General features: G+C 33.8%; 66 protein-coding genes and 1 pseudogene (1 of these 67 running past the window's edge). 34 read left to right on the top strand and 33 right to left on the bottom strand.

Going from position 1 to position 57671, the window contains the following annotated elements; genetic code table 11:
* The 6 genes and pseudogenes from KDE13_RS08325 to KDE13_RS08350 form a co-directional block, all read right to left on the bottom strand.
* Positions 1-238, bottom strand: a pseudogene (locus tag KDE13_RS08325) (hypothetical protein); the annotation flags it as partial.
* A complete protein-coding gene (locus KDE13_RS08330; protein ID WP_212143511.1) occupies positions 222-662 on the bottom strand; it encodes a glycoside hydrolase family protein in 441 nt (146 codons plus the stop codon). The gene KDE13_RS08330 and the pseudogene KDE13_RS08325, both read right to left, overlap by 17 nt.
* A 4-nt stretch (positions 663-666) precedes the next feature.
* Positions 667-1032, bottom strand: coding sequence for a hypothetical protein (locus KDE13_RS08335; RefSeq protein ID WP_212143513.1), 366 nt, complete (start codon positions 1030-1032; stop codon positions 667-669).
* Positions 1033-1044: 12 nt separating this feature from the next.
* Positions 1045-1356 carry a hypothetical protein gene (locus tag KDE13_RS08340; protein ID WP_212143515.1) on the bottom strand — a complete coding sequence of 104 codons (312 nt, stop codon included), beginning with the start codon at positions 1354-1356 and terminating at the stop codon, positions 1045-1047.
* On the bottom strand, positions 1353-2288 hold the full coding sequence (locus KDE13_RS08345) for a P2 family phage major capsid protein (protein ID WP_212143517.1): 936 nt from the start codon (positions 2286-2288) through the stop codon (positions 1353-1355). The genes KDE13_RS08340 and KDE13_RS08345 overlap by 4 nt, the downstream gene beginning before the upstream one ends.
* A complete protein-coding gene (locus KDE13_RS08350) occupies positions 2288-3037 on the bottom strand; it encodes an XkdF-like putative serine protease domain-containing protein (protein ID WP_212143519.1) in 750 nt (249 codons plus the stop codon). Before KDE13_RS08350 ends, KDE13_RS08345 begins: the two co-directional genes overlap by 1 nt.
* 167 nt (positions 3038-3204) lie before the next feature.
* Here KDE13_RS08350 and KDE13_RS08355 point away from each other — a divergent pair, with 167 nt between their 5' ends.
* Complete coding sequence (locus KDE13_RS08355) at positions 3205-4260, top strand: phage portal protein (RefSeq protein WP_212143520.1); 1056 nt, start codon at positions 3205-3207, stop codon at positions 4258-4260.
* Positions 4261-4355: 95 nt separating this feature from the next.
* Positions 4356-5924, top strand: coding sequence for a terminase large subunit domain-containing protein (locus tag KDE13_RS08360; protein ID WP_212143522.1), 1569 nt, complete (start codon positions 4356-4358; stop codon positions 5922-5924).
* A 4-nt stretch (positions 5925-5928) separates the two neighbouring features.
* On the opposite strand, the gene KDE13_RS08365 is transcribed toward KDE13_RS08360, so the two are convergent.
* From KDE13_RS08365 to KDE13_RS08445, 17 genes are all read right to left on the bottom strand, one after another.
* Entirely contained in the window at positions 5929-7029 is a 1101-nt protein-coding gene (locus KDE13_RS08365; RefSeq protein WP_212143524.1) for a hypothetical protein, read from the bottom strand.
* Positions 7030-7142: 113 nt separating this feature from the next.
* Complete coding sequence (locus KDE13_RS08370) at positions 7143-7577, bottom strand: hypothetical protein (protein WP_212143526.1); 435 nt, start codon at positions 7575-7577, stop codon at positions 7143-7145.
* Positions 7574-8056 carry an HK97-gp10 family putative phage morphogenesis protein gene (locus KDE13_RS08375; RefSeq protein WP_212143528.1) on the bottom strand — a complete coding sequence of 161 codons (483 nt, stop codon included), beginning with the start codon at positions 8054-8056 and terminating at the stop codon, positions 7574-7576. The genes KDE13_RS08370 and KDE13_RS08375 overlap by 4 nt, the downstream gene beginning before the upstream one ends.
* The gene (locus KDE13_RS08380; protein WP_212143531.1) at positions 8046-8372 is read right to left on the bottom strand and encodes a hypothetical protein; all 327 of its coding nucleotides are present in this window, start codon (positions 8370-8372) and stop codon (positions 8046-8048) included. Before KDE13_RS08380 ends, KDE13_RS08375 begins: the two co-directional genes overlap by 11 nt.
* A complete protein-coding gene (locus tag KDE13_RS08385) occupies positions 8348-9562 on the bottom strand; it encodes a phage minor head protein (RefSeq protein ID WP_212143533.1) in 1215 nt (404 codons plus the stop codon). Before KDE13_RS08385 ends, KDE13_RS08380 begins: the two co-directional genes overlap by 25 nt.
* Positions 9555-9764 carry an NrdR family transcriptional regulator gene (locus KDE13_RS08390; RefSeq protein ID WP_212143535.1) on the bottom strand — a complete coding sequence of 70 codons (210 nt, stop codon included), beginning with the start codon at positions 9762-9764 and terminating at the stop codon, positions 9555-9557. Before KDE13_RS08390 ends, KDE13_RS08385 begins: the two co-directional genes overlap by 8 nt.
* Positions 9765-9817: 53 nt before the next feature.
* A complete protein-coding gene (locus tag KDE13_RS08395; RefSeq protein WP_212143537.1) occupies positions 9818-10267 on the bottom strand; it encodes a phage protein GemA/Gp16 family protein in 450 nt (149 codons plus the stop codon).
* Positions 10267-10470, bottom strand: coding sequence for a hypothetical protein (locus KDE13_RS08400; RefSeq protein WP_212143539.1), 204 nt, complete (start codon positions 10468-10470; stop codon positions 10267-10269). The genes KDE13_RS08395 and KDE13_RS08400 overlap by 1 nt, the downstream gene beginning before the upstream one ends.
* A 183-nt stretch (positions 10471-10653) precedes the next feature.
* On the bottom strand, positions 10654-11142 hold the full coding sequence (locus KDE13_RS08405) for a host-nuclease inhibitor Gam family protein (RefSeq protein ID WP_212141731.1): 489 nt from the start codon (positions 11140-11142) through the stop codon (positions 10654-10656).
* A 142-nt stretch (positions 11143-11284) separates the two neighbouring features.
* Positions 11285-11626 (bottom strand): DUF7768 domain-containing protein, encoded by a 342-nt coding sequence (locus KDE13_RS08410; RefSeq protein ID WP_212143541.1) that lies wholly within the window; start codon positions 11624-11626, stop codon positions 11285-11287.
* A 58-nt stretch (positions 11627-11684) separates the two neighbouring features.
* Positions 11685-12458, bottom strand: coding sequence for a DUF2303 family protein (locus KDE13_RS08415; protein ID WP_212143543.1), 774 nt, complete (start codon positions 12456-12458; stop codon positions 11685-11687).
* A gap of 10 nt (positions 12459-12468) precedes the next feature.
* Positions 12469-12789, bottom strand: a complete 321-nt coding sequence (locus KDE13_RS08420) for a hypothetical protein (protein WP_212143545.1) — start codon at positions 12787-12789, stop codon at positions 12469-12471.
* Positions 12790-13056: 267 nt separating this feature from the next.
* Positions 13057-13245, bottom strand: coding sequence for a sigma factor-like helix-turn-helix DNA-binding protein (locus tag KDE13_RS08425; RefSeq protein ID WP_212143547.1), 189 nt, complete (start codon positions 13243-13245; stop codon positions 13057-13059).
* Between the two features lie 3 nt (positions 13246-13248).
* A complete protein-coding gene (locus KDE13_RS08430) occupies positions 13249-14115 on the bottom strand; it encodes an AAA family ATPase (RefSeq protein WP_212143549.1) in 867 nt (288 codons plus the stop codon).
* Between the two features lie 73 nt (positions 14116-14188).
* Positions 14189-16606, bottom strand: a complete 2418-nt coding sequence (locus tag KDE13_RS08435) for a Mu transposase C-terminal domain-containing protein (protein WP_212143551.1) — start codon at positions 16604-16606, stop codon at positions 14189-14191.
* 10 nt (positions 16607-16616) lie between these two features.
* The gene (locus KDE13_RS08440; RefSeq protein WP_212143553.1) at positions 16617-16784 is read right to left on the bottom strand and encodes a hypothetical protein; all 168 of its coding nucleotides are present in this window, start codon (positions 16782-16784) and stop codon (positions 16617-16619) included.
* Between the two features lie 391 nt (positions 16785-17175).
* The gene (locus KDE13_RS08445) at positions 17176-17415 is read right to left on the bottom strand and encodes a hypothetical protein (protein ID WP_212143555.1); all 240 of its coding nucleotides are present in this window, start codon (positions 17413-17415) and stop codon (positions 17176-17178) included.
* 154 nt (positions 17416-17569) lie between these two features.
* Here KDE13_RS08445 and KDE13_RS08450 point away from each other — a divergent pair, with 154 nt between their 5' ends.
* Positions 17570-18322: an XRE family transcriptional regulator gene (locus tag KDE13_RS08450; protein ID WP_212143557.1), complete on the top strand. Its 753-nt coding sequence runs from the start codon at positions 17570-17572 to the stop codon at positions 18320-18322.
* A 564-nt stretch (positions 18323-18886) separates the two neighbouring features.
* On the opposite strand, the gene KDE13_RS08455 is transcribed toward KDE13_RS08450, so the two are convergent.
* Positions 18887-20911: a translocation/assembly module TamB domain-containing protein gene (locus KDE13_RS08455; protein WP_212143559.1), complete on the bottom strand. Its 2025-nt coding sequence runs from the start codon at positions 20909-20911 to the stop codon at positions 18887-18889.
* Between the two features lie 171 nt (positions 20912-21082).
* Between KDE13_RS08455 and groES the strand changes: the two genes are divergently transcribed.
* The 15 genes from groES (at position 21083) to KDE13_RS08530 (ending at position 37806) form a co-directional block, all read left to right on the top strand.
* A complete protein-coding gene (gene groES / locus KDE13_RS08460; protein ID WP_212141808.1) occupies positions 21083-21343 on the top strand; it encodes a co-chaperone GroES in 261 nt (86 codons plus the stop codon).
* Positions 21344-21365: 22 nt separating this feature from the next.
* A complete protein-coding gene (gene groL / locus KDE13_RS08465) occupies positions 21366-23000 on the top strand; it encodes a chaperonin GroEL (protein WP_212140439.1) in 1635 nt (544 codons plus the stop codon).
* 179 nt (positions 23001-23179) lie between these two features.
* The gene (locus KDE13_RS08470) at positions 23180-24550 is read left to right on the top strand and encodes a phosphomannomutase/phosphoglucomutase (protein WP_212143561.1); all 1371 of its coding nucleotides are present in this window, start codon (positions 23180-23182) and stop codon (positions 24548-24550) included.
* On the top strand, positions 24547-25665 hold the full coding sequence (neuC, locus tag KDE13_RS08475) for a UDP-N-acetylglucosamine 2-epimerase (protein ID WP_212143563.1): 1119 nt from the start codon (positions 24547-24549) through the stop codon (positions 25663-25665). Before KDE13_RS08470 ends, neuC begins: the two co-directional genes overlap by 4 nt.
* Complete coding sequence (locus KDE13_RS08480; RefSeq protein WP_212140442.1) at positions 25665-26366, top strand: acylneuraminate cytidylyltransferase family protein; 702 nt, start codon at positions 25665-25667, stop codon at positions 26364-26366. The genes neuC and KDE13_RS08480 overlap by 1 nt, the downstream gene beginning before the upstream one ends.
* Positions 26338-27354 carry a glycosyltransferase gene (locus tag KDE13_RS08485; RefSeq protein WP_212143565.1) on the top strand — a complete coding sequence of 339 codons (1017 nt, stop codon included), beginning with the start codon at positions 26338-26340 and terminating at the stop codon, positions 27352-27354. The genes KDE13_RS08480 and KDE13_RS08485 overlap by 29 nt, the downstream gene beginning before the upstream one ends.
* Complete coding sequence (locus KDE13_RS08490; RefSeq protein WP_212143567.1) at positions 27351-28397, top strand: N-acetylneuraminate synthase family protein; 1047 nt, start codon at positions 27351-27353, stop codon at positions 28395-28397. Before KDE13_RS08485 ends, KDE13_RS08490 begins: the two co-directional genes overlap by 4 nt.
* Complete coding sequence (locus KDE13_RS08495) at positions 28397-29593, top strand: oligosaccharide flippase family protein (protein ID WP_212143569.1); 1197 nt, start codon at positions 28397-28399, stop codon at positions 29591-29593. Before KDE13_RS08490 ends, KDE13_RS08495 begins: the two co-directional genes overlap by 1 nt.
* Positions 29590-30582 carry a glycosyltransferase family 52 gene (locus KDE13_RS08500; RefSeq protein WP_212143571.1) on the top strand — a complete coding sequence of 331 codons (993 nt, stop codon included), beginning with the start codon at positions 29590-29592 and terminating at the stop codon, positions 30580-30582. The genes KDE13_RS08495 and KDE13_RS08500 overlap by 4 nt, the downstream gene beginning before the upstream one ends.
* Positions 30554-31552, top strand: coding sequence for a glycosyltransferase family 2 protein (locus tag KDE13_RS08505; protein ID WP_212140447.1), 999 nt, complete (start codon positions 30554-30556; stop codon positions 31550-31552). The genes KDE13_RS08500 and KDE13_RS08505 overlap by 29 nt, the downstream gene beginning before the upstream one ends.
* An 11-nt stretch (positions 31553-31563) precedes the next feature.
* Positions 31564-32853: an MATE family efflux transporter gene (locus tag KDE13_RS08510; protein WP_212141802.1), complete on the top strand. Its 1290-nt coding sequence runs from the start codon at positions 31564-31566 to the stop codon at positions 32851-32853.
* 58 nt (positions 32854-32911) lie between these two features.
* Positions 32912-34009 (top strand): glycosyltransferase family 4 protein, encoded by a 1098-nt coding sequence (locus KDE13_RS08515; RefSeq protein ID WP_212143573.1) that lies wholly within the window; start codon positions 32912-32914, stop codon positions 34007-34009.
* The gene (locus tag KDE13_RS08520; protein ID WP_212143575.1) at positions 34006-35121 is read left to right on the top strand and encodes a glycosyltransferase family 4 protein; all 1116 of its coding nucleotides are present in this window, start codon (positions 34006-34008) and stop codon (positions 35119-35121) included. The genes KDE13_RS08515 and KDE13_RS08520 overlap by 4 nt, the downstream gene beginning before the upstream one ends.
* 1 nt (position 35122) lies before the next feature.
* The gene (locus KDE13_RS08525) at positions 35123-36484 is read left to right on the top strand and encodes a mannose-1-phosphate guanylyltransferase/mannose-6-phosphate isomerase (protein ID WP_212143576.1); all 1362 of its coding nucleotides are present in this window, start codon (positions 35123-35125) and stop codon (positions 36482-36484) included.
* Between the two features lie 11 nt (positions 36485-36495).
* On the top strand, positions 36496-37806 hold the full coding sequence (locus tag KDE13_RS08530) for a sugar transferase (RefSeq protein ID WP_212140452.1): 1311 nt from the start codon (positions 36496-36498) through the stop codon (positions 37804-37806).
* Positions 37807-37830: 24 nt separating this feature from the next.
* On the opposite strand, the gene KDE13_RS08535 is transcribed toward KDE13_RS08530, so the two are convergent.
* The 5 genes from KDE13_RS08535 to rpoD form a co-directional block, all read right to left on the bottom strand.
* Complete coding sequence (locus tag KDE13_RS08535; protein WP_212140453.1) at positions 37831-38673, bottom strand: cysteine ABC transporter substrate-binding protein; 843 nt, start codon at positions 38671-38673, stop codon at positions 37831-37833.
* Between the two features lie 101 nt (positions 38674-38774).
* Positions 38775-39509 (bottom strand): amino acid ABC transporter ATP-binding protein, encoded by a 735-nt coding sequence (locus tag KDE13_RS08540; RefSeq protein ID WP_212141798.1) that lies wholly within the window; start codon positions 39507-39509, stop codon positions 38775-38777.
* An 8-nt stretch (positions 39510-39517) separates the two neighbouring features.
* Positions 39518-40141: an amino acid ABC transporter permease gene (locus tag KDE13_RS08545; RefSeq protein ID WP_229204412.1), complete on the bottom strand. Its 624-nt coding sequence runs from the start codon at positions 40139-40141 to the stop codon at positions 39518-39520.
* 34 nt (positions 40142-40175) lie between these two features.
* Positions 40176-40829, bottom strand: a complete 654-nt coding sequence (locus tag KDE13_RS08550) for an amino acid ABC transporter permease (RefSeq protein ID WP_212143580.1) — start codon at positions 40827-40829, stop codon at positions 40176-40178.
* Positions 40830-40870: 41 nt separating this feature from the next.
* Complete coding sequence (gene rpoD, locus KDE13_RS08555; protein ID WP_212140457.1) at positions 40871-42724, bottom strand: RNA polymerase sigma factor RpoD; 1854 nt, start codon at positions 42722-42724, stop codon at positions 40871-40873.
* A 155-nt stretch (positions 42725-42879) separates the two neighbouring features.
* Here rpoD and KDE13_RS08560 point away from each other — a divergent pair, with 155 nt between their 5' ends.
* The 16 genes from KDE13_RS08560 (at position 42880) to KDE13_RS08630 (ending at position 56536) form a co-directional block, all read left to right on the top strand.
* Positions 42880-43689: a flagellar hook-basal body protein gene (locus tag KDE13_RS08560; protein ID WP_212143582.1), complete on the top strand. Its 810-nt coding sequence runs from the start codon at positions 42880-42882 to the stop codon at positions 43687-43689.
* A gap of 15 nt (positions 43690-43704) precedes the next feature.
* Entirely contained in the window at positions 43705-44493 is a 789-nt protein-coding gene (flgG, locus tag KDE13_RS08565; RefSeq protein ID WP_212140459.1) for a flagellar basal-body rod protein FlgG, read from the top strand.
* A gap of 5 nt (positions 44494-44498) precedes the next feature.
* Positions 44499-44633, top strand: a complete 135-nt coding sequence (locus tag KDE13_RS09685; protein ID WP_267873268.1) for a hypothetical protein — start codon at positions 44499-44501, stop codon at positions 44631-44633.
* Positions 44634-44680: 47 nt separating this feature from the next.
* On the top strand, positions 44681-45343 hold the full coding sequence (locus KDE13_RS08570) for an AzlC family ABC transporter permease (protein ID WP_212140460.1): 663 nt from the start codon (positions 44681-44683) through the stop codon (positions 45341-45343).
* Positions 45340-45678: a branched-chain amino acid transporter permease gene (locus tag KDE13_RS08575; RefSeq protein WP_212140461.1), complete on the top strand. Its 339-nt coding sequence runs from the start codon at positions 45340-45342 to the stop codon at positions 45676-45678. Before KDE13_RS08570 ends, KDE13_RS08575 begins: the two co-directional genes overlap by 4 nt.
* Positions 45679-45768: 90 nt before the next feature.
* Entirely contained in the window at positions 45769-46821 is a 1053-nt protein-coding gene (locus tag KDE13_RS08580; protein ID WP_212143584.1) for a type II asparaginase, read from the top strand.
* 590 nt (positions 46822-47411) lie between these two features.
* Complete coding sequence (locus KDE13_RS08585) at positions 47412-47891, top strand: 3-isopropylmalate dehydratase small subunit (RefSeq protein WP_212140463.1); 480 nt, start codon at positions 47412-47414, stop codon at positions 47889-47891.
* Positions 47892-47900: 9 nt separating this feature from the next.
* The gene (leuB, locus tag KDE13_RS08590) at positions 47901-48968 is read left to right on the top strand and encodes a 3-isopropylmalate dehydrogenase (RefSeq protein WP_212140464.1); all 1068 of its coding nucleotides are present in this window, start codon (positions 47901-47903) and stop codon (positions 48966-48968) included.
* Complete coding sequence (locus KDE13_RS08595) at positions 48969-49214, top strand: hypothetical protein (protein WP_212140465.1); 246 nt, start codon at positions 48969-48971, stop codon at positions 49212-49214.
* A complete protein-coding gene (locus KDE13_RS08600; protein WP_212140466.1) occupies positions 49211-49585 on the top strand; it encodes a CiaD-like domain-containing protein in 375 nt (124 codons plus the stop codon). The genes KDE13_RS08595 and KDE13_RS08600 overlap by 4 nt, the downstream gene beginning before the upstream one ends.
* Positions 49551-50705 carry a tRNA nucleotidyltransferase/poly(A) polymerase-related protein gene (locus KDE13_RS08605; RefSeq protein WP_212143585.1) on the top strand — a complete coding sequence of 385 codons (1155 nt, stop codon included), beginning with the start codon at positions 49551-49553 and terminating at the stop codon, positions 50703-50705. The genes KDE13_RS08600 and KDE13_RS08605 overlap by 35 nt, the downstream gene beginning before the upstream one ends.
* A gap of 635 nt (positions 50706-51340) precedes the next feature.
* On the top strand, positions 51341-51835 hold the full coding sequence (locus KDE13_RS08610) for a tRNA (cytidine(34)-2'-O)-methyltransferase (RefSeq protein ID WP_212140541.1): 495 nt from the start codon (positions 51341-51343) through the stop codon (positions 51833-51835).
* Complete coding sequence (locus KDE13_RS08615) at positions 51832-53280, top strand: endonuclease/exonuclease/phosphatase family protein (protein ID WP_212140468.1); 1449 nt, start codon at positions 51832-51834, stop codon at positions 53278-53280. Before KDE13_RS08610 ends, KDE13_RS08615 begins: the two co-directional genes overlap by 4 nt.
* Positions 53277-53438: a hypothetical protein gene (locus KDE13_RS08620; RefSeq protein ID WP_212140469.1), complete on the top strand. Its 162-nt coding sequence runs from the start codon at positions 53277-53279 to the stop codon at positions 53436-53438. Before KDE13_RS08615 ends, KDE13_RS08620 begins: the two co-directional genes overlap by 4 nt.
* Positions 53435-55459, top strand: a complete 2025-nt coding sequence (gene glyS / locus KDE13_RS08625; protein WP_212143587.1) for a glycine--tRNA ligase subunit beta — start codon at positions 53435-53437, stop codon at positions 55457-55459. The genes KDE13_RS08620 and glyS overlap by 4 nt, the downstream gene beginning before the upstream one ends.
* Positions 55460-55531: 72 nt before the next feature.
* Complete coding sequence (locus KDE13_RS08630) at positions 55532-56536, top strand: glycosyltransferase family 52 (RefSeq protein ID WP_212143589.1); 1005 nt, start codon at positions 55532-55534, stop codon at positions 56534-56536.
* 3 nt (positions 56537-56539) lie between these two features.
* Here the strand turns inward: KDE13_RS08630 and KDE13_RS09690 are convergent, their stop codons facing one another.
* The 4 genes in view from KDE13_RS09690 to KDE13_RS08645 are tightly spaced (each overlapping or abutting the next) and all read right to left on the bottom strand, a layout consistent with a single transcriptional unit that may run on beyond the window.
* Positions 56540-56917: a beta/alpha barrel domain-containing protein gene (locus tag KDE13_RS09690; RefSeq protein WP_338083723.1), complete on the bottom strand. Its 378-nt coding sequence runs from the start codon at positions 56915-56917 to the stop codon at positions 56540-56542.
* On the bottom strand, positions 56895-57383 hold the full coding sequence (locus KDE13_RS09695) for a beta/alpha barrel domain-containing protein (protein WP_267873714.1): 489 nt from the start codon (positions 57381-57383) through the stop codon (positions 56895-56897). The genes KDE13_RS09690 and KDE13_RS09695 overlap by 23 nt, the downstream gene beginning before the upstream one ends.
* Complete coding sequence (locus KDE13_RS08640) at positions 57380-57643, bottom strand: helicase (RefSeq protein ID WP_212143590.1); 264 nt, start codon at positions 57641-57643, stop codon at positions 57380-57382. The genes KDE13_RS09695 and KDE13_RS08640 overlap by 4 nt, the downstream gene beginning before the upstream one ends.
* Positions 57633-57671 carry the 3' end of a heavy metal translocating P-type ATPase gene (locus tag KDE13_RS08645; RefSeq protein ID WP_411508630.1) on the bottom strand. It continues 2052 nt past the right edge of the window, so 39 of the gene's 2091 nt are visible here — the last part of the coding sequence; the start codon falls outside the window, past its right edge; its stop codon occupies positions 57633-57635. Before KDE13_RS08645 ends, KDE13_RS08640 begins: the two co-directional genes overlap by 11 nt.

Raw genomic sequence — 57671 nt, forward strand, 5'->3', positions numbered from 1 at the left:
CTTTTATGGCTTGGTTTTGAGAAGCGAGAGTGGCATCACAATGGGCTAGATTTGCTTTTAAAGTAGCCTTATCGGTCGTTAGCTCCTCCGCTTTTTTAGTTAGATCTTCATTGCTTTTTTCTAAAATTTCATTTTGTGTTTTTAGATCATTTTTATCAAGCCAAAGATTAAATGTGCTAATCGTCAAAACCACACAAAAACCCAGCAATATTTGAGTATATTTATTTAAAAAGCCCACTTAAAACCCTTTTTGCACGGTTTGGAGTTTGCTTTGCCCAAAGGCTTTTTAAACCACTCTCATACGCTGATTTGTATTCACCACAGCGAATATGATGAAGTGTGGTAGCAAATTTCTTAACCGCACCTACACCCATTTGATAGCACATCTCTATCACAACTTCCTGCACGTTTTTTGGTTTATCATGCAACCATGAAAATGTTGTAAATACTTCATTATAAAGATTTGTAAGTTTTATATCTAAAATACGCTCTGCCACCTCACGGCTCATCGGCTCTGTTTTACCACCATTTAATGCAAGCTCGTCTTTACTAAGGCTAGTAAGCTTAAAACCATAACCAATTGTGGCAAAGCCACGTGTATCCTCATAAACATAACTTTTAAAGCCTTCGTTACGGCGAATTTTTTCTTTTAGCGTATTCATTTTATCACTCCAGCAAAAACTTATCTTCCAAATCTCTATAAATATCAACTTCAATCTCAAGGCTATATTTAAATAAAGTATCTTCAAAACCATCAAAACTAAGGTTAATCATCACATCACTTGCAAAAAGTTCGGCATTTTTTATAAATCTAGCTCTTATCTCATCTATCTTTTCAAGTGCTGCAAAATTATCATCACTTAGACTTCTGCTTGCAAAGACTATACGAAAAACGGCTCTATCTTTTTTCCACTCGATATTTTTAAGGCTTTCAAAGATAATATAAATTCCACCTTGTGGGCTTGATTTAGAAATAGGTAAAGCTTCAGGTACAACTTTTAAAACACTTTTATATATCTCTTTTAAATTCATTTTAAAATCCCTTTAAATACACTTATAAATAAACGATGAGCTGTTTTTTGTCTGTCCGCTTAATGTAGAACTTTTTATCTCACTCATGGCTGTTTTTAAAAGCACGATATCCTCTTCACTCAAAGCTATTTTTAAATAAATTTTCAGGCGAATAAATGCAAAATCCATCATGGCCCAGCTCTTGACATCTCTGCCTTTACACTCCTCGTTTGTTTCAGCACAGACCATGTCTAAGGCCTCATCTGTGATCTCATCCTGATTAAAAAGTGCTGAATTAGCCCTATTTTTTAGTGCTTGTTTAAACTCAGTAGAGCTTGGTATCACACTCCGTCTCCATCGCTATCAGCTTCACTCTCTTCGCTTAGCGTTACCCAGCTATCAACTCCAATCTCATAGTCATTATAAACTTCAAATTTATACATTAGTGAGCTCTTTTCATGGTCATACCATCTCACACGGCGAATGTCTAGTCCTATACTCATGATGAGATTTTTAAGTGGCGTCATAAGATATTTACTCTTTGGTACAAACTCAGCCACCACCAAAGGTATACCAAGTATTTGATTTGCTCCGGTGTTTAACAAAATACTTAATCCGCCATTTTTATTACCTAACTCTTCTTGATACGCTAAATAATCAGTTTGAGACAAAATTATTACACTATCTTTTTGAGCATCTTCACTGCTTGATTTGACCATAGCTATAAGTCTGGCTGAGATTTTTGATTCTTTTTTATGTTCTAGTTTTTTAACACCATATTTTTCTTTTGCTAATGTAAACCAACCCTTGTTTAGGTTTTTAAATTCTTGGTTGCTATAATCATCATTTTCACCGTTCATTCCTAAATTTTGTAGGTCATTTGAAAAAGTCTTTGCAAAACTATCAAAAGTCTCACTTTCAAAATTTGGATTATCCGCATTATCTTCTAGTGTATCTTGTGTTATTTTTGCATAAAGCTGAACCGGTTTATTATCAAGCAAAACAGATTTGACACTTAATTTTTGTCTTTGTGCTTCAGTTGGGGCTTTGCCTGGAGTTACTCTAACTAAAATGCCATTAGCTAGACCCCACACATCAAAACTTTTTTGAAGCTTTTTTGTCTTATCTATCGTTATTTTTGATAAAAACTCACTTTTATCAACTATCGTATTTATGATTTTTCTTGATACTTCAGGTCTTAAAGCACCGCTTTCATACATGTCGGTAGCTTTTATAGGACCGGTAGTTTTTGCGATTTGTTGCAGTGAAATACTCATTATAAAACTCCTTGTATATTGTTATTTTTTTCTACATTTTCACTTTGCTTGCTTGATTTTGATAGTGTTTCAAGATCGCTTATGCGTTTTTCTAATCCGTCAAGCTGATTGGCAAGCTTATCAAAACCATCTTTTAGTGTTTTTTCTACACCAGACATACATTTGTCTTTTTCTTCCATGTTTTCTCCTTTGTCTTTTTTCTCAAATTTTGCAAATAACGCACTAAAGCCTTTACTGATAGCATCTGCTATACTTAGGTTATCTTCGCTTTTACCCACATCATAACGCTCGGCTGTTCCAGCCATGCTAAGACCTGCTATCTCACCTTTTTTAACGGCTTCTTTTAGTTCATCATTTTCAAGCTTTATAGCTACCGCCCAGCTACCAATCTTTTCGCTTTTAAATAAGGCATCATTTTCGCGAACCAACCAACTCTCGGCCACATAAGCTCCATCAGGTTTAAAATCATGCTCTCTGTCTATATTTGTGCCATTTAATCCTTTCATAAAAGAATATGCTGCCTTTTCTATCTCTTTTATGTCTGTCATCTCGCCTTGCGTATCCACTTCGTCAGGGCTATATACTATGCCGTAAATAACACCTTTTTCTTCATCATTTTTGGCTATTTTAATCACTTTTTCATAGCTTGGATTTTCTTTACTGCTTTTATATATGATGTTTTTCTTATTTGCACCTGCTTTGACAAGCGAAATGTGAGTAATGTTTAAATTCTTAAGCTTTACTGCCATTGTTTTCTCCTTATTTTTAATGCAAGTGTCGCTAAAGTATAACACCTGCAATCATTTGCAATTTTATATATTTTTATGATTTTAAAAATGCAAGATAACGGCTATTTAGTATTTTTAAAAAAAATCATTTTAAATATAATTTTAAAAAGTAAAAATGCGGAGTAATAATGAAATATATTTTTAAGACAGCAGATAGCAGAAGTGCTCAAATTTTAAAAGACAGTGAACAAAATGGGGTGCTAGAACCTTTTGTCTCATTTGATGAACTTTTATCACTTCATTATGCAAATGTCTATCATCGTAGGGCTATAAAGATAAAGGCGAGTATGCTTTCACAAATAGAGCTAGATGAATCAGATATAATAAAAAAGTTACCATTTGGCGTATCCGCTAAATCATTCTTATTTGAGTTTGCTTACAACCTAGAACTTTATGGCAATGCACCTATTGAAAAGGCGGGTGGTATTAACAACTATCTTTTGTATAACATACCAGCTCACGAGTGGCGAACAAACAAACAAAGAGAGATTTTTCAAGTAACAAGTGATGGAAATAAACAAAAACTTGATGGCTTTTATCTAAAATACTACAGCCCAAGCTCACGCTACTACGGAGAGCCTGACTACCTGGCTACGCTACTTCAAATCTTAATAAACCAAGAAGCCGATAGCTACAACTTCTCTTTTTTTAAAAATGGTGCAAGACCCGATCTTGCTATCATTCATGAAAATAATGAGCCAAGCGAAGAGCAGATAAATACTTATAGAAATTTCTTTTCAGATAACTTCAAAGGCTCACGCAATGCCCACAAAACACTTTTAGCATATACAAACTCCGTAGGCGATAAAGAAGCAAAGATAAGGTTTGAAAAGCTTGGTGGAGTAGAAGATATAAGCTTTAAGGCATTAAAAGAGGTAAGTCGTGATGAGATAGCAGCAGCTCATGGAGTGCCGCCACGTCTGCTTGGCATTATACAATCAGCCCAGCTAGGTGGTGGCGGTGAGCTTATAGGTCAACTTCAGCAATTTAACGAGATAGAGATTAAACCAAAAATTGAGCTTATTGAGAGCTTTTTTGAAAGTATCGGCATAAAAGTAGTACTAAAGGCTATTGATGTAACTAACTTTAAAGACGATGGTGAGATAGTAACAGCTCTTGTAGAAAGAGGTATCATATCAGTTAGTGAGGCAAGAAGTATTTTAGGGTGGCAAAAAAATATTTAAAATATAGCATTTAAAAACGTTTAAACCACTTTTAAAAATGTTTAAAAGGTTAAAGGCAATGCAAGGATATATCAAAAGGATTAAAGGGGCTTAAAATGGCTTATTTGAAAGATTTTCAAATTGAGTGTGTAAATTTACTAAATAGCGGAGTTAGTGCGGTGCTTATCTCAAAGCAAACTGGCGTCTCACGCCCCACGCTTTTAAAATGGCAAAAGGAGCTAAATGGCGAGTTTAGCATTAATAATGCTATAAATTCGCTAAAAAATAAAATTGAAACGCTTAGCAAAAAAGATGATATTAGTGCCGATGAAACGGCTATTTTAGCCGATTTAATCATTGCACTAAATAAATTAACCGGCGAGGATAAAAAGAAAAAAGAGAGCAAGGCTTACATAAAACCGCCTGTGAATTTAGATAAAAAAGCAAGGGTGTTAAGAGATGAAATTTTAAAAGATGGTGGACTTTTTGAGTATCAAAAAGAATTCCTAAACTCATCCGCTCAGTTTAGAATTGTCTTAAAATCACGCCAAATCGGTTTTAGCTATGTAGCTGCTGCAGATGCACTTATCGGTGCTGTTAGCGGTAGAAATCAGCTCTTTTTATCTGCCTCCGAAGAACAAGCCCTTATCTTAATGCGATATCTGAAATTTTGGGCTAGTAAATTTGGCATTGAATTAGCCAAAGATAGTGAGACCGAAATCACGCTAGAAAATGGCGGCATAATTAAAGCCCTAGCTCATAACTTTCGCACCGTGCAGGGCTTTACTGGCGATATTTGGATGGATGAGTTTGCATGGTATCCAAATCCTAAAAAGATATGGCATGCCTTCGTGCCTAGTATCGGTGCTGTTAAAGGACGTTTAACAATCCTTTCAACGCCATTTGAAGAGCGGAGCCTTTTTCACGAGCTATTTTACGATGAGCCAAAATATAAGATGTTTGAGCGCTTTCGTGTTGATATTTACAGGGCAATGAGCGATGGGCTTGATTTTGATCTTGAAACAATGAAAGCTTTGTTTGATGCAGACACTTGGGCTAGTGCCTATGAGTGCGTATTTATAGATGATGAAAGTTCTCTTTTAAGTATAGCACTTATAAAATCTTGCGTAGATGAAAAACTTAGATACTTTTCACCGCCTAGCGATACGCCTTTGTTTTGCGGATATGACATAGGTAGAGTTAATGACCGCTCGACGCTAGCGGACGTTAACTCTAAAGATGAAATTTATGAGTTAGCCAATATGCAGGTTTTTGCTAAGGCTAGTTTTAAAGAGCAAGAAGAGATATTAAAGGCACATTTACGCACCTATCCATTAGCCGTGCTTGAAATAGATAAAACCGGTATAGGTATGAATTTAGCTGAAACAATGCACTCAAATTTTAAATCTCGTGTCAGAGGCGTTTATTTTACGGCTCCTATAAAAGAAGAGATGGCTTTAAATTTAAAAAAGCTATTTGAAGATAAAAAAATTAGAATTCCAAATGACCCACTTTTAATAGCCGATATTCACGCTATAAAACGAACTGCTGGAGCTAAGAGCTTTAAGTATGATGCCAAGCGAAACGAATACGGACACGCCGATCGTTTTTGGGCTTTAGCTTTAGCGTGTAGAAAAATCCAAGCAGTTATGAAAAGAAGAGGCGGTGGGGCAGTTATATTGTAGTTATCTATTCTGTGTACAATTTATAACTGTTACCAAAAGGTTTTCTTATAATATCTCCATACTCTGCAGCATAGTAAAGTACATATCGTATATCCTCAACCGAGTAAAATCCATCAGGGCTTACATCGCTGTATATAGTAGATTGTTTTAAGCCTTGATTTTCTGATACTATGTCTCTTACTCTTGCCAGTATATCTGTATACATAGGATCATGTTTTGTAAAAAATTTACCTATATTTTTAACCATCTCACTTTCTGGAGTGTTAGCGTATGTATAAGCCATTTGAGTTATTAATGCTCTTAGGTTGTTAAAGTCTCCTATCTCAAAAAGCTCTATCATCTCATTTGTAACTCCTATGGGATATCCATTTAAACTTATTGTATCTACAGTTGTGATTTTTGGTAATGATTTAAAATTTTCATCAAATAACTCTTGATATTTTCGATGTATTTCGTTTTGGTCTGCAGTAAAATCCTTTAATCCATTTTTCAAGTGCTCTTTTGCCATATTGTAATATTTTTCTTTAGAGCTTTGAGATTTTAACGTTTTATATTTATCAAAATAAGCTTGTGCAACATTTACATATTTGGCTGTATATGCCTTTTTTAGAAGTTCTTTGTATTGATCTTGTATAGTCTCAGCAAAATAATCATCTTGTTCTTTAATATCATCAAAACTATCCTTGGCTACATTAATTCTACTCTCTATGGTATCTAGTTTTTTACTATTGATAGCTATGTGTAGACTCTGATAAATAATATCTGCACTCCTTTTAATCGTAGCATCATTTTCATAAATCAATTGCTTGTATTCATCCTGTTCCTTAACTTCTTTTTCTTTTAGTTCTCTTTGCTTTATTTTTTGTTTTTTCTCTTTTATGATTTCTTTTATCGCTTTTTTATCAAGCATTTTTGAGTTAAACGCTTGCAAAATTTGCATTATCTCGTCTTGAGGACATTTTACTGATTCGAGTTCGATTATGACCGTAAGCTCATCTAAGTTTGGCTTGTAGCCTAAAATTTTACTCCATCTTTTTTTGCTATGATAATTGGATACCATAACAAAAATCACAACCAGTGCAACAATAGCAAGTACCCAGTACATATTTACAACCTTTTTAAATTTTAAAGATTATATTTATTTTATACAGGAATTGTCAAATTTGAAATTAAAACTTTTGATAATCTGTTGTGTTGTCAAAAAATAAAATAAGCTTTTTATGATAAGCCGATCCTGCTTAGTCCATAACTAAAAAGAGCATTCACCGCTATTTTTAGACTCTCGTTTGCTCCGGCACATGATAGCTCTTTTAGACTCTCACCGATACTTTTACGTTCGCTATCAACGCTTTTAGGCGTAGATTTTAAAAGCTTGAGGCCCTTCATCGTTAGCCTTGTGTCATAATAAGCTCCAAAGCCCGATTTCTTAGCCGTTATTATCTCATTTTCCATTAGCCACGTTACGGTAGCCTCCAAAAACTCTAATTCTCTCATATCACCCATAGCACCCTCAGGTGTCTCTAAAAACTCAGCCATAGTATCCTTTATACCAAAGTCCTCAGGCATTAACTCACACTTTATAGGAAACTCCTCGTAAAGTTTGGCTAAAATTTTACCCACTAAAATATCGAATTTATCTATATTGTTTTTCATTTTAACTCCTTAAAAATCATTTTTATCTCTGATGCCACTACGCTTGTAACGTTTTTAGCCAGTTGCTCTTTTGCTTTTTCAAACCCACCGCCTCTTATATATTCACTAAAAGCCTTATGTAGGTATGGATTTGCTTTTGTGCCGGGATGTTTGACAGCTTTACCGAAGATGGCATATTGTGTGCTATCATGTGTAGAAACCTTGCCACTCCAGCCTTTTATTTTTTTTAGCGGTGTGGCTAGAGCCTTTGTTTTTTTGGGTTTTATAATATGCGGTTTTGTTCCAAAATATACAAATTTAGCATAAGGTGCTAGTTTTGTATTTCCTACGCTTATTTGAAGTCTTTGTATTTTATCATCAAAAACTTGTATATCTTTTTTTAAATTGCCAGTTTTTAACGGAGCGTGTCTCTTTGCTGCTGCACGGACACCTGAGCCCACACGAAACAAAAATCGCTGTAAATGAGTGTTAAAATTCATCTGTTTTAAAATGCCTTTTAATATAGTTTAAAGCATCAATAAAGGTGCCGTTAAAGCTCTCTTTTTTGCTCCACTCATCGCCATTTTTATTAAGCTCATATACAAAAAACTCACGCATGCTACCAAACATAGCAATATCTTTACACGCCTTTATGGTCTCGTCGTTTGGAGCGAGAACATCATAAATCCACGTAATATTACCATCTAATGCCTCAAACTGAGCAAAAAGTTCATATTTTACTGCTGTACCACGTTCGGCATTTTTAGTACCCTCTATTGTCCAGCCGTTTGCTAGGCAAATATTGTAAATTTCCATTTTATTACCTCCGTTTTATCTAAAACCGCACTATCTTTAAAATATTTTTCTAGGTTTCTGCTTGGTTTAAAAATATTATATAAATAATCACCATCAAACACCATAAAATATCCATTTTGGCTAATAGCCACGCTTCTATTTTGATAATCCTTGTGCGGTGCTATTTTTAAAATAGAATTAAGTGCTTTTATACTATCGCCACTTGAAATTATTCGCCTATTTGAACTTACGCTGTGATTAAAAGTCTTTTTATCGGCATATCTTTCAATACCTATCTTATCAATATGTCTTAAAATTTCATCTTTATTTGGTGCGGATGAGGCTTTCATTTTAACACCATCTTTTTCATACTCATCTATCCATACTGGTACGATCTCGGTTCTACACCTAAAATGATAAGGTGGCATACCAAAGTTTGAGGGCATTTTGTCACTTCTGCCATTATAAGGTGCACTTCGCCACACTGCAGCAGCCTTTTTTTCTGCCATTGTTTTAGCACTAATTATACTATCTGTTTGCTTTTGTATGTGTTTTGCTGGTATGATGCGTCCGTGCATAGAGCGGCAAATAGGGCTAGTTCTGTTATCCATTATTGCTTCTACCTTGTAATATTCTACACCATATTTTATAGCTTGATTTACTGTTGATATGTTTTGGTTTTGACTTATAATATGATCGGCTATACCCTCAAAATAACTTATTCCTTGCTTTAGCTCCTTGCTAAACTCCTCTTTTAAAGCCTCCGCCATTTGCACTCTTGGTATATCGCCACTAAATACACGCTCTATGGTATTTTTTAATCTATCTTGAAATTTAGCACTATACTCTTGCCCTACCCAGTAAAAGTTATTTCTCATCGCCTCTATGGCTTTAATGTCAAGCTTATCAAAGACTATACTAGCACCAAGCCCTCTTGAAAGTGTTAGCTTTTTATAAGTCTCTTCTAGGTTATGCGGATTTATACTTATACTTATACCTTTTATCTTTAAATTTACAAGCTCTTTTAGCTCATTTATATCCATTTTGTAGTTTTCATTTATGAATATTAATAAATTTACAAGCTTAGCCTCAAGCTCCTTATAAGCTAGCTTGGCATTTTGTTTTATAAAATCATCTATTACATCATCTATACTTTTAGCGTTGTTTGCTTTTGATTTTAAAAGCTCTCTTAAGATCACATCCCTAGTCATCAAACAAGCCTCGCTGCTCGTTATTTGGTAGCAGATGTTTAGTGTCGCTTATGTATTGCTCCCAATACGGATCATTATAAACAGCTTCGATAGTTGGAAAGTTTTTAAGGCATTTTTCGCATATTCTATAGCGTTTATTGTGTAAATTTTTTATCGTGGTAGTGACTTTTGTTTTCTCATATCCGCAGTAAGGACAAAACATCTTTACTCCTGTTTTTTCGCCTATTCTATCACTTTTTTAAAATTTTTCACACTCTAGATTTTTGTTTTGTCTTTTAAAACGGCATTTAATCCTGTTATTACGCTAATGGCCTGTTTTTTACTTAGCTTACTTAAGTATGAGCTATAAAGCAATAAAGTCTTACACTGTCTATTTACAAATTTCATAAGTTTTATATCGTTCCAGCGAAGCTCACTCGTTAAAGCCTTGATTTTTTCTATCTGTTTGACGGTTATTTTTTCTGGATTTAATATATTTCGTCCAGTATAATCAGGCTTAAAATTTAGCTCATCATAAACTTTGTCGTTTAGTATATCAAGCACTAAATTAAGCTCTTTAATGCTTAACTCTTTTGAGCTTTGTACACCAAAACGCAACCTCAGCCAATCTTGCCAAGCCTCATTTTCATTGATGAGCTTATATTGCTTATGAGTATGGATTTTTGCTAGAAGCTGTTTTCTATATATCTCTTGAGCAGGTGTCATCATAATCCCTTAAACCATAGGTATTTTGTAAGTGTTGTTCGCGATACTCCCATACAACGAGCCATTTTACTCACATTTAGCTTTCCATTTTTAAAGCGATAAAAGCTAAGATCATATCCTAACGCACTATCTAATATCGCCTTTGCTTTAGCTCTTTTGCTTTGTGCTAAGTTATTAATATGTATACGCTGTTTTGTAGTCATCTTTTACCTTTTTAAAAACTCTTTAATCAATATTTAAGAGTGTTTTAAACATTGATTAAAGGGCTTAAAGCCCTTTAACACAAATTCTTAGCTTCGTTCGTCTTACAAATCTAGGTAAGCACCTGTTTTTGTTATCTTTTAAGCTTTTAAAGTCGTGCCATAAGCCTTGAAATATACTCTCTTTCATCTTGCCATCTCCAAGCTCTCTATTTTAGGCACTATTCTAAAATTGTCTTTTACAACTCTTTTTAAGCCCAATTTAACCAAATCTTCATCTTTTAACTCAGTTAAGGCATCTTTATTTGGTTTTTCCTCATATATTAAGCATTCTTTGCTTAGCCCAAATGCCTTTATAGAACTTATAAGGCTCTCTAGCTTTGCTTTAACACGCGGCAAACTTACGCTCTTGCTTATTCTGTATCCTATCTCACCAAATGTAAATTCTTTACTTCTTTTTTCTACAAACTCCGCTTTATTATCCTCACAAAATAGCGTTATTTGTTGCTCAATGAAATTCTTTTCGCTCTCTAAACGCTCAACTTCGCTCTTTCTAGCCTCTTTTATGCGGTTACACTCAAGTGTTACCTCTCCATTTATCTTTTCAATGCCAACGCTTACCTCACAAAGTCTTTTTAAAGCGATATCAACATCACTAAAGCTATTTATTTGCATTTTTTACCTCCCTTTCTACATTAAATTTCTTGATATATCTTGCTTTTAAGACATATCCGTATTTTAGGCAGATAGCTAAATTTGATTTTTTGCTACGCAACCCGTTGGGTGATTTTTTAACTATCCGCACAGCCATCTTTACCTACTCAAACAAACTAAATTTAAGCTCACTTAGCCCATACTCTTTTGCCCAAGCTCTCTCCTCTTGCATACCTCTACTGTTATCACTCCATTTGCTTTGAAAATAGTAATAATAGCTACATACCCTTAAAAGCTCTTCACAGTTTTTCATGATCTTATCTCGCTCAAACTCACTGTAAATATCCATAAAGGCGAGTATCGGACTAATTGGCTCATACCCATTAAGTCTTACTATTTTGCAAGCTTCTTTTGCAAGCTGCTTTGCATAATAGCTTCTGTCTCTATCCTTGCAATCTATGCTTGCATATGGAGTTGAGACAAATACTAATCTTGCTGTTCTCATATATATCCTTTCTGTTAAAATTTAATTTTATAAGACGGCTCGTAAGCCGCCCTAAAAATCAAATCAAACTAGCCTTATAAGCCGTTACGTCATCACACTTTTCTTGTATGTTTTTTACAAGCTGGTTTAAAACTTCACGCCTTATTATCTCTGCCGTATAGCAAATAAGCTTTATGCTAAACTCGCTATCGTTTTTAATATCTACAAATAGCTCCACTTCAAACTCGCCCATCAGGCTAACGTCGGCTTCATAAATAGGTAGTTTAAATGTTATCTTGTTTGGCAATGTTAAGTTTTCTTTTGCACCTGATTTTATCTCTACATCTAGGCTTATCTTTGAGCTAGTATTTTTTTGAATGCTATCAAATTTCTTAACCGCTTGTAAGCTTTGGGCTAACTCAATAACATCCATATTGTCGTTTGGCCTACCATCTATCTTAGTGATATACATAAACAAAGACTTAAGCAAGAATATAAAATCTCTTTGTGATAAATTCATATCTAAACTCTGAATAAAACCTGAGTAAAACGGCGTGTAGGCTAAGTTTAGCCCTATGCGTTTTTCACAAAACTCTGCTTTATCCTTGGTGTTAAAATCCACTATGCACTTTATACTCTTATCATCAAAAAATAGCTTTGAGCTTGACTCTTTGTATTCATTTACTAGCCCTACAAAGCTATCAATATCAAGAGCGTTTATGCAGTAACTATTTCTTAATGGCTCTTTTAGCAACTCATCTCTTAGCATATAGTCTTTATGGACTATGACGGCTCTTTTTTTGCTGTCTATTTCTATGTTTGGCACTATGTATTCATTTAGTTCTTTTTGCATTTTCTATCCTTTATTTCTTAAAATCAAACACCAACTGATCCGGTGCATTTCTACTAGGTAACATCTCTTTACTAACGTAAAATCTAGTTTTAATAGGCTCTTTTGGTAAAATTACGCTATTTGAGCCAAATACTACTATTTGACCTTTTTCATGTTGGTCAGGCTTTATGGTTAGCTTTAGAGTTATATTCGCTGACTTTTCAGTCTGAACGACTGAATTTATGGCTGTTTTTAGATTTTTTGAGGTTTCGCTTAAAAAAGCTCCACCACCTAAGCTACGTAAGGCATCTATTAAGACATCTATGTCGCTATTTACTACGGTTTGTGTCATTTTTTATCCTTTTTATTTTTATGTTCTTTAAAGATGCAATAAAGCCACACCTAAGAACCAACACTAAAGATTAAGGTTGCTTTCACAACCCACCGAAATTTATTTAAAGTGTTTTTGAGCTCAAGCACTTAATCAAACCGCCCACAAGCGGCTTGTTAAATACTTAAATCTTTACTACATCCACTGCTTGTTTAGAGCCTTTTAGACAGATAAATTCTCCATCAAGCTCATAAAATTTGCGTGAATAAAATCCGTTTAGTCCGTGTATCATCTAGTTATCTCGCTTTCATTATCTCTTTTAGCTCTCTCTTTTTCAAGCTCTATTAAACTATCTTTTATATTTCCCCATAGCTTTTTATTTTTAGGATGAGTAAGTTTTGCAATAGCTCGTTTTTCTATCTGTCTTACTCTCTCTGTGCTAAGCCCTAAAATAACAGCTATTTGAGCGTATGTCATAATTTATCCTAGTATTACCATTTGTGTAGCATTTGCTATGATCTCATTATCAAGCTCACACTCATTAAGTTGTGCTAGTCTTAGTGCCTTTTTATATAGCTTCGCAGAGCTTCTAAAGTTACCTTTGCTATACTCATATATTCCGCTACCATAAAAGCTCTCACACTCCGCCTCGCTTAGTCCTTGCATGCACCACTTACCGCATATGCGTGAGTAAAGTTGCCTTAACTCCTTATTCTTGCCCATTAGGTTATTTAGCAGTATCTCAGTCCCACAAAGTATCATCGTAGTACGCGAAAAGTCATAAATTCGCCTTAAGTCCTCTAAGGCTCTTAAAGGCAGATGCTCTGCTTCATCTATTAAGATTATCTTGTCGTTATCTTTTAAAAACCTAGCCACAGCCTTTAGTTTTGCATTTATACTATTTGCACCATCTATCTTTAGTGCCTCACAAAGCTCTTCAAGAAGCACCTTAGCCGTAGTGTGACAAGTAGCCTCTATTAGCACTGCATTTGGGCTATTTTTTGCAAATTCTTTAAGTATAGTTGTTTTTCCTGTGCCTGCACTGCCATACACAAGAGCTATCTCACGCTCATTTATAGCCTCATTGATGACAAACTTTGCCATTTTTGCATCTTTGCTAGCAAAAATTTCATCTTTTAGCACGGTGCTTTTTGTCTCGCTTTTAATTTGGTAGTTATTTATGTATTTTTCTACCTTTATAGCAACACTTTTGGTATCACCTTTGTATACTCCTTGTCTGAATTGACTTATTGCTGCACTACTAACACCAATTGCACGAGCCAAAGCTGAAGCACTTATCTTGCTTTCTTTTAAAAACTCATTGAGTTTATCTATGATTTCTTTCATTTCTTCTCCTTTATGTTTATTTTAAAGACTTTTAAAAATGTTTAAACATCGTTTAATACGCTTTTAAAGGCTTTTATTTAACTCCAAAATGCTCCCACCCTTTATGTTTTTTACACTTTTTAATATCACTACCGGCTACATTAAGTATCTCATCGCTTAATGCCTCATTTTTAATCACAGACTTAGCCTTTTGGTTGGCAATACCTATAAGTCTGCTTTCACTATTTACCGCCTTTACGCTAGGTTTTATCGCTTCCTTAACCTCTATATTCTCTATAAAATTTATAAAATCTTCTCTTATTTCATTTGTTGCGATAGTTTTAGCCTCTTTGGTTTCTTTTAAGCGTTTGTTAAAGAGTTTAGCACCGGCCTTTGCGACTTCAACACTAACGCCTACTTTATCATCAAGCACCACTGCAACACCTATAAAATTATTCTCATTATCCCATACAAAGCACTCGTGGTTATTGTCTATATTTTTATTTACCCAAACGCGTTCATAGTTAAATAAATCCGGACTTTGATAGTAAAGATTATCCACACTAACACCCTTTTTATTTACGCTTTTTAGCTCCCTTTTGCTTAGCCTTGCACTTAGACTTATCGCGTCCATTGCTACTGCTTCATGTGCTTTTTGATTGTAAGCTTCACACACGCTCATCTCAAGTCTTTCTAGGTAGCGAGTATTTAAAAACTTTTCGCTATACATATCCATTAGGCTTTGTACTTGCTGTAAATTTTTAAGTTCTCTTAGGTTTGTCTTATAGCCTTTTTTAAGTCGTCTCTCTTTTTTAGAGTAGAAAAATTCAATAGCTTGTCTTTGAGTGATGTTGTGTCCGATAAAACCTGCTAAATTTGCGGTAAAATTATGTTGTAACGCCCTAAAATTTCTCTCAACATAAGGTTTTAGCCATCCGCTATAAGCCCGCACTGCTCTATACTCAATTTCTAATGCACTCATAACAGAGCTTATATGCTCGCTCTTAAAGGCTTTGCCGTTATCGCCCTTAATCACAGCTGGTTTGCCATATCTTAGTATGTATTTAGCTACCGCTCTTGCTATGCCTACGCTGTTTTCAGTATCTGATATATGAAATGTCGCAACGCCAGAGTAGGTATCTATTAAAGCAATTATGGTGTAGCGTTTTTGCCACTCTTTGACGTATGTTTCAAACTCATCTTTATCTTTAAATATGTTATTTACGGCGTTAAACCCTATCATATCGCAGATGTCGGAGGCATTGCATATTAAATCAAGCGGTGATGCATCTATTTCTACTATTTGATTTATACTATCCACCGCCCAGTTGCTTATGCCAAGGGAAGGTAACCCACGACTAATAGCTCCATCCTCACCGTAAAGGATTATATTTTTAAGCAGTTTGTTTTTATTAAGATAATTTTTAACAAAGCGATAAACAACCTCATAGCTTACAATCTCATCTTTTTTGCCATTAAATGCTTCAAGATTGAATTGACCACTTTTAATAGCCTCATAATTAAGCAAATTGTATATGTTTGTTACGTTTATCCTGCCTTGCTGTGCGTGGATTAATTTTATAGCGTAGTCTTTTAAACCTAAAGCCTCTAACATTAGCGTTTTATTGTTCGTTCGCTCATCGACTAATGCATCTAAGCCACCATTTTTATACTTTCTTTGCCAGTCGTATAATTTGTTTGATGTTAGCTTTATAGAACATATATTTTTTGAGTTTATATACTCTATAAAATCAGCTTCCTTTATCTTGCCTTTGGCGTTTTCCCACTCTTTGATAACATTATATTTTTCAAAGGCAGCCTTTCTTTTCTTATCAGAGCAAGTAGCTATAAGCGGTAGTTTATTACTATTATCCACTGCCTCGCACTCATATACTTTTTCTACTATGGATTTGTCACTTACCTCTTCATTCTGTAAACTCCATTTATAATCCATAGGACAAGAACTATTATTGAAATTATCAGCACTAGTAACAAAGTTGCAAATATCTGTTTTATCACTCTCATTTACGCTACTTTGTCTATTTGCTTTTTTATCTATGAGTATATTACTGCTAATGCTATGATTGTCATGCAAATTATAAACAAAGCATCCATCTACGCTCTCTTTACTTTCCAGCCATACACACCCATTGGCGTTACAGCTATTTGAAACCCTTTGCTCTGCATACTCTTTATGAACTCCTGCGTTTGTGCCTGCCCCCTTTTCTCTTGCGTTTGCATTAACTTTATTAAACCCTTTGCTTGGGTTTGCTCTATCACTACTGTTTTCATCTGATTTTCCTTTTGTGTTGTTTACTATGTTATCGTCTAGCCAGATTTGAAGGATTTTTCCTGAAGCACCACCGCGTCCGTCGATGTATTCAAAGTATAATTTATGGAACTTTATAGAGCAAAATTTTTTACCAGACTTCTCTGAACGACGCGTTGCTTTTTGCAAGGCATCATATTTTACACCCAAAATTTCCGCCGCCTCTTTAGAATTTACCCACATACCTATTGCCTTACGCTACTTTTATTCCATCTTTTTCAAGCACTTTTTTAGCTCTTTTACTTATATAACCCTTATAAAAGCTACTTAGACTTAGTCCACGCATCTCACAGTAGTCTTTTAGATCATATTTAGTCTTTTGTTTTACAGCCTTTGCGACCGGTGTTACTCTCTTTCCCATGGCTACTCCTTTACTATAAATTTTTATTGTTAAGTTTTTACTGTATAATTTTGCAAAAAAGGATCTATAATGCGTAAAGCCGTTTTATACTATAATAAATTTGAGGACATTATAAGAGATATACTGACTCAAATTCCAAGAGAAGTATTAGAGGAATTAGACGCAGTTGTTGCCGAATCTATAGAAAACAAAGAATTTCAAATAGAACCTCTTAAAGAGGAAATCCTAAAAAACGTGATTTCCTACATTAAAAAGACTCAAAAACAACGAGAAGACATGCTAAAGAATATGACTTTGCAGAAAAAAATTCTTGTAATATTTCCTGCGGTATATACCCTAACAAAGGCTTATCTTATACATTCAAAGAGTACCAACAAGCTATTTTTTAACTCTAGCGTCCCTTACAAGACATTTGCCGCACAAGTTGTTCGAGATCTATTTGAGATTTCATCTCACGACATTTTAGAGAATTTTCAATACCATGTTCGCTACGCTCTTGTACGTGATAAGATACGGCATAGATTATAAGATCAACGATTGCCTCTTTTCCATAAAAATCCTCGCTCATAGCTATATGACCTAACGCACCTAAAATTTCGCCGATACGCTCACTTTTTATACCTACGTGCATATTTGCTCCTTTTTAAAAATTTAACAATAAAATTTAAAAGAACTCAGTTAAGAAATTTTTTGCCTTTTATAAGGTATTATTTCCTAAATGGTTTTGAAATTATAGTATAATTTAAGGAACTTGTCAAGGGTTTTTATAGATTTTGGAGTAAAATATGGAACTTTCTTTGAGAATGAAAGAATACAGGGATTTGTACGGTTGGACACAAAACGATTTATCTGAGAAATCAGGAATATCAATATCTACTATCAAAAAATACGAAGCTGGTGCGGTTGAAAATTTTACTTATGAAAATTTAAAAAAAATATCATCAGCTTTTAATGTAACACCATCAGATTTTTTAGATGAATTTTTGTCCGTCAATCTGTCCGACAATCACAAAAAATTTGTCGACCAATCTGTCTCCCAATCACAAAATTTGTCCGTCAATCTGTCCGACAATCCATCTAATCTTAAAAACTCACACAAACAAACAAATATAATATCCATACCATACTTCGAAGACACCTATGCAAGTGCCGGAAATGGTGTAATTAACTACGATGAAGCTCCTGTTATTATGGACTTTGATGAAGAATTTTTAAGAATGTTTTTACGCATAAGTGGCAATATATCAAACATGCACATAATAAACTCTCGTGGCGATAGTATGGAGCCTACCATTACAAGTGGAGAGCTATTGTTTATAAATCCAATGCAAAACGAGAGTGGGCTAATTAGCGGCTGTATATACATTATAAACTATGACGGCGATATTTTTGTAAAACGCGTCGAAAAAAACCCTGTCACAAAAGCTATAACTTTATTTTCAGATAATGAAAAGTATGATCCTATAATAATAGAAAAGCACAACTTGGAGCATTGCTATATAATAGGCAGGGTTGTATCGCATATGAAAAGAGCTTAATTTAAAGCCTATTTAAACGGCTTTTAAAAGCTTGTAAAAAGCAGTGTAAAATTCTGTAAAGCTTTTGTAAAGTAATGTAAAATAAATTCGCCACTTTGATTTTAAATAAAATGGCTCCAAACCGTTATATTTAGGCATTTATCACCAAATTTCTCTCACTTTGATTTCTTACAAAACTTTACAGATAAGATATTACATTAACCATATTATCTATATAAAAAAGTGGTTTTGATATTATTTTTTTCATATTATTAAAATTTTTCAAAAACAAATCTCTTTTGTATTAGAGTCAATTAAAATTTACCACGATAGCTAGTTTGTCATATAACGTATCAATAGATAGCTTTTAAATTTTATATCTTTTTGATGCATATCACATAAACTAAACATATGTATATATTTATGCTATGCATGGTCATTTTTTGATTCGCTTTTCGCTTATTGTAAAATCTAAAGCTATACAATAATGAAAATAAAAATTTGCTTTTTATTAGAATAAATGAGTATAAAAGGCAACATCTAGTAGCAAAGATATTTTAGTTATCTCTTGCTACTATTTTAAATTTAAAACAAACTTCTTAAAAGCCCTTTAACTGCATCCTTTGTGTCGTTGCTTGAATTATTATTCTTGCCTAGTTGTCTGTCTAAGAACTTGTCTATTTCTTTTTCTGCTTTGCCACGCAGATAGTCCGAGCTTACGCTGTATTTTGGGGCTTTATTGGTACCTGTGATGTTTATCTTGGCATCTGTTTTTTCATAGCGAAAATCAACCGGTATATTTATAGCCCCAGTTGCCGTGTCAAAAATACCCTTTGTCACATTTATGTCGCTTCGTTTTGCGGACATTTTAGCATTAAAGCTTATTAAACTTTTATCTATCTCGCCTGCAACCTCACCATTTTTATAAATTTCGGTTGTTATATCACGTCCACTTAGCATTTTTATCGTATTTGTAAGCTGTGACGCGACTAGTTTACCCTCATTAATACCCACGTTAAAAATGCCTTTTTGTGCGGTTGTATCGTAGCTTAGTTTAGCATCTCCTAGTCCGTCATAAATATGTTCAAGTCCAAGAAGTGCACTAAGCCCTTTGAATGTAAAACCACTTAGGTTTGCAGTTAGATTGCCATTATTTAAGGTCGCATTTAGTTTGCCTTCTGCTAGGCTATTCGAGATGATTTGTGCGTTTAAGGTTTTATCATTTTTATTTACTGTGATATCGGCATTTAATTTGCCATTTAGCTGCATTTTTGTAATAGGAGCTAGTTTTTTTAGCTTATCTACATTGACATTTGCAGTGAGCTTTAACTCGCTATTTGTAATGTCAAAACTTCCTTTTATGTCATTTAAATTCATTAGTTCAGTTGCAAGATTTGCTCTAAAGTCAGCTACATTTTTAGCTAAGCTTATATCTGTATCAAGATCAAATTTCTCATCCTTGTCAAGCTCAATATTTGCTGATTTTTTAAGCTCGGCAGCATTTAATTTACCATTTTGTGTTTTTAGCTTTACTTTACCTTTTAAATTTGTTAAGCTATCAAATGCTACAACGCCATTTATATCGGCATTTGCGTAAATTGGCTGATCTATCATTTTTAAAATTTGGGTTAAACTTATCTTATCAAACGTCGCGTTTAGTTTTTTACCATTTAAACTCGCTTTTATTACTCCACTAAGTGTGTTTATATCGGTGTTTAAGCTATCAAGTTTATTATTTTTCACGCTTATTTTACCCTTTGCTTTGATACTACCGTTTAGCTTTTGTCCTATTATGCTTTGTAAATTTGCTAGATTTTGTACATCTACGTCAAAGTCGCTTGTAAGCTCATTTTTGGCGATATTATAAGTGGAACTTGTAGTTTTTAAATTCAATATTTCAGATAAAAGCATACTCTTTGCATTTACCATATCGCCGTTTATATCGACATTTATTGCACTTTTAAATTTTAAATCCTTTGATAAACTAATATTATGTTTTTTTGCTATTAAATTTGAGTTTAAAGTGCCATCGTAGAGTAAAATTTCTGCTATTCCATTTGGTTTGCCATTATTTTCATTTATGTTTGCAGTTATGTCAAGCAAAGCATTTGCATAGTTTGGCTGATTGGCTAATGCTAGGGCTTCTGAGAGATTTAGCTTTTTGGCGTTTATGTTTAAGGTGAGTGGTTTATACTCTTTTAAATTTACGTTAAAATCAGCATTTGAGCCAAGTGCCGTGCCTGCACCATTTATGTTTAGATCATTTAGTTTACCGACTATCGTGCCATTTAAATTTATAGGATTTTTAAGGTTTAAATTTGCTGATTTTAGATTATTTGCTAAAATGTTGTAATTTAGATTTAAATTTTGTGAAAAAACAGAGAATTTACCATTTAAGTTCACAGTTATTTCGCCGTTTATGATCGCAACAGTATCAATACTATTTAGTCCAAGCATAAATTTAGAAAAGCTTAGCTCTACGCCGTTTTCTTTGGCTTTATTCTGCAATAAATTTGCTATCATAGTGTTACCGCTGCTAGTAAAAATAAGGCCTATCGCAAATCCAAGCACTATTAGTAGTGCCACCAAAATATATATGATTTTTTTCATTTTTTACCTTTCATTTAGTATTTTATATCATAAAACTTTAGTCCTATACGCTAAAGATTGTAATAAATTTTATAAAAATCATTGACTTTTATATCAAAAAATGCTATTATTTCATCACTCAAAAATAAAGAGTGCTAAATTCAATGAAAATTAACCATAAAGGATGAACAAATGAATTTTCAACCATTAGGAAAACGCGTTCTAGTTGAGCGTGTGGAAGAGACCAAAACCACAGCTTCAGGCATCATTATACCTGATAATGCTAAAGAGAAACCTTTAAGTGGTGAAGTAAAAGCAATAGGTGCTGAGGTGGAAGGTATAAAAGTTGGCGATAAAGTTGTATTCGCAAAGTATGCAGGAACCGAGATAAATTTAGATGATAAGGCATACCTTGTACTAAATACTGATGATGTTTTAGGTATAATTAAATAAATTAATAATTAAGGAAAGACAAATGGCAAAAGAAATTTTTTATTCAGATGATGCTAGAAATAAGCTATATGAAGGTGTTCGCAAACTAAATGATGCTGTTAAAGTTACGATGGGACCACGCGGTAGAAATGTGCTTATTCAAAAAAGCTTTGGTGCTCCAACTATCACAAAAGATGGCGTGAGTGTAGCTAAAGAGGTAGAACTAAAAGATACGATAGAAAATATGGGTGCAAACCTAGTTCGTGAAGTAGCTAGTAAGACAAACGACCAAGCAGGCGATGGCACTACTACTGCAACAGTTTTAGCTCATGCTATATTTAAAGAAGGGCTTAGAAACGTTACTGCTGGAGCAAATCCAATAGAGATAAAACGTGGTATGGATAAAGAGGTGGCAGCACTTGTTGAAGAGCTAAAAAATATCTCTAAAAAAGTATCTGGCTCAAAAGAGATCGCACAAATCGCTACAATATCGGCAAATTCAGACGAAAGTATTGGTAAGCTAATTGCTGATGCGATGGAGAAAGTCGGCAAAGATGGCGTTATAACAGTTGAGGAGGCAAAATCAATACAAGATGAGTTAAATGTAGTTGAGGGTATGCAGTTTGACCGTGGTTATTTAAGCCCATATTTCATCACAAACCCTGAAAAAATGCAAGTTGAGCTAAGCAATCCATTTATATTGCTTTTTGATAAAAAGATTACAAATTTAAAAGATTTATTACCAGTTTTAGAGCAAATTCAAAAGACAGGTAAGCCTCTTTTAATTATCGCAGAGGATATTGAAGGTGAGGCATTAGCGACACTTGTTGTAAATAAACTTCGTGGCGTTTTAAATATCTCAGCTGTTAAAGCACCTGGGTTTGGCGACCGCAGAAAGGCTATGCTTGAAGATATCGCTATCTTAACAGGCGGCGAGGTAATCAGCGAAGAGCTAGGTAGAACGCTTGAGGGTGCTACGATAAATGACTTAGGACAAGCATCAAGCGTTGTGATAGATAAAGATAATACAACTATTGTAAATGGTGCTGGTGAGAAGGCAGCGATAGATGCTAGAATAAATCAGATAAAAGCTCAAATCGCTGAGACTACAAGTGATTATGATAAAGAAAAATTACAAGAGCGTTTAGCTAAGCTAAGTGGTGGTGTTGCAGTTATTAAAGTAGGTGCTGCAACTGAGACTGAGATGAAAGAGAAAAAAGACCGTGTAGATGATGCTTTAAGTGCTACACGTGCAGCCGTAGAAGAGGGTATCGTAGTCGGTGGTGGCTCAGCTCTTATTGTCGCTTCAAAACGTGTGAAACTTGAACTAAAAGGTGATGAGGCGATCGGTGCTGAGATAGTTCGCCGTGCATTGCGTGCACCACTTCGCCAGATCGCTGAAAACGCTGGTTTTGATGCTGGTGTGGTTGCAAATGTGATAGAGACAAGTGATGATACAAATTGCGGCTTTAATGCTATTAATGGAGAGTATGTGAATATGTTTGAAGCAGGTATTATTGATCCTGTTAAAGTTGAGCGTGTAGCACTTCAAAACGCCGTATCTGTGGCTAGTTTATTGCTAACTACAGAGGCTACTATAAGTGAACTAAAAGAGGATAAACCGCTTCCAGCGATGCCTGATATGGGCGGAATGGGCGGCATGGGTGGAATGATGTAGTCCATTTTGTGCTTTAAATTTGACCTACCATTTGGTGGGTCAAACTATTTAAAAATCATTATTAAAATCTCCAAAATATACAAAAATTCAAAAAAGAAAGCGATTTTATTTTAATTATATTTAATTAATTTTCTGTTATTATCATTTAATTATTTTTTATTTTATAGGCTTTTAAATTTATGAAATACGATGAAATTTTTAGAGAGTATGATATACGTGGCATTTTTGAAAAAGATTTAAACGAAACGAGTGTAAAAGCCATTGGTGTTGGACTTGGTCGCAAGATGGTTGAGCTTGGTGTAAAGACGCTAAGTGTGGGCTATGATGCACGTCTTAGTGCTAGTGAGCTTTTTAAATTTTTATTAAGCGGATTAAATAACGTTGGCGGGATAAAAATTTATGATATAGGGTTGTTACCTACGCCTGTGGGATATTTTAGTGTGTATGCTGATTATTTTGACGCGAACATAATGATAACTGGCTCACATAACCCAAAAGAGTATAATGGCTTTAAGATTACTATAAAAAAAGATAGCTTTTTTGGGGTTGATTTGCAAATTTTAAAAGCTACGGTTAATGAAATAATCGTAAGTAAAATGGCTATACCTGATGACATAGAGTGCGAAAAATTTGATATTTTAAGCCATTACGTGGAGTTTTTTGTAAAAGAATTTAAAGCGTTAAGAGAGTATAAAAAGCCATTTGTGATTGATTGTGCTAATGGTGCGGTAGGTGTTTCGCTCATGCCTATTGCTCAAAGACTTGGATTAAACGCTAAGATTTTGTATCCACAGCCTGATGGCAACTTCCCTAACCACCATCCAGACCCAAGCGAAAAAGAGAATTTAAAGGATATTTTTGAGTGTATTAAAAGTGGTGAGTGTGAGCTTGGATTTGGTTTTGATGGGGACGGTGACCGCATAGCTGTCATAACACCAAAACACAATATAAAGGGTGATGAATTAGCCTATTTGTATGCACTAAATATGAAAAATCCACGCGTTTTAGGAGAGGTTAAATGCTCTCAAAATATGTATGACGAGATCGCTAAAATCGGCGAAGTCTTTATGGGTAAAACCGGTCATAGCAACATTAAAAAGATGATGAAAGAGCTAAATGTAGATCTTGCCGCAGAGGTAAGTGGGCATATATTTTTCAAGGAGCGATATTTTGGCTTTGATGATGCACTTTATGCTATGATGAGAGTTCTTGAGCTAGTGCATAAAGGTTTTGATTTAGATGCCGAGCTTGACAAGATGCCACCTGTTTTTAGCACCGATGAGATAAAGATAAAAGTAAGTGAAGAGAGTAAATTTAAGATCGTTGAAGAGCTGAAAAACAGTATAAAAAGTGGTTATCATGAGCTACCAAAAATTTTAAATATCATTGAAATAGACGGTATTCGTATTCAGTTTGAAGAGGGTTGGGCGTTAGTAAGAGCATCAAATACAACGCCAGTTATTGTAACTAGATTTGAGGCAAAAAATGAGAAGTTTTTGCAAGAGTTGCAAAGTAAATTTAAAAATTTATTATGTGCTATAATTAAATGAAAAAACTACTTTTTATAACTGGAACAAGGGCAGATTTTGGTAAGATAAAATCATTTTTAAATTATATTGAAAAAAATGATAATTTTGAACTTCATCTAATAATAACTGGTATGCATATGCTTGAAACATATGGTGGCACATACAGAGAAGTGCTATTGCAAAACTATAAAAACATTTACTTGCTTAATAATCAATTTATAAACGAACCAATGGATTCTGTTATTGGCAATTCAATAAGTGTATTTTCGAGAGTATTTTCCCAAGTTAACCCGGATATGGTTTTTGTTCATGGGGATAGGCTTGAAGCATTGGCCGGTGCTATATGTGCAGCATTTAGTAACCGTTTGATCTGTCATATAGAAGGCGGTGAAGTATCGGGAACGATTGATGAGAGCATAAGGCATGCGATAACTAAATTCGCACATTTTCATCTTGTGGCTAACGATAAAGCAAAAGAGCGTGTGTTAAAAATGGGCGAGAGTGAAGATTCTGTTTTTATTATAGGCTCTGCTGATTTAGATATTATGAGTAATGATGATTTACCAAGCCTAGAGCTTGTAAAACGTATATATGATATAAAGTTTGATGATTATGCTATATCGTTATTTCATCCAGTAACCACAGAAGTTGATTGTATTAAAAACTATGCTAAAGAGTATTTTGACGCACTTAAAATATCAAAACAAAATTATATTGTAATATATCCAAATAATGACAATGGATCGCATTTTATAATAGATGCGATAAATAACATAAAAAGCGATAATATAAAAATTTACCCATCAATTAGATTTGAAAGATTTTTAACATTGCTTAAAAACGCTAAATTTATTATAGGCAATTCAAGTGCTGGAATTAGAGAGGCTCCATTTTATGGTATAGGCACTATCAATGTCGGCACAAGACAGCAAGGGAGATTTAGCTATGAATCTATTATAAATTGTGGATATGATAAGTGTCAGATATTACAAGCAATAAAAAATATAAAAAGTGTGGGTAAATTTAAACCAAGTCCTTATTTTAAAGGTAATAGCAATAGCATTGAAGAATTTAAAAAATTTATAAATAACCATTTGATATGGCAAACTGACATACAAAAAAGGTTTGTTGAGTAATGAAAAATATAGCAATTATACTAGCAAGACAAGGTTCAAAAGGTATTCCTCTTAAAAATTTAGCTAAAGTAGGTGGCTTGTCGTTGCTAGCTAGAGCTATCAAGGCTGCAAAACAAAGCGGTATTTTTTATAAAGTGGTTGTTTCAACTGATGGTGATGAAATAGCACAAGAGGCTATAAAATTTGGTGCAATAGTCGTAAAAAGACCTGCTGAGTTAGCAAGTGATAAAGCTAGTTCTATATCTGCTATGCTACATGTGATAGATGAGTTGGGACTTAAAGATGGCATAGCTACGCTTTTGCAACCAACAAGTCCACTAAGAACCGCTACTCATATAAAACAAGCATATGATATTTTTCTACAAAACGAGTGCAAGAGTGTTATTTCTGTATTAGTGTGCAAACATCATCCTTTTAAAAGCCTTATAAGAGTTGGAGATAAGCTTGAAGCTATTAGAGAAATCAATATGCTTGAGGCTCCACGTCAGAGTTTACCAGTTGCTTATCAACCAAATGGTGCAATATATATAAACTATATTGATGATTTAATAAAACATAAAAGGTTTTTTATTGAGCCTATTGAAATTTATGATATGGACGAATTAAGTTCTGTAGATATAGATAGCAAAGATGACTTAGTATACGCAGATAAAATTATTAAAGAGCTTGAAAATGAAGAACAATATAATTCAAGTTGTTAAGCCAGAGCTTAATTTTGACTTGCTTAGCCCAGAGACTAGAGATGATGGTATTAGTGGTTTTATTAGATGTAAAAATGAAGGTGAATACTTAGAGCAAGTAATAGATAGCTGGATAGATATAGTTGATGAACTTGTTATAGTATATAACGACTGTAGTGATAATACACAAGAGATAATACAAAAAGCTCTTCAAAGATATGACAATAAAATAAAAGCTTTTCATTATTTACCAAAGGTTTGGTCACAAGGTAGTGATAAATACAAGCTACTTGATGCTAATGATTATGGAAGTTTAGTAAATTATTACAATTTTTCACTAATGCAAACAACTAAGAAATGGGCAGTTAAAATAGATGGTGATATAATATTAATACCTGATAGAATAAAGCAGATAAGAGAAATTTATAATAAGATTAGCGATAATGAGTTTTTAAAGCTTGGCGGTGTAAATATTATTATGCAAAATAATAATATATTTTGTCTATCTGAGAGCTTGTTTTGCGGTATAGGTGGAGATTTGTGCTTGTTTAGAGTTGATAAGCAAACGTATTTTACAAAAGACTACACTTGCGAAAAGCTTAAAATGCCTATTTCATATAAAGCTTTTAGAGTGGATAATAATAGTATAGAAAATAGCTTAATATCATACTATCATATGAAATTTCAAAAGAGTGATTTTGGATTGGGGGTATATGATTTTAAAAATAATAAAAATACAAATTACTATCCTAAGACGTGGATATTTATACATTTTAGTAAGCTTATCCCACTTAGTAAAGTTTGTAGAAAATTTAAACTTAATATCCAAGACCCAAGAGATTTTATAAAATTTAATATTAATTATGTTGATTATAAGCAGAATTTTATAGCCTATTTAAGTGCTATGGGGGGGGGCAGTGCCTTATCTGTGTGGCTTAAGGAGATTTATTTATATGTTAAAATTAAAATTAATAAAATTTATAAAAAAACGAGAGAAATAATAAAATGAAACATAATAAATTTAATATAGGCTCTAGAGTGGTTGGCTATGATTATGAACCACTTATAATCTGTGAAATAGGTATAAATCACAATGGATCACTAAAAACTGCTTTTGAAATGGTAGATGCTGCAAAGAGGGCAGGGGCAGAGATTATTAAACATCAAACGCATATAATAGAAGATGAGATGAGCGACGAAGCAAAAAGTGTTATACCCGGAAACTCTGATAAATCAATATATGAGATAATGAATAGCTGTGCATTAAGCGAGGCTGACGAGATAGCTTTGCAAAAGTATGTTGAATCGCAAGGTATGATCTTTATCTCTACACCATTTTCTCGTGCAGCAGCACTACGTCTTAAAAAAATGGATATACCAGCCTATAAGATCGGCTCTGGAGAGTGCAATAACTACCCTTTGATAAAATTAGTTGCATCATTTAAAAAGCCTATTATCCTTTCAACTGGAATGAATAGTATAGCTAGTATTAAAAAGTCTGTTGATATTATACGTGCAGCTGGTGTTCCGTATGCATTGCTTCATTGCACTAATGTATATCCAACTAGATATGAAGATGTTAGATTAGGTGCGATGTGTGAGCTGGCACAAAATTTTAAAGATGCTGTTATCGGGCTTTCTGACCATACTACAGATAATCTTTCTTGTTTGGGGGCAGTAGCACTCGGTGCTTCTATATTGGAACGTCATTTTACCGATACTATGGATAGGGTTGGCCCGGATATAGTTTGCTCTATGGACGAGAAGGCTCTTTGTGAATTAAAAAATGGAGCTAAAGCATTAAAACTAATGCGTGGTGGTAGTAAAGATACATTAGTTGATGGTGAAAAACCTACAAAAGACTTTGCTTTCGCTTCCGTTGTGGCTGATGCTGATATAAGGATTGGCGAAGTCTTGAGCGAGAATAATTTATGGGTAAAACGCCCAGCAAATGGCGATTTTAGTGCAGATGATTATGAAATGTTAATCGGTAAAGTAGCTAAAAATAATATTAAGAAAAACGCACAGATTAAAAAAAGCGATATCTTTTAATGATGGTTGTTAAAGATAGTGCTATATATGTTGCAGGAAATATATTAGTAAATATCCCTACATTTTTGTTGATGCCATATCTTAGTAGAAAGCTTGGTGTTGATGGTTTTGGTGAGATTGCATACTACAATATATATTTGATATTATTTGGCATTATTGTTGGCTTTTCTCAAGATGGTGCGGTTGCAAGATATTATTATTTTTATGGAAAAAGAAATTTAAAAAATTTAGCCCTTGCAGGACATACATACTCTTTTATCGCATCTTTTTTTATATTTATTGTTGCTTATTTTTTAAATTTAAAGATTATTATGATAATTGCCATAATTACTTTTATTCAAGTTATTATAGCGGTGCAGTTATCACTATTTCAGTGTCAAAGACAACCTATATTATATATAAGTACACAGTTATTTTCTTGCATTATGACTTGTGTTTTAACTATATTGATACTTGAAAATATTGATAAAAATTTGATTGAAAATAGATTTTTGGCACTTTTTTTTGGTAATTTAATAACAGTGTTTTTTTCATATATTTTTTTTAAAAGACAAAAGTTTAAATTAAGATTAAATTTTTTGAATTACAAGTTATGTTTTGGGTATATATATTCTTTCGGTGCTCCATTACTACTTCATCATTTAAGCGGATTTTTAAAGGGACAATTTGATAGAGTGCTTATATATGATACATACGATACATCTGCACTTGGTGTTTATGCCGCTGGTTTTTCACTAGCTTCAGTTTTTATGCTTATTATCCAGTCTATTAATAAAGCAACTATACCATATCTATTTAATGCCTTAAAAAACAACACAATAAATGGTCAAGACATTAGGAGATATGCTATCTTATCGCTAATTATTAGTCCTGTTGCAGGAGCCATTTCATATGCTATACCAGAGAGTTTATTTGTATTTTTTTTAGGAAAAGGCTTTGTTGGAACACATTATTATTTTTGTATGTTTATACTTGGTATTGGGTTTGTGCCATCATATCTTTTGCTTGTAAATTTTCTGTTTTATCATGCTAAGAACAAACAAATATCATATTGTTCAGTTATTTCTACATTTATATATGTTATGATTTTATATATTGCGAGTTTAAAAGGGATAAAATATATGCCTATTGCAATGGTGGTATCAAATTTTATTATTATACCGATACTGTATTTCCAAACAAAGAAGATAAGATGAATTTAGTTATTTGCACTACATCGCTTCAAATTCTTATAGCACAAAAAATAATAGAAAAATATCACAATGAGCCATTTGAGCTTTGCGTTATAAAAATAAGTTCAGATAGTAAAATAGAGCACTATATAAAAAGAATAGAGAAGATGGCATGTAAGAAATATGTGATAAAGCATAATCAGTATGGGTTGCATTGGTTATTTTTGTTGTGCTGCAAAATAATCTGGATTTTTAGATTTAAAAAATATGATGATGTTTTTTTTGCTAAATTTGATGAGATATTTGATGTTTTGTTTGGAGCTATCAAATTTAAACGCCTATTTTCGTTTGATGATGGTGCAGATAGCATAACAAAATCTGCTAAATTTAATAAAACCAGGCATTATAGGGGGCGGTTTTTACTAGAAGTATTTAGATTGATTTTTAGACCAAAACCCATTAATAAAAATGATGTCTTAATGCATTATACTATATTTGATAATTTCACAGATGATGTTTTAAGCCATAAACGCATAAAGCTTTTTGAATTTAATTTACCAAATAGCAGCCATAAGAATAAAGAGATAAGACTATTTATAGGGCAACCCATATTTGAAGGTAAGCTTGAGCAAAATAAAATAGTCCTTGAGGCAGTCTTGGATAAATTTAAGATTGATTACTATCTGCCACACCCAAGAGAGGAGTATAGACTAGATAATGTTATATATGTTAATACAAATCTACTTATAGAAGAGTATATTGTAAATGAGTTATTAAATAACCCAGATACTAGCTATACTTTATATGGATTTTTTAGCACAGCACTATTTACATTGTGTGGTATAAACGGCATAAATTTAAAAGCCATAAGAATAAAAGATGACTTGACTTTATTAAAATACAAAGATCTATATGAAAAATTAGAGCAAATTGGTATTGAAGTTTTAGATATAAACGCACATGAACTAAATTTAAAACAAGCGAATGGGAGGTATTGTAAGTATGTCATATAAAATTTCAGTAATAGTTCCGATATATAATGTAGAAAAATATATAAAAAGATGTGCAGTATCGTTGTTTGAGCAAAATTTTGATAGCATAGAGTATATATTTATAGATGATTGTTCACAAGATAATAGTATAAACAATCTAAAAAATGTTATAGAGCTCTATCCAAATAGAAAAAATGATATCAAGATTTTTTATAATTTACATAATCAAGGCGTAAATAAAACAAGAAATGTTGGTTTTAATAATGCATCTGGTAAATACTGCATATGCATAGATTCTGATGATTGGTGTGAGCTAGATATGCTATCAAGTTTGTATAGCGAAGCTATTATTAATGACAGTGATCTTGTGATAAGTGATATGTTTATTGAGTATGCACATAGGCGGTTTTATGAAAAAAATATTTGTAAAAATTTTAATGATAAAACGGAAGTGCTTAAGTCTATGCTAAATCGAGATATAATTTTATCACTTAGCAGTAAGTTAGTAAGAACAGATATTTATAGAACTTGTGTTGTGCCTGATTTTGGTTTTGGTGAAGATAATTTTTATAGTATACAAATAGCCATTAAATCAAATAAAATTTCTTATTTAAACAGAGCTTTTGTGCATTATGATCAAACCACACCGACATCGACAGGAGATAAGAATAAAAGATTTGCTAATATCTTGAAATTTTATCAGGCTACAAATTTATTATTAAAACAAAATAATATAGCAGATGATGTATATGGATACTACTATGCGGGAATTTTGCACCAAATTTTAATTTTTAGCCGTGGAGACATCAACCCTTTTATCAGAGAAAATTTTAAAGAAGCTTTAAATATAAAATATGTTTTTTTGTATTTTAAATCAAGTATATTATTTAAAATGGTATATATTTTACCTTTTATAAGACTTGGTCGCGTATTTGGGTGGATTTTAGATATTACACGTTTTTTAAGAGGTATAAATGATAATAGAAAGTAGATAATAAATTTATGATTAATGTAAAAACATTGATTAATAAGTTGATTTTAAGTAAATATACCATATCTGTTTTTATTGGTTGGCTTTGTAAGATAGTTAGCTTATTGTTAGCTTTTTTAAATATTAGACTAATGTTTGGCATAGTTGGAGTCGAAGGATACGCATTATTTTCTATATTGTCATCGCTAATGGCTTGGTTTATACTCCTTAATCTAGGTATGCCACTTGCTATTCAAAATATTATTGCTAAATATATAGTTAATAATATAGATAGAAAACAATTTTATTCAAATTTGATGTTTCTGATTTTTTTTATACTTTTGTTAAGCATTCCTATAGATTGTGTAGCTTCTTATCTGGTGGCTAAATTTTTAATAAATAAATATCTGGAGCTTATAAGTTTTATAGATATATTTTTGATTTTATATATGTTTATTTTAAATGGATTAATTCAAATTTTATATGCAGTATTATTTGCTGAACGTAGATCTATATATCCAAATATATACCCAGCTATTATCTCTATTTACTCTACAATAGTGTTGATGATTATGCGAAATTTTGATATGGATATTTCTTTTGTTTTTGTGGTATACACATTATCATATTTATTTGTATTTATACTTTCGATATATCAAAGTATCGGCTTTATAAAGCCTAAATACGATAAAAGCATTACATATGAGATATTTTTGTCTTCTAGACAATTTTTTATATTTCTTCTGTTATCTACATGCGTTTTGTGTATTGATTATATAATAGCAGCTAAATTTTTAAACGACGTAGAAATTGTTAAGTACAACTTTGTATCTAAGATATTTAATGTAATACCTACGTTGCATTCAATATTATTAGCGACATCATTTTCTAACATATCAGAATCTTTTCAGTCAAAAAATATAAAGCATATCGTATCAATTTTAAAGCAAAATATTATCATTGGTTTTATCATAACTTTTATCGTAAGTGTAGTCTTTTTAATATTTAATGAATTTATTATAAGCTTACTATCTGGTAGAGACGATCTTCAAATATCATATACTACTATTTATTTGGCTATCGGATATATGATTATTAGAAATTGGTCTGATGCTTTTGGATCTGCACTACAAGCTAGCAATAATATAGCTATTATAAATTATATCATTCCCTTACAAGCACTAATTAATATATTTTTTCAATATGTATTAGTCGATAAATTTGGAATAAATGGTATTTTTATGGCATTATCCATATCTTTTTTAGCGACAGTCTGCATATTTTTGCCGATTACATTGACTAAAAGACTTAATAGTGTGTAGTTTTGATGATACTGTCAATAAAAATGTTAAGTAAATTTTACAAGGTATTTAAAAATTTATGAAAAAGACAAAATTAACTATAGACTTTCGTATGCATAACTCATCTGGTATTGGTACTTATATTAAAAGTATAATTCCGTTTTTAGTAGATAAATTTAATATCATCTTGCTTGGTAGTGCTAATGATATACAAAAATATGATTGGTCAGATAAGGTTAAAATAATTGAGTGCAATTGTAAAATATATTCTATAAAAGAGCAGTTTGAGTTAGCACTTAAAATTCCAAAATGTGATATTTTCTGGTCCCCGCATTACAATATTCCTATTTTTCATATAAGAGCAAATAAAAGAGTTGTAACCATACACGACGTGTTTCATCTAGCTTTTTATGATAAACTTACTTTGGCACAAAGGATATATGCAAAACTGATTATAAATCAAGCGACAAATATAAGCGATCAGATACTCACAGTTTCTAATTTTTCGGTTAATGAGATAAGAAAATATACAAAAATTAGTAAAAATATAGATATTGTTTATAATGCTGTAGATTTTAATAAATTTAATAATTCTTATAATACATTAAAGCTACAAAATATAAAAAATAGATATAATCTCCCAGATAAATTTTTATTATTTGTGGGAAATGTTAAGCCACATAAAAATTTAAAAAGTCTATTATTAGCCATTATAAATTTAAATATAAATTTAGTAATAGTCGGTAAAAAAGATAATTTTATAACGAGTGAATATAGCATTTTAGATACTATCAATAATGCAGGTCTTAAAGATAGAGTATTTTTTACTGGTTATATTAATGACGATGATGTGCCGTGTATATATAATCTAGCGACTCTTTTTGTTTTTCCGTCAATATATGAGGGCTTTGGCATACCGCCACTTGAAGCACAGGCTTGTGGCTGTCCAGTAGTATGCTCTAATGCTGCTAGTTTATTAGAAGTTTGTGGAGATAGTGTAGTGTATTTTGATCCGTATAATGTAGACGATATGAGAGATAAGATTGGGATAGTTTTAAACGATAAAAAGTTACAACTCAAGCTTAAACAAAAAGGCTTTGAAAATGTAAAAAGATTCAGTTGGGAGAGATCAGCAAATCAAATAATAAAGATATTTAAAAATTTGGAGACAAAATGAAAAAAGCATTAGTTCATGACTGGTTTAGTGTCTATGCTGGTGCTGAGAGATGCATAGAGAGCTTTACAAATATCTGGGATGATTTTGAAATTTTTAGCCTTATTGATTTTTTAAACGATAGTGATAGAGAAAAAATTTTAAAAGGAAAAAGTGTAAATACAAGTTTTATCCAAAAACTACCTAAATCTAAAAGCAAATATCGCAACTATCTGCCACTTTTTCCGTTTGCGATAGAGCAGTTTGATTTGAGTGATTATGATATTATTCTCTCTAGTTCACACGCAGTTGCAAAAGGCGTTTTAACGCATTCAAACCAGCTACATATCTCTTACGTTCATACTCCTATAAGATATGCGTGGGATCTTTATTTTCAGTATTTAAAAGAGAGTGGGTTAGATAAAGGGATAAAAGGATATATAGCTAAATACTTTTTGCATAAAATTCGTATTTGGGATATTGCTACGTTAAATAGAGTTGATTATTTCATAGCAAATAGTAACTATATATCAAATAGAATTAAAAAAATATATGGCAAAGATAGCAGCGTCATATATCCGCCAGTTGATACTTCTAAATTTGATGTAAAAAGTGATAAAGAAAATTTTTACTTAACTGCTTCTAGAATGGTTCCATATAAGAAGATAGACTTGATAGTTGAAGCTTTTGCTAAAACAGATAAAAAGCTAGTTGTTGTTGGAGATGGTCCAGATATGAAAAAAATAAAGTCAAAAGCTGGTAAAAATATAGAAATTTTAGGATATCAAAATGATAATGTAATGATAGATTTAATGCAACGAGCAAGAGCTTTTGTATTTGCTGCTAAAGAGGACTTCGGTATTACGCCAGTTGAGGCTCAGGCTTGCGGGACACCGGTTATTTGTCTATCAAAAGGAGGCACAAAAGAGACTGTGATTGATATGATAAGTGGTGTGCATTTTAACGAACAAAGCATTCAAAGTTTATTGCAAGCGATTGATAAATTTGAAAGAAATATTGATGTGTTTGATATATCAAAAATACGCAAAAATGCACTAAAGTTTTCAAAAGAGAGATTTGAATACGAAATAAAAAATTTTGTAGAGCAAAAATATCAGGAATTTAAAGAGAGATAATATGACAAATTTAATACTTTGTGGCGGTAGTGGCACTAGACTTTGGCCTATCAGTAGGATGCTTATGCCAAAGCAGTTTATAAAGCTATTTGATAACAAATCACTTTTTCAGCTTACTATTGATAGAAATATAAAATTATGCGAACAAATTTTGATAGTTTCTAATGCCGAACACTATTTTCTGTCTTTAGAACAAATTGAAGAGAGTGGTGTAACTCAAGCAAGATACCTTTTAGAGCCAATTGGTAAAAACACAGCACCAGCAATAGCCCTAGCTTGTATGGCTTTAGATAAAGATGAGATAGTCTTTGTTACGCCATCGGATCATTTTATAAAAAATAAAAAAGAGTATGAAAATGTAGTAAATCAAAGTAAAAATTTGGCACACAGTGGATGCCTTGTAGTATTTGGTATAAAGCCAACATATGCAAATACTGGCTTTGGTTACATACAAAGTAGTGGTGAAAACGTAATATCCTTTCACGAAAAGCCAAGCTTAGAGCAAGCTCAAAAATATCTTTTAGATGGCAACTATCAATGGAATAGCGGTATGTTTATGTTTAAAGCAGGAGTGTTTTTAGATGAGCTAAAAATTCATTCACCACAAATTTATAATGCTTCGCTAAAAGCTTTTAATAACTCAAGCAAAGGCGATATGGTTCGTATTAAGACCGCAGATATGCTAAACATACCAGAGGATAGTATAGATTATGCAGTAATGGAAAAGTCTACAAATGTTAAGATAGTTCATTCTGATATCGGTTGGAGCGATCTTGGTAGCTTTGATGCTTTGTATGATGAGCTACCTAAAGATGAAAGTGGCAATACCATAAATAAGCACCATATATCTATAAATTCTACAAATAATTTAATCTTTGGTTCCGATAGAAAGATAGCTACTATCGATATAAACGAATGTATCGTGATAGATACTAAAGACGCTCTTTTGCTTTGCAAAAAAGGCTCAAGTCAAAAGGTAAAGCAAGTTATAAACAAGATAAAAGATACTGAGCTATCAAACATACATCTAACTGTCAATCGCCCTTGGGGTAGTTACACAGTTTTAGAAGATGGTGATGGCTATAAGATAAAACGCATAGTAGTAAAACCCGGTAAAAGACTATCTTTGCAAAAACACTTTCATAGAAATGAACATTGGATAGTTATCTCTGGAACAGCCACTGTTACGGTTGATAATAATACGTTTTTGCTAAGAGAAAACGAATCAACATATATAAAAATGGGCGAAGTCCATCGTCTGTCAAATGATGGTAAGATACCTGCGGTTCTTATAGAAGTACAGGTGGGAAAATATACAGGCGAAGATGATATAATAAGAATTGAAGATGATTTTAATAGATAAAAAGGTTGTGTATGAATAAAAGTCTATCTTTTTTTATTTTGCTATTAGTTGATATGCTATTTGTATCGGCGTGTATCGTTTTAAGTGTGATTACTAGAAATGTTATTCAAGATTATAATTTTTTTCAAGACATTTTTAGATACGCAAACCTTATGCTAATACAATCAGTTGTTATATTTTTATTTATATACCAAGGTATCTACACTAGGCGGTATGATTTTTGGCACGAGAGTGGTATTATTGTTAAGAGCTGTCTTTTGGGACTTTTGATAAGTTTAGCTGTTTTAGCCTTGATTAAGATTAATTATGATTACTCAAGAATGGTATTTGTTCTAAGCTTTATTTTTATGATGTTTTTTTTACCAATTTCTAAATTTATGCTTAAAAAATGGCTTTTTAGATTTGGTATATGGAGAAAAAGAGCTAAAGTGCTTGGTGAGAGTGGTGATTTTGAGCTTGAAATTTTTACTAATCACTATCTGGGCTATGTAAGAGCTAAAGACAAAGACTATGACTCTCTTTTTATAGGTAGTAGCTCACTTAAACAAGAGACTTTAAATGAGCTTATAGAGCAAAATATAAGGGCAAATAAGGAGATTATATTTATTCCAATGCTTCGTTCATATGACTTTACTCAGGCACATATTTACACACTTTTTGATTCACGGACAAATCTCTTTGCTATACAGAACTCGCTAAAGAGCAAATTTAATATGGCATTAAAAAGGCTTTTAGATATAGGGTTGATTGTTTTAGCTTTACCTATTTTGGTGCCAGTATTTTTAATAATAATGGGGATAATAAAATTTAAAGAGCCTAGTGGCAGGATATTTTTCTCACATGAGAGAATGGGGCTAAATGGTAAGCATTTTGGCTGTTTAAAATTTAGATCAATGATAGAAAATAGCGGACAAATTTTAAAAGATTACTTAGATAAGAATCCACAAGAGATAGAGCATTTTGAAAAGTATCATAAGTATGAAAATGACCCACGCATTACGGCATTTGGAAATTTTATACGCAAGACATCGCTTGATGAGTTGCCACAACTTATCAATGTCTTAAAAGGTGAGATGAGTATAGTTGGTCCTCGCCCTTGTGCCGAGTATGAGAGAAAGGATATGGGTAAGTATGCTGAGTTAATCTTAGCTGTTCGTCCTGGTATGACTGGTTTATCGCAGGTAAGTGGCAGAAGTAATGTTGATTTTGAAACTAGAGCTCAAATGGACGCTTGGTATATGAAAAACTGGAGCATATGGAATGATATAATCATAATTATAAAGACATTTAAGGTTGTCTTAAAACAAGATGGTGCAAGTTAAAAGTCGGATCTCTCCGACTTTTAACTATATTTTGCCGCCTTCAACTACGACAGATTCAGGATCTACGCTGTCACCATATATCGGCTTTAGTGTAGTCTCGTAGTTTTTATGGAAGAAGTTTTCTTGACCTAGTCTTACTATCTCTTCATTAACCCATTTTAGTAGAGCTTCGTTACCCCTTTTGACCGCAGGGGCTATACTATCTTTGTTGCCTAGTTCGCCGATACCTACGTTAAAACCTGGATTTTCTTTTGCCCACGCAAAAAGCAAAGTATTGTCATGTGCTAACGCATCGCCACGCTTATCTAGCAATGCACCAAAAGTCTCTGTATTTTGATCAAATTTAACTAGCTCTATATCAGGATAGTTTTTAGTGAAAAATGCATCAGCTGTCGTGCCTTTATTTATTAGCAGTTTTTTGCCTTTTAGCTGACTTACATCAGTTATAATCGCACCATCAGGGCTAACCACACCAAGTGCGACTTTCATATATGGTAGAGCAAAATCCACAACCTTAGCACGCTCAGGCGTAACGGTAAAGTTTGCAAGGATTAGATCGACCTTGTCGGCCACTAAAAACTCAACCCTACTTGCTGCCTCGACTAGTTCAAATTTTACTTTGCCCTCATCACCTAGCAAGTCCTTTGCGATACGTTTTGCAAAGTAGACATCATATCCTTGATTTTTGCCGTCTTTATCTACATAGCCAAATGGCGGCTTGTCGCTAAAAACACCTATGCGTATATACCCACGCTCTTTTATAACAGCCACCGCATCCTTTTGTGCGTTGGAAACTTTATCTTCACCACAACCCGTTAGAAAGACGGCGGCGAATATTGCCAAAAATGAAAAAATCACTTTTTTCATATCTTTCTCCTTATTTTGAAATAGACTTGTTTTATACTATTTTGTCGCTAAAATTTAGCTAAAAAGTCATAAATTTTAGACATGTGATAAAAAAGGGCGTTTCAAAATGAGAATAAATTTAAAAACTTTCTCGCACGCTCAGTCTTTGGAGCGGTGAAAAACTCATCAGGCGTGTTTTCTTCTATTATCTTTCCGCCATCCATAAAAACTATACGATTTGCTACTGCACGAGCAAATGCCATCTCATGTGTTACGATAAGCATTGTCATCCCCTCGTGAGCTAAATTTAATATAACATCAAGCACCTCACGCACTATCTCGGGATCAAGTGCGGCTGTAACTTCGTCAAATAGCATAAGCTCAGGGTTCATACATAAGGCTCTTACTATAGCTATACGTTGCTTTTGTCCACCGCTTAGCTCTTTTGGATAGGCGTATTTTTTCTCACTTAGCCCCACTTTTTCTAGCCACATATCAGCCTCAGTTTCTACTTCGCTACGTTTGCGACCCTGTGCCTTTACAGGCCCTAATAAGATATTTTCTATCACATTCATATGATCAAAAAGCTCATAACTTTGAAAGACCATACCCACACGCTGACGCATCTTTGTCCAGTTTTTATACTCTTTTGTCACAACATCGCCATTTATGATTATCTCACCGTCTTGTATGTCTTCAAGTCCGTTTATACAGCGTAAAGTAGTGCTTTTACCACATCCAGAAGGTCCTAGCAAGACGACTACTTCTCCTTGTTTAACATCTAAATTTATACCATTTAGTGCGTGTAGTTCGCCATAAAATTTATTAATATTTTTAAGTTGCAATAAATACTGCATTTTGTCTCCTATACCACCCATTTTTGCTCTAATTTTTTAGAAAACTTTGATATTGGGTAGCAGATGATAAAGTATAGAAAAAAGATAAAACCATATACCCAAAATGGTGCCATATTATTCGTAAATACCGATCTTTCAATGATCTGCTGACCGACTTTAACAACCTCTATAACACCTATTAAAACGACTATGGATGTTGTTTTTATCATACGGCTTAATAAATTTACCGCACCAGGAACTAGTCGTCTCATCGCAAGCGGGATGATGACGTGAATGTAAATTTGCGTCTTATTTAACCCAAGCGAGGTGGCACTCTCGAATTGGTGCTTTGGTATGGATGTGATCGCTCCGCGTACGATATCCATCATCTCAAACACGCCCCAGATACTAAAAACTAAAAGTGAGGCGGTAAATGCACTGATATGCGTATTTAATGCTTTGCTTAAACCAAAATAGAATAAAAATAACCAAACGATAGTTGGCATTATCCGCACTATCTCAAGGCAAATTTTAAGGCTAAAATATATAAATTTATTTTTAAAACTCATCAAAACACCAAGAACCAAGCCACCGATGATAGAGATTATGATAGATACGGCCGAAATTTGTATGCTTACAAGCAGTCCACCCATTAACCGTGATAAATTTTCTGTATCAAAAAGTATGCTAACTCCGTCCAATACGCACCCCTTTCTCCCACAAAGTAAGAGCTAACGAGATCGGCAAGATGATGATAAGATAGCTCACAACCAGCATAAATAAAGCTTCATCTGTCTTATAATAAAGCCCAATGAGATCTTTTGCGACATATACAAGATCGGCAAGAGCGACTATGCTAACGATAGATGTCTCCTTGAGTAAAAATATCACGTTTGCCGAGATGGAAGGTATAGCGACACTAAAAGCTTGTGGCAAGATAATATAACGTAGCAGCTGAGCTTTATCTAACCCGATACTTAGTCCAGCCTCTATCTGTGAGCGTTTAACTGCTTCAAAGCCTAGTCGAAAACTCTCAGCCATATAACTACCACCTAAAAACGCAAGCCCAATGACTGCACAGGAAAATGAGCTAATATGAACGCCGAGTTTTGGTAGCCCATAGTATAGAAAAAATAGTTGGATAAGTAGTGGAGTATTGCGTGAAAGTTCTATGTAACCGTTTATTAGTGGTGTAAGTGCCTTTATATGATAAAATTTAATAATCATACAAAATAGTCCGACAACAAGTGATAATACGATGCCAAAAAAAGCTAGTTTAAGCGTCAAAATAGTCGCAGTAACAAACATTGGAGCAAACTCAGCAATAAATTCAAAATCCAAAATGCTATCCTAAATAAATTTATGAAAGTGTGATTATAACTCTAACCTTCTATATAGTTTTTAAGCTTTCTGCCAACTTTTGGGTGTTTTAGCTTCTTTATTGCTGAGCTTTCGATCTGGCGTACACGCTCACGAGTTACATTTAGTGCTTTGCCGATTTCTTCAAGTGTACGATCGCTCTCATCATCAAGAAGTCCAAATCTCATACATATAACCGCTTTTTCACGATCATTTAGTTGGGATAATACATCATCTATCTGCTCTCTAAGATCGCTTTTTAAAATTTGATCCATCGGCGAAAGTGAACTTTTATCTTCAACAAAATCACCAAATTTACCGTCTTCTTCGTTTGCGATAGGGGCTTCAAGACTGATAGGCTCTTTTGTGATCTTGATGACTTGTTTTACTTTATCTACGCTTAATCCAACCTCTTTTGCGATGATGCTGACATCTGGCTCTTTACCCTCTTCTTGCATATATTTTCGATTGATTTTATTTATACGATTTATCGTCTCTATCATATGTATCGGTATGCGTATGGTTCTGGCTTGATCCGCGATAGCACGACTGATGGCTTGGCGTATCCACCATGTTGCGTAAGTGGAGAATTTGTATCCTTTGCGGTATTCAAATTTATCCACAGCTTTCATAAGTCCTATATTGCCCTCTTGGATAAGATCTAAAAATGGTAAACCGCGGTTAGTATAGCGTTTAGCTATGCTTACTACTAGACGTAAATTCGACTTTGCCATCCTGCCTTTTGCTTCATCTGAAATTTTCTTACCACGTTTGATCTGCTCAAGGATCGCTTTTAGGCGAGCTGGCTCTAGATCAAAGCCTTGCTTACTAGCCTCTTTAGTTTGAAATAGCTTTTTTATCTCAACATATGTAGATACCATTGTAGCTTCTGGCACACGAGCGGCAATCTCTTCTTTATTTAACTTTAGTATATCTTTAAGTATGCCTTTATGATTTTTCTTAAGCTCATCGCTAAACATAGGAAGGCGATATTCAAGGCGTTTTAGCTCTCTGTCAAACTCATCATCGCTTTTTAGCACCGTTTCCATTGATTTTACAATCTCGCTTATGAGTTTGCTTGTTGGGCCTAGATCCATAAGTTTCTCTTTTAAAATTTTCTTTTTAAAAGCAATGTTTATCTTCGATGTTAGATCATCGGCTTCTATTTTTTCTTGTTTATTGGCTGTTTTTAGCCACTCTTTTTTTGCCTTTTCAAGAGCTTTGAAGCTTTCCATAACTTTTTCAGTACGTTTATCATTTTTTATAGATTTTTTAGGTTTTATCTCCTCATCGTCAAGCTCTTCATCTCCTTCAAGCTCTTCATCATCATTTTCTTCATCGTCATTTTCATCTTCAAAGCTTTTAAATAGCTCTTTAACACGTCTTTCACGATTTATAAGTGGCTCTTTATATTCAAGTATAAAATCTATCAAAAATGGCACTGAACAAAATGCATCTATAATGATATCTTCGCCAAGTTCTATCTTTTTACTTATCTCAATCTCTTCATCTTTTGTTAAAAGTGCTATCTGCCCCATCTCACGTAGATACATTCTTACAGGACTATCGGACCTTGACCACTCTAAAAAGTCGGTATCTCCAGCTAGATCAAATTCGTCTTCTAAATTTGTATCATGTGCTTTTTGGCTATTTTCAAGGCGTTTTTTAGCGTCAGCTATGTTGCGCATTTTGGAAATTTCGGCTGCACTTATTAGCTCGACTTTGTGCTTTTTAGCTAATGTTTCTATGTTTTTAATGATCGTTGCAGTAGGAGTTTTGTCTAATAATTTTACAAGTTTTTCATATGTTACAAAACCCTTTGCATTTTCGGCAAAAAGCTCGTCTATCTTAGCTAGTTGTTCTTTTGCTGCACTCATAAATTTCCTTTCTGAATTAACATAGTTGATTATAATTAAAGTATCTGTAGAAAAAGTGGATTATACCGAAATTTTATTAAATATATATAAAACAATATTATGGAACGCAAATTGCTTATATTAAATTAACTATATAAATTTAATTAGGGAAAAGTATGCAAAACGGCTATTATCAAGCAACTGCTGGTATGGTTACTCAGTTTAATCGACTTGATGTTATCTCAAATAATCTTGCAAATGTGAATACAATCGGCTTTAAAAGAAATGATGTTGTCATTGGCGATTTTATACGGATTTTTAAAGAGACTCAAGATGAATTACCACTAAAAAATCATACAAAAGATGCAGCTAAATTTCTAAATAGAACGCTAGATCGTGTGCCACAAGTAAGCGAAGAGTATACTGACTTTAGCACAGGTGGTATAAAATACAGCTCAAATAATCTTGACTTTGCGTTAAAAAGAGAGGATATATTTTTCTTAGTTGATACACCAAGCGGTGTACGTTTGACTAAAAACGGCTCATTTAGCCTTGATGAGGATGGATTTATTGTAAGCAAAGAGGGCTATAGGATACTGCCAAATAACTACGAGACATTAGCACAGCAGCAGCGTGGCATACAGTTGCCGCAAGGTGAGCGGTTTACTGTGGATAAAAATGGCAATATCTATTCAAACGAAGATCAGATAAGTAAATTTTATATGGCACAGGTGCGTGAGATACGCGATCTTAAAAAGATAGGTGATAACTTATATGAGCTTAAAAACTTAGCTGATATGCAAGATGTAAATGACGCTGATATGCTACTACAAGGCTATACGCAGATGTCAAATGTCAATCCGGTTCGTGAAATGGTAGCCCTTATAGAGACGCAACGCCTTGTGGATATGTATCAAAAGGTAATGACAAGTCATATGACCGATCTAAACCAAGATGCGATACAAAAACTTGCAGTTAGAGCATAATTTAAAGGATAGAAAATGATGAGATCAATTTATTCTGCAGCGACTGGTATGATCGCTCAGCAGACGCAAATAGACGTTACTTCACACAATATTGCAAACGTAAATACTTATGGATATAAGAAAAACAGAGCCGAGTTCGCTGATCTTATGTATCAGGTTATGGAGTATGCAGGGACAGCGACTAGTCAGACTACGACAAGTCCGACCGGCATTGAGGTGGGTCTGGGTGTGCGACCGACAGCAATAAATAAAATTTTCTCGCAAGGATATTTTAAAGAGACTGGCAATAACCTTGATATAGTCATCGCTGGAGACGGCTTTTTTCAAATTCAGCTACCAGATGGCACAACGGCATATACAAGAAATGGAGCATTTAAGCTTGATAGCGAAGGAACGATAGTAAATTCTGATGGTTATCAGCTTATACCGCAGATCGTAGTCCCTGCAAATGCCACTCAGATCTCAATAGGCACAGATGGAACGGTTTCAGTGCTTCAAGCTGGCGAGCAGGAGATGAATCAGATTGGGCAGATTGAATTAGCAAATTTTATAAATCCAGCCGGACTTCACTCAATGGGAGACAATAACTACCTTGAAACTGGTGCAAGTGGCAATGTGGTTGTAGGTGTGGCTGGACTTGATGGGCTTGGCACAATCCGTCAAGGCTTTGTAGAGATGAGTAACGTTCAGCTAGTCGAGGAGATGACTGATCTTATCACAGGACAAAGGGCGTATGAAGCCAACTCAAAGGCTATTACAACAAGTGATGCGATGCTTGAGATAGTAAATGGACTTAAAAGGTAAGTAAAATGATATTTATGCTTTGTATAGTTGGATTTATCTTGGTTGTTTGGATAGTTGATGTGCTTTATTTTTCGCAAGATACTAGTTGCAATGAGCATAACGAGCTGAAATTAGCAAAGGAACATAAGCATATTGACTAAAAAAGCAAAAATTTTGTATAATTGCGATTTCACTTTTTAGGAAATCAATGTCTTTTTTACAAATTTTTAAGATAACTCTGCCTATTATGATGGGTTGGGTGCCACTTGGTATTGCATTTGGACTCTTAGCTAAAAATATCGGTGTTAGTTTGTTTAACACAATGGCACTTAGTGCTATCACTTTTGCGGGTGCAGCTCAATTTATGGTGCTATCACTTTTAAGTGTTGGCACTACGATATTTGAGATCGTTATAGTTTCATATCTAGTAAATTTACGACATACATTTTATGGACTTGCACTCTTAAAAGAGTATAAAAATATAAAATTTAAATTTTTTAATATCTTTGCACTTACAGATGAGAGCTTTGCACTCTTTAAAACAATAAATATTTCTGATGATAATGAGAGAAGTAGGGTATTTAGCTGGATTAATTTGCTTACCTATCTTTCGTGGGTCTTTGGCACAGCCGTGGGATTTGTCTCTGGTGAGCTTATACGTATTGATTACAGCGGTATTGAGTTTTGTCTGACTTCGCTTTTTATAGTTTTAGCCATAGAGATGTTTAAAAGTGAGAGAAATTTTAAAATATTGTCGTTTGCTTGTTTAATCGGCGTTCTTAGCGTAGCATTTTTACCGAGTAAATTTATGCTACTTGGAGCAATATTTGCCTGTTTTTTATTTATTGTTATATTTGAGGATAGGTTATGATAAGCGTATCGTCAAGCGAAGGGCTTATATTTACCGCAGTTATCGCAAGTGCAATAGCTACGTATCTAACTCGTGCTGTGCCGTTTTGGCTGTTTAAAAAAGATAAAAAGCGTGGCGGTTGGCTACTTGGCGTGGAGCGATATATGGGCCTTATGATAATGGTTCTACTCATTTTTTACGCATTAAAAGATACAAAATTTGACGTTTATCCATATGGGCTTAGCGAGATAGCAGGTGTTTTAGCAGCGGTTTTGTTTCATATCAAATTTAACAATGCCTTGCTTAGTATCGTTGTTTCTACTGCTATTTATATAGTATTTATTAGAAATTTATAAATTTTATAATTTAATTGACTTTATTAATTTTTAGATGTATAATTGTATTAATCAAATTTAAAAAAACAATTTTTATTTAAAGGAGATTAAATGCATTTTTCAGTAAAAGTAAAGGTGGTAGCATTTATGCTTCTAGCTGCAACAATGGCTTTTGCTAAGCCAACTATCTACATTTTAGCAACTGGTGGGACTATCGCTGGTGGTGGTGCTGGTGAACTAGGGACGAACTACACATCAGGCACCGTTACAGTTGATAAGCTTATCGCAGCAGTTCCAAAGATAAACGAAATTGCTACGATTAAAGGCGAACAGATCTCACAAATTGGCTCTCAAGAGATGAATAATGAAGTTTGGCTAAAACTTGGCAAACGTGTAAATGAGCTATTAAATAGCGGTAAGGCTGATGGCATTGTCATAACTCATGGTACTGATACAATGGAGGAGACTGCTTATTTTCTAGATCTAGTTGTAAAAAGTGATAAACCTATTGCGATGGTGGGAGCAATGAGAAACTCAGACTCATTAAGTGCAGATGGTCCATTAAATTTATTTAACGCAGTAAATGTTGCTATGAGTAAAGATAGCGTAGGCAAAGGTGTTGTAGTAGTAATGAATGATGAAATCCACGCTGCTCGTGAGGTGACAAAAACAAATACAAGCTCTGTTGATACATTCAAATCCCCAAATACTGGCAAGATCGGCACCGTGTTTTATGGCAACGTAAAATACTATATGCAACCAACTCGTAAGCACACTGTAAATAGTGCCTTTGATATCACAAAAATCAAAGAGCTACCGCGTGTTGATATTATTTATAGCCACTCAAATGATAACCCTGATTTTATAAATTTAGCTGTCAAAAATGGTGCAAAAGGTATCATAAATGCTGGCATGGGTAATGGCAATCCTTTCCCAACTGCACTAAAAGCACTTGGTGAGGCTGTTAAAAATGGTGTTATAGTCGTTCGTAATTCACGCGTTGGTAGTGGTGAGACTACTATGAATGGTGAAGTTGATGATGAAAAATATGGCTTTTTAACAAGCGATAATCTAAACGTTCAAAAAGCTAGAGTTTTACTAATGTTATCACTTGCAAACACAAGCGATAAAGCTAAAATTCAAGAGTATTTCTTAAATCATTAATAGCTGTAGTTTAGATATATTTTAGGCTTTTTGGAATTTTATAAGTGTAGTGAAGTATAAAGATAACTCTTTACTAAATGAGTAATAATTCCAAAAAGCATTTTAAAATTTAAGCTTTTTAGTAAAATTTATAAAAGCTATCACATTTCCTACTAAAATTTGTATTTAAATTTTTAAAGTATTTTGTGCTATTGGCAATATGACAATAGTGCTTATCTCAACTCGTCTAATTAATCTTAAAATTTTAAGATTAATTATCTATGTTTTAAGAGATTTTTGAATGGCGTTTAATTTATCGGCAATAAAAATACTTTTTTAGAAATCTAAAGGTTTTATAGCGATATCACCACCATTTTTGTTAAAAGTAACACTTTAGCGTTGGCATTTTACCTATTTTTTGTTAGTTTTAAAAGTCTTAGCTTTAACCGCTTATGCCATTAGCTGAGCTATATTTAGAAGCTATTATGAAGCTATATACTATTTTAGAGCTTTTCTATGCTTTTTATAAATGTTTGGATGATATTTTTCTTGTAGATTTAGCTTAAATTTGATAAAATTAGCTTAAATTTTTAAAAAGGCAAGATATAGATATGGCAAACAGAGTTTGGAAATTTGGTGATAACATAGATACTGACATCATCATTGCAGCAAGATATTTAAATACATCCGATGAGAACGAATTAGCAAAGCACATTATGGAGGATGCTGATCCTAATTTTGTCAAAAAGATAAGCAAAGGCGATATCATTGTTGCTGGTGAAAATTTTGGATGTGGAAGTAGTAGAGAACACGCTCCTATCGCACTAAAAGCAGCAGGAATATCTTGTGTGATAGCCAAAAGTTATGCAAGAATTTTCTATAGAAATAGCTTTAACACTGGACTTTTGATACTTGAAATAGCCCAGACCGATGAGATAAACGCAGGCGATGAGCTAAGCGTGGATCTAGATAGTGGCGTGGTTAGGAACATCACTAGTGGTAAAGAGTATAAATTTGCATCGATTCCGCCTTTTATGCAAGAACTTTTAAAGAGTGGCGGACTTATACAATACGCTAAGAGTAAAATTTAAGGTTTGTTTATGAAAAGATATAAAATTTGCGTGATAAAAGGCGATGGTATCGGTCCTGAGATAGTAGCTGAAGCGACGAAGGTGCTTGATGTAGTTGCACTTAAATTTGACTTTGAACTTGAGTATGATTATAAGCTTTTAGGCGGTGCTGCAGTTGATATTTTTGCAGAGCCATTGCCTGATGAGACTTTGCGTAGTGCTTTAAGCTCGGATGCTGTGCTTTTTGGTGCGATAGGTGGCACAAAGTGGGATAATCTACCGCGTGATAAACGTCCAGAAAGTGGTCTTTTAAAGCTTAGAAAAGGTCTTGAAGCCTTTGCAAATCTCCGTCCAGCCACCATTTATGATGAGTTAGTAGACGCTAGTACGCTTAAACCCGAAGTGCTTAGAGATGTAGATATTTTGGTTGTGCGTGAGCTAACTGGTGGCATTTATTTCGGTCAGCCACGCAACAAGGACAAAACGACTGCGTTTAATACGATGGTTTATTCTAAATTTGAGATAGAACGTATCGCTAGGATCGCTTTTGAAGCAGCACAGAAGCGTAAAAAGAGAGTTTGTATGGTGGATAAAGCAAACGTTCTTGAAGCGTCTCAGTTGTGGCGTGAAGTCGTAAGCGAAGTGGCCAGGGAGTATGCTGATGTGGAGCTTGAGTATATGTATGTGGATAATGCTGCTATGCAACTGATACGCAACCCACGCCAATTTGATGTCATATTGACTGAAAATTTATTTGGCGATATTTTAAGTGATGAAGCTAGTATGATTTGTGGCTCGATTGGACTGTTGCCGAGTGCTAGTATTGGTGGTAAAGTTGGTATTTATGAGCCAATACATGGCTCTGCACCTGATATAGCAGGGCAGGGCATAGCAAATCCTATAGCGACTATACTAAGTGCGGCGATGATGCTTCGTTATGCACTAAGTGAAGATGCGGCAGCTGATGCAATAGAACAAAGCGTAAAAAAGGCTTTAGCTGATGGCTATCGCACAAAAGATATTGCAGCGTTTGGAGCAAAAGAGATTTGCACTACATCTGAGATGGGTGATATAATAGTAAAATATATAGAAGGATAGATGAAAAATACAATTACAGAGGCACTTATATATGAGTCTCAAAATTTAATGGATGATGCACTTGAAGTTTACAAAAATATCCTTAAACAAGATCCAAACAATGAGGACGCGTCTGCTGCGATCCGCCGTCTAAGCGGACTTCGTAAAAGTCGAAAGATAGAAAATGAGCAGATGAAGGATTTTTTCGTAAATATGAAAACGCCTGAAGAGATAACTGAGTTTAAAAGGTGGCTGATAAGATTATGAAACTTGATGATATAGCAAAAATGGCGATAGATGAAGTGAGTGCAGAGCTTGAAAAAATAGAGCGACTAACAAAACAAAACTTGCAAGAGAAAACTCAAATTAAAACACAAGAAAATACTACAAATGATGATTTAAAAGTGTTTGAAGCTTCTGAAAATATTGCTAAAAAAGATGAAAAAAATAGTGAAAAAGAGATAAATAGTGCTGAAGAAATTTTTCTTAAAAATTTACGTGAGCGTGTAGAGGTATTGTTTGAAGGGTTAAATGAAACGCCAAAAGATGAGTTACAAAGTCGTCTTGAATTGACGCTTAAATTCCTTGAATTCGTGCTTGCAAGTGTTGAAAACAGACTTAAAAATTTATCAAAATAACAAACTTGATGTGGTGCGTGATTTGCTCGCACCATACACTAATCGTGCTTACTTAGTCGGTGGCTGTGTGAGAGACGCACTACTGGGTCGTGCAGTAAGTGATTATGATATTGAAGTTTATGATATAAATCCACAAAAATTTGACACATTGATGAGTGAATACGGTGCAAACGGCGTTGGTAAGAGCTATTTTATATATAAATTTAAAAATTTTGACCTAGGTCTTCCTCGTAGTGAAAATCGCACTGGGCTAACTCACAAAGATTTTGATGTAAGCTATATAAATGAGCCAAGACAGGCGTGTTTGCGACGCGATTTTAGCGTGAATGCGATGATGATAAATATCTTTAATGGCGAGTTCTTGGACTTCTTTGGTGGAGTTGGCGACTTAGAAAATAGAGTGCTAATGCATATAGATGATAAGAAATTTTGCGAAGACCCACTGCGTGTATTGCGTGGGGTGCAGTTTAGCTCACGGCTTGGCTTTTATATTGCACCTAAAACGCTAGAACTGATGAATGGTTTGAGTTTGGCTCATCTTAGTAAAGATCGTATAAATACCGAACTTATTAAATTTTTTCGCGCAAAACACCTTTACATAGGTGCAAGATATCTTTATGAGCTTGGGTTGCTTGGCGAGCTTTTTGGCAAGTTTGTAGATGGCAAGTTTGCTCCACTTTTAATACCACAAGATGAGTTTGATAAATTTAATAATGAGCTTAAAAATGCACGTGAGTTTGTGGCAGACGAGCGACTCTTTATCTATCTTATATGTGGATATTTCTGTATTGACGTGGAGCTAAATTTAAATAGACTGAAAATGCCAAAGAGCTTTTTGAGTGTCGTAAAACAGCCATATTTTAAAGATGAGCCAAGCGATAAAGAGCTATTGCGGATCTCCTTAAAAATGCCACTTAAAGAGTGGCTTGGACTTAAGTCAAAAGAGCTTATAAAACGTGCTAAAAACTTAGGCGTGTATGATACTAAATTTGATGCTAAAACTAATACGCAAGAGATTTTAAAGGCTGGGTTTAGTGGTAAAGCTGTAGGTGTCGAGATAGCTCGTAGGCAAGATATTGCTATAGATAAGTTTTTAAATTTACAACTTAAAATATGTTAAAATACAAGTAGATTTTTAGCTTTAAACGTAAAAGCCATATCGCCATAATTTTCATTATCATCTTTAAATTTAGTGTATTTTATATAACAGTAGATGGTTAGAGTCATTTGTTATAGGTAGTGTAAATAAGAACCTGCTAGAGCTGATAAGATCTTTATTTTAAGGTGGCTACGTCATTGCAAGTGTTTGTTGCTTGATGTCAGATATAGTTTAAATAGCCAAAATCATAATCAGCTTTTAGTTTAAGGCCTATCTGGGCTAGGTGTTTCATCATTTTTTTTGCTATCTTTTATGAAACTATGTTGTAATTACCGCTAACTCCGATAAATACACTCTCTGCAAAACTATAGCTACAAAATAATAGGCTAACGAAGAGTAACTTTAACTAGATTTTTCATATTTTAAAATTTACCTTAAATTTTGCTCTTAACTGTCTTTAATACTTCATTATTTTGTCACTATAAAAACAGCTTAAAAATTACTAAAATTAAACCATATAAAAGTCAAAATTTGCTAAAATCACAAATTATTTTATTGGCAAAAATAGGATAAAGTGCAAAAATATATCTTAAATTTAATATATACGAATGAAAATTTTAAGTGTCGCACTGACTTTTGTAGAGGGATGTGTTTTGATGTTTAATATCGTTTTAGTAAGCCCACAGATTCCACAAAATACTGGTGCAATAGGGCGAATGTGTGTCAATGCGAACTTAAGACTTCACATTGTTAAGCCGACTGTGTTTGATTTGAGTGAGAAGGCAGTTAGACGTGCTGGACTTGATTATTGGCACTTGCTTGAGCCGATCGTCTGGGAGAGTTTGGATGAGTTTTTGATGCAAAATATCAAATTTAAAGATAGATTTTTCTTCGCTACCACTAAGACAGATCGCCTTTATACAGACGTGGCATTTTTACCTGGAGATTTTATATTTTTTGGTGGTGAAAGCACTGGTCTGCCAAGAGAGCTTATGGATATAAATTTTAAAAATGCCATCACGATACCGATGGGAGAGCGTGGTAGAAGCCTAAATCTAGCCATGAGTGCTGGTATCGTAGCGTATGAAGCGATAAGACAGAATTTAGATAAATTTGAGTTTAGACAAAAATTAAATGGGAGCGGTATTTGAGAGTATTTTTGGCTTTAGTTTTTATCATAGTTTTTGGTTTTGCAGGCGAGATAAGTATTGCTACGTATAATGTGGAAAATTTATTTGATTGTAAAAACGATGGGAGTGAGTATAAAGACTTTAAAGTTGGCAGTAAAAGTAAGTGGAACTGTGATATAGCAGATGAGAAGCTAAGTCGCATAAAGGAGGTTGTGTTGAGTTTAAATAGCGATATAATAGCACTTCAAGAGATAGAAAACGAGCAAATTCTAAAAGAGCTTGTGCGTGGGACTGAGTATAAATATGCTGTTTTTAGTGTCGGCGAAAATGCCCCTATTGGACTTGGGATAATATCAAAGATAATGCCTATAAAAACGCAAGAATATGCTGTGCCAAATGTAAAAACTAGAAATATTTTAAGAGTTGATTTTGAGCTTGAAAATAAGAACTTCAGCGTTTTCGTAGCTCATTTTCCTGCACTTAAAAATGGCTTAAGTGTTCAGCAAAAGGCCGAGAGAACACTCAGAGTAGCACTTGAAGGTGTAAAAAATGGTGTAGTTTTGGGCGATTTTAATACACCATTTGGCGAACGCTCACTATTAAATGATATTATTTTAACTCGTGGATATGTTGATCTTTGGGAAGTTTTGGAGTATAAACAGCGTTACTCACATGTGAGTGCAAATGGCAAAAAGAGTGCGATAGATCATATTTTGCTATCGTCTGATATAGTAAAAGGCGTTGAACTAGGCTATAAAAATGAGAGTTTTGAGGTATTTAGAGCTAAATTTATGCTAGATTCAAAAGGGTATATAAAAAGAGAAAACGGTAGAAATTTATACTCAGATCACTTTCCTCTTAAATTTATCCTAACAACTGATACGCAGACGCAAAGAAGTGGCTTTTTTACTCAAATTTTTGGCTCAAAAGATGAGATAAAAGCTAAACAAAAAGATAAAAAGTTGTCACCAGCTATTGGTGATGAAAGTAGAGTAGTAAGTATAGATGATATCTTTGCAAAGCCTAAAAATACGCCATTTTTGCTTAGTCGTGCAGTCGTGGTGCATAAGGATAAAAATGGCTTTATAATCTCTTCAAATCATCGTGGCATTTATGTTTTTAACCCTGATAATAATTTTGAGCTTGGGCAGATGATGGATATGCTGATAACTAAGACAAAAATTTATAAAGATGCATTAGAAGTGGCGACTTATGAGGTTAAAAAGCTATATGAAGTGCAAAATCCTGAGCCGTTTATGATGAGCGAAAGTATGCTTAGTGAGGCTAGAAGTGGCGATGTGATAGATAGGATAAGTGGTGAGCTAAAAAATGGTGAGCTAAAAACGCCTTATGGCAATGTGCGTGTGTATAGTAAGAACGGACGACTAAAAGATGGCGAAATCACGCTAAAAAATGTGCGTGTTGGCTCATATCAAGGCAAGATACAACTAGTGGTTGAGCGATGAGTGTGTTAGATAGTATAATGCTTACGGCTTTTATCATTTTTATAGTATTTATGATAAGAGGCGTAGTGCTACAAGTACAGAAAAAAGATGAAATAAGGGCTAAAATGAGAGAAAAAAGAGAAGAGATGAAAAAAATTAATAAAGAGAGTGAAAAATGAAAGAGTTATTGATAGAAATAGGCGTAGAGGAGCTTCCTGCGATACCATTTTTGCGTGAGTTACCAAATATAAGGGCTAAGTGGGAAGCAGTATTAAATGAATATCGGTTAAAAAGCGAGTTTGAGTTTTACTACACGCCACGCCGTTTGGTCTTTTGGCATAAGGCTTTCCCTGAAGCAGGAGATGATAGCATTGCAGAGTTTATTGGAGCACCAAAGCAGGTGGCTATAAAGGATGGCGTATATACTCAGGCAGCTTTAAGCTTTGCGAAAAAGTGCGGTATAAACGAGAGTGAGCTTGAGTTTAAAAATATTGATGGTAAAGAGGTTCTTTATCATCAAAAACAGATAAAAGGCAAGGTTAGCGTAGAGCTGTTTGGTGATATTATAGAGAAATTTTTGCTTAGCCTTAATTTTGGTAAGTCTATGCGTTGGGGCGATGGTGAGTTTGAGTTTATCCGCCCTATAAGGTCATTTTTGTGCTTATTTGGTGATGAGAGTGTGGAATTTAATAAATTTGGCATTCATAGCGAGGCGTCAACCCATCCGCATAGGAGCATTGGTTATGACAAGGTCGCTGTAAGTAGTGCGAGTGAGTATTTTAGTGGTGCGATCGCTCGTGGTATAGTACTAGATGTTGATAAACGCCGTGAGATAATCTTAGATGAATTTAAACAAATTAATGCTAAAAACGGCGTCCAGATAGAGATAGATGAGAGTTTGCTTGATGAAGTTGTGAGTATCACAGAGTATCCTAAGGCGTTGTTTGGTAGCTTTGAGAGTGAGTTTTTGGATGTACCTAGCGAAGTCATAATCACTTCAATGAAAGAAAATCAGAGATATTTTCCGGTATTTAAAGATGGCAAATTAAGCAACCATTTTGTTGTCGTTAGCAACGCTATATGCGATGATTATACACTTATCGTAAAAGGGAACGAGAAAGTGTTACGCGCTAGGCTAAGTGATGCGATGTTTTTCTGGCAGAGCGATCTCTTAGCCGAGTTTAGCCCTAAAAAGCTTAAAAATATCACATATCTAAAAGAGCTTGGTAGTCTTTATGAAAAAGAGCTACGTGAGCTAAAGGTGGCAAATTTCTTGGCTAGGCTTTATAAAAATGAGCTTAAAACGCAGTTTGGAGATGGCTATGAGAATGATATAGAACGTGCAGTAATGCTATCAAAAGCTGATCTTACAACACAGATGGTTTATGAATTTACTGAGCTTCAAGGCATAATGGGACACTACTACGCAAGAGCAAAGGGCGAAAACGAGCTAGTCGTAACTGCCATAAAAGAGCAATATCTACCAGATGGTGAAAATACTGAGTGTCCGTCAAATCTCTTTAGTGATATAATAGCACTTTCAAATAAGCTTGATACGCTTATAGGGCTATTTAGTGTAGGGAAAATTCCAAGTGGCACCAAAGATCCTTATGCACTTCGTCGTGCAGCAAATGGTGTGATAAAAATCGTATTAAATCATGGGCTTAAATTTGATATTTCGGCGATCTTAACAGAACTTGCGAGCGAATACAAGAGCTTTGATGTTAGGTTGCTTGAGAGCTTTATGCTTGATAGACTTTATACATTTTTTGACGCAAATGCATCTATCATTAAGGCTTGTATAAATAGTGGCAAACGCGACATAGTAGAGCTTGCACGTGCGATTGACGCGTTAGCTAGTATCGCTGCAGATGATAAATTTAAAGAGAATTTCTCAACCTTTAAACGCCTTGCAAATATCTTAAAAGAGGCTAAAATATGTAGCGTAGATGAGAGTTTATTCGAGCTTAGTGAAGAGAGGGCATTAAATGATAAATTTAAAGCACTCAAAAGTGACCCAAATAACTACAAAGCAAGACTAAATGAGTTATTTGAACTAAAAGATAGTATAGACGCATTCTTTGATAAAGTTATGATAAATACCAAAAATGAAGCCATAAGAAATAATCGCATCGCCACAATAGGACAAATTTATAACGAATTTATCAAAATCGCTGACATAAAAGAGATAAGCATATGATTGCTGCTTTGATATTTGCGACCCTGATATATATATATATATATCGATAGAAGCAATAAAGGAGAGCCAAATTTGCTCTCCTTATTAAAAGATAAAATTTTAAGTAAAAATGATAATGTAAATTTAATAATATGCACTACGCCACTTCAAATGGTTATTGCTAGGCATATAGTGCAGATTTATAGCGATGAAAAGTTTTACTTTCTTTTGATAGCTGATACTAAAAATAAAAATGAAATTTTTGATTACTATTTTAAAAGCCTATCAAAATTTTGTCTAAAAAATTTTTCGTTTTATATATCTTATAACCAAATTTTATTTTTGCTTGAACTACGTATCAAAGGGCTTTTGATGCCAAAAATTAATAAAATATTTATATCTAGCATAGATAATATATCGGTGCAGACTTTTTTAAATTCTATTAAATTTGATAGTGTTTGTACGTTTGACGATGGTACGGCAAATTTAGTTACAGATTCATATTATGATTCTTTAAAATACGAAAGATCAAAATTATCTATAAATATACCTTACCTGTATGATAATTGGCTAAATCCAAAATTTACAACAAGTATTATAAAAAATTTATCAAGTATCCACTACACTATCTTTAAAGATATACCAAATGTAATTGAACTAAATAGGCAAAATAGCATAGATATGCGATATATCTGTCCTTTTGAGTGTGATGTAAAAACAGATACGAATCAAAAAGAGTGTATTAAAATTTTTATAGGCTCTCCTGAATTAGAATTGCAAAATGATTCGCAACAGATTGTAGCACATTTTAAGATAAACTACGTGATAAACCACCCAAGGCAAATTTATAAGCTAAGAGATGTAGAAATACTTGACACAGAAGGCTTGATAGTGGAAGATTATATATTATCGTGTTTAAAAAATAATCCCCATATAAAATATCATATATATACTTTATTTAGTAGTGCAGCTTTGACAATGAGAAATTTTAATGGCGTTAAAATAACAGCAGTACAGACAAATAGAACAAAACAGGTGCTAAATAAAAATTTAAAAACTTTGTTCCAAAGTGTAGGTATAGAGATATTAAATTTTTAGATTTTACTCTAGCTCTATCTTTGCTGTTAGATCACTTAGTCCTTGCAGATATGGAGCCGATGTGATGATGGCGTTAATGCCAGTTGTGGCATACTCTTTTGCATTTTTTAAGTTTATGCCACCTGTGGCGGTAATTTTAGCATTTGGATTTATCTTATCTTTAAGAGTGATTGCATAGCTAATCTCATCAACGCTCATCTTATCACACTGCACTAGCTCCACTCCAGCTCTTAAAAGCTTTTCTAAATTTATTAAGTCATCGCACTCTACACCTATAATCTTTTCTGGCATTTTACTTTTAAATTTAGGAATTTCAGCCAAAAATTCATCAAAATTAGTGTAAGCTTTTATATGATTTTCAAAAAAATAATACACTATCACTGAGGTTTAGTCTATGTACTCCACCGCCTCCAGCCACAACCGCACTCACACAAAACTCCTTAGCAAATGGATAACTTTTGCGTGTAGTTAGTATTTGGCAGTGTGGAGCTACTGCTTTTACAGTGCAAACCATCTCGTGAGTGTAGGTTGAAATTTTACAGGAGTATTCAAGTAGGATTTGCACCAGTTTCCACACTTTGTGTATGTTAGCATACGCACCAGTTGCCATAAACAGCACATCTCCTGCGTTATAAATTTTAGAATTTGTCCCCATACTTTGCACCGAGCAATTAAGCATCTTTGCGATACATTCACATATGTCGACATTACTTAGCACAACACTCTCACGAGTTAGTATACTTAGTTTAGCGAGACGATTTAGATGTTTAGTCTGAAGAGAAGTAGTAAGATCTTCAAATGGCACATCGGAGCGGATATACTCCCAAATTTGAGCATCGCTTATCATTTTGTGGCTTTTTTGAGTGGCAGCTTGGTACGTTTTTTAGTAAGCATAGTTTGAAATATGCAGTCATTATAAAGCCCATAATGGTAGAAGCTAAATGCTACTAGGCTCACACCAGCTGCCACGTGCAGTCCTTTGCTAAAGCGATTTTTCATATTAAACGCTGTGAGTGTTGCAAGCCCTAGCGATATACCCATACCGACTTTTGCGATAGTGCGTTGAGTTTGTAGGTTCAGTAATTTTCCACTTATCTTACTTTCCAAATTTAACTCCTTTCATTGAGTTTAAAAG

It is taken from the genome of Campylobacter anatolicus (genome assembly GCF_018145655.1).
Taxonomy (GTDB): domain Bacteria; phylum Campylobacterota; class Campylobacteria; order Campylobacterales; family Campylobacteraceae; genus Campylobacter_A; species Campylobacter_A anatolicus.

Bases quoted from the DNA above. Each gene is read 5' to 3' on its own strand.
- KDE13_RS08595 (WP_212140465.1), top strand. From the start codon at position 48,969: ATGAAAAATACAATTACAGAGGCACTTATATATGAGTCTCAAAATTTA.
- KDE13_RS08380 (WP_212143531.1), bottom strand. From the start codon at position 8,372: ATGGAAATTTACAATATTTGCCTAGCAAACGGCTGGACAATAGAGGGT.
- glyS (WP_212143587.1), top strand. From the start codon at position 53,435: ATGAAAGAGTTATTGATAGAAATAGGCGTAGAGGAGCTTCCTGCGATA.
- KDE13_RS08370 (WP_212143526.1), bottom strand. From the start codon at position 7,577: ATGAAAAACAATATAGATAAATTCGATATTTTAGTGGGTAAAATTTTA.
- KDE13_RS08410 (WP_212143541.1), bottom strand. From the start codon at position 11,626: ATGAGAACAGCAAGATTAGTATTTGTCTCAACTCCATATGCAAGCATA.
- KDE13_RS08505 (WP_212140447.1), top strand. From the start codon at position 30,554: ATGGGAGGTATTGTAAGTATGTCATATAAAATTTCAGTAATAGTTCCG.
- KDE13_RS08560 (WP_212143582.1), top strand. From the start codon at position 42,880: ATGCAAAACGGCTATTATCAAGCAACTGCTGGTATGGTTACTCAGTTT.
- KDE13_RS09685 (WP_267873268.1), top strand. From the start codon at position 44,499: ATGATATTTATGCTTTGTATAGTTGGATTTATCTTGGTTGTTTGGATA.
- groL (WP_212140439.1), top strand. From the start codon at position 21,366: ATGGCAAAAGAAATTTTTTATTCAGATGATGCTAGAAATAAGCTATAT.
- KDE13_RS08570 (WP_212140460.1), top strand. From the start codon at position 44,681: ATGTCTTTTTTACAAATTTTTAAGATAACTCTGCCTATTATGATGGGT.
- KDE13_RS08425 (WP_212143547.1), bottom strand. From the start codon at position 13,245: ATGACATACGCTCAAATAGCTGTTATTTTAGGGCTTAGCACAGAGAGA.
- KDE13_RS08575 (WP_212140461.1), top strand. From the start codon at position 45,340: ATGATAAGCGTATCGTCAAGCGAAGGGCTTATATTTACCGCAGTTATC.
- KDE13_RS08360 (WP_212143522.1), top strand. From the start codon at position 4,356: ATGGCTTATTTGAAAGATTTTCAAATTGAGTGTGTAAATTTACTAAAT.
- KDE13_RS08620 (WP_212140469.1), top strand. From the start codon at position 53,277: ATGAGTGTGTTAGATAGTATAATGCTTACGGCTTTTATCATTTTTATA.
- KDE13_RS08355 (WP_212143520.1), top strand. From the start codon at position 3,205: ATGAAATATATTTTTAAGACAGCAGATAGCAGAAGTGCTCAAATTTTA.
- KDE13_RS08500 (WP_212143571.1), top strand. From the start codon at position 29,590: ATGAATTTAGTTATTTGCACTACATCGCTTCAAATTCTTATAGCACAA.
- KDE13_RS08610 (WP_212140541.1), top strand. From the start codon at position 51,341: ATGTTTAATATCGTTTTAGTAAGCCCACAGATTCCACAAAATACTGGT.
- leuB (WP_212140464.1), top strand. From the start codon at position 47,901: ATGAAAAGATATAAAATTTGCGTGATAAAAGGCGATGGTATCGGTCCT.
- KDE13_RS08330 (WP_212143511.1), bottom strand. From the start codon at position 662: ATGAATACGCTAAAAGAAAAAATTCGCCGTAACGAAGGCTTTAAAAGT.
- KDE13_RS08395 (WP_212143537.1), bottom strand. From the start codon at position 10,267: ATGACACCTGCTCAAGAGATATATAGAAAACAGCTTCTAGCAAAAATC.
- KDE13_RS08450 (WP_212143557.1), top strand. From the start codon at position 17,570: ATGGAACTTTCTTTGAGAATGAAAGAATACAGGGATTTGTACGGTTGG.
- KDE13_RS08520 (WP_212143575.1), top strand. From the start codon at position 34,006: ATGAAAAAAGCATTAGTTCATGACTGGTTTAGTGTCTATGCTGGTGCT.
- KDE13_RS08350 (WP_212143519.1), bottom strand. From the start codon at position 3,037: ATGGCAGTAAAGCTTAAGAATTTAAACATTACTCACATTTCGCTTGTC.
- KDE13_RS08495 (WP_212143569.1), top strand. From the start codon at position 28,397: ATGATGGTTGTTAAAGATAGTGCTATATATGTTGCAGGAAATATATTA.
- KDE13_RS08580 (WP_212143584.1), top strand. From the start codon at position 45,769: ATGCATTTTTCAGTAAAAGTAAAGGTGGTAGCATTTATGCTTCTAGCT.
- groES (WP_212141808.1), top strand. From the start codon at position 21,083: ATGAATTTTCAACCATTAGGAAAACGCGTTCTAGTTGAGCGTGTGGAA.
- rpoD (WP_212140457.1), bottom strand. From the start codon at position 42,724: ATGAGTGCAGCAAAAGAACAACTAGCTAAGATAGACGAGCTTTTTGCC.
- KDE13_RS08405 (WP_212141731.1), bottom strand. From the start codon at position 11,142: ATGCAAATAAATAGCTTTAGTGATGTTGATATCGCTTTAAAAAGACTT.
- neuC (WP_212143563.1), top strand. From the start codon at position 24,547: ATGAAAAAACTACTTTTTATAACTGGAACAAGGGCAGATTTTGGTAAG.
- KDE13_RS08455 (WP_212143559.1), bottom strand. From the start codon at position 20,911: ATGAAAAAAATCATATATATTTTGGTGGCACTACTAATAGTGCTTGGA.
- KDE13_RS08535 (WP_212140453.1), bottom strand. From the start codon at position 38,673: ATGAAAAAAGTGATTTTTTCATTTTTGGCAATATTCGCCGCCGTCTTT.
- KDE13_RS08525 (WP_212143576.1), top strand. From the start codon at position 35,123: ATGACAAATTTAATACTTTGTGGCGGTAGTGGCACTAGACTTTGGCCT.
- KDE13_RS08415 (WP_212143543.1), bottom strand. From the start codon at position 12,458: ATGCAAAAAGAACTAAATGAATACATAGTGCCAAACATAGAAATAGAC.
- flgG (WP_212140459.1), top strand. From the start codon at position 43,705: ATGATGAGATCAATTTATTCTGCAGCGACTGGTATGATCGCTCAGCAG.
- KDE13_RS08400 (WP_212143539.1), bottom strand. From the start codon at position 10,470: ATGACTACAAAACAGCGTATACATATTAATAACTTAGCACAAAGCAAA.
- KDE13_RS08490 (WP_212143567.1), top strand. From the start codon at position 27,351: ATGAAACATAATAAATTTAATATAGGCTCTAGAGTGGTTGGCTATGAT.
- KDE13_RS08470 (WP_212143561.1), top strand. From the start codon at position 23,180: ATGAAATACGATGAAATTTTTAGAGAGTATGATATACGTGGCATTTTT.
- KDE13_RS08515 (WP_212143573.1), top strand. From the start codon at position 32,912: ATGAAAAAGACAAAATTAACTATAGACTTTCGTATGCATAACTCATCT.
- KDE13_RS08435 (WP_212143551.1), bottom strand. From the start codon at position 16,606: ATGTGGGTAAATTCTAAAGAGGCGGCGGAAATTTTGGGTGTAAAATAT.
- KDE13_RS08540 (WP_212141798.1), bottom strand. From the start codon at position 39,509: ATGCAGTATTTATTGCAACTTAAAAATATTAATAAATTTTATGGCGAA.
- KDE13_RS08365 (WP_212143524.1), bottom strand. From the start codon at position 7,029: ATGTACTGGGTACTTGCTATTGTTGCACTGGTTGTGATTTTTGTTATG.
- KDE13_RS09695 (WP_267873714.1), bottom strand. From the start codon at position 57,383: ATGATAAGCGATGCTCAAATTTGGGAGTATATCCGCTCCGATGTGCCA.
- KDE13_RS08390 (WP_212143535.1), bottom strand. From the start codon at position 9,764: ATGTTTTGTCCTTACTGCGGATATGAGAAAACAAAAGTCACTACCACG.
- KDE13_RS08335 (WP_212143513.1), bottom strand. From the start codon at position 1,032: ATGAATTTAAAAGAGATATATAAAAGTGTTTTAAAAGTTGTACCTGAA.
- KDE13_RS08530 (WP_212140452.1), top strand. From the start codon at position 36,496: ATGAATAAAAGTCTATCTTTTTTTATTTTGCTATTAGTTGATATGCTA.
- KDE13_RS08345 (WP_212143517.1), bottom strand. From the start codon at position 2,288: ATGAGTATTTCACTGCAACAAATCGCAAAAACTACCGGTCCTATAAAA.
- KDE13_RS08430 (WP_212143549.1), bottom strand. From the start codon at position 14,115: ATGAAAGAAATCATAGATAAACTCAATGAGTTTTTAAAAGAAAGCAAG.
- KDE13_RS08600 (WP_212140466.1), top strand. From the start codon at position 49,211: ATGAAACTTGATGATATAGCAAAAATGGCGATAGATGAAGTGAGTGCA.
- KDE13_RS08585 (WP_212140463.1), top strand. From the start codon at position 47,412: ATGGCAAACAGAGTTTGGAAATTTGGTGATAACATAGATACTGACATC.
- KDE13_RS08445 (WP_212143555.1), bottom strand. From the start codon at position 17,415: ATGCACGTAGGTATAAAAAGTGAGCGTATCGGCGAAATTTTAGGTGCG.
- KDE13_RS08510 (WP_212141802.1), top strand. From the start codon at position 31,564: ATGATTAATGTAAAAACATTGATTAATAAGTTGATTTTAAGTAAATAT.
- KDE13_RS08420 (WP_212143545.1), bottom strand. From the start codon at position 12,789: ATGACACAAACCGTAGTAAATAGCGACATAGATGTCTTAATAGATGCC.
- KDE13_RS08480 (WP_212140442.1), top strand. From the start codon at position 25,665: ATGAAAAATATAGCAATTATACTAGCAAGACAAGGTTCAAAAGGTATT.
- KDE13_RS08485 (WP_212143565.1), top strand. From the start codon at position 26,338: ATGAAGAACAATATAATTCAAGTTGTTAAGCCAGAGCTTAATTTTGAC.
- KDE13_RS08375 (WP_212143528.1), bottom strand. From the start codon at position 8,056: ATGAATTTTAACACTCATTTACAGCGATTTTTGTTTCGTGTGGGCTCA.
- KDE13_RS08385 (WP_212143533.1), bottom strand. From the start codon at position 9,562: ATGACTAGGGATGTGATCTTAAGAGAGCTTTTAAAATCAAAAGCAAAC.
- KDE13_RS08440 (WP_212143553.1), bottom strand. From the start codon at position 16,784: ATGGGAAAGAGAGTAACACCGGTCGCAAAGGCTGTAAAACAAAAGACT.
- KDE13_RS08545 (WP_229204412.1), bottom strand. From the start codon at position 40,141: ATGGGTGGACTGCTTGTAAGCATACAAATTTCGGCCGTATCTATCATA.